Here is a 55,939-nt window from a genome sequence, read left to right as displayed (position 1 = left end):
CGCAGGATCTCGGGGGCACCCAGAGTCGAGACCGCAGCCTCCAGATCGACCCACGTGGTTGTTCCGGGCACCTGGACGGCGAGGCGGTCGGCCGAATCGGTAGAGGTCAAGCGTCGCAGTCGCACGGGCGCGTCCGATCTGTGCGGAGCGATGCTCCACAACGGTTGAGGAACACGGAGTGTAAACGGTGCCAGGGTCGGCGTGTCAAGACCCGACGGTTAGCGTGGAGTGATGAGATCACCGGTGCCCGAGTACCTTCAGTCCGTCCTGATTGAGTGCCGGCACCTCGACGACGGGGAAATGTCGAGCGGCAACCCGGAATTGGCGGCGGCCGATCCGGATACGTTCGCGGTTGCACTCGCCACGGTCGGTGGGTCGCACTACGGGGCGGGCGATACCGACACCGAATTCTCCATCCAGTCGATCGCCAAAGCGGTGGCCTATGCGTTGGCCATCGAGGACAACGGGCTCGCAGCGGTGCTCGAGGCCGTAGACGTCGAACCGTCGGGTGATTCGTTCAACGAGATCTCGTTGGAAGCCGAGACCGGTCGACCTCGCAACCCTCTGATCAACGCCGGTGCGCTGGCTGTGCATTCGATGATCGAGGGCCGTGACGGTGAAGAACGAGCGGGGCGGCTCATCGAGCTACTCGAAGCGATGGCAGGCCGCGAACTCCACATCGATCAGGCGGTGTACGAGGCCGAACTGGAATCCGACGATCGAAATACCGCAATCGCGCATCTGCTGAAGTCGGTCGGCCACCTCGGTGCGGAACCGGCAGTCGTCGTCGACGGGTATGCGCGACAGTGCGCGGTAAAGGTGACGTGCAACGATCTGGCTGTGATCGCCTCGGTGATGGCGAACGGCGGAACCGATCCGGCCACCGGCCGACAGATCGTCGACCCCGCGGTCAACCGTCATGTTCTCGCTGTCATGGCAACGTGTGGGATGTACGACGGCAGTGGCAGTTGGATTGCGACAGTGGGCATTCCGGCGAAGAGTGGAGTTGCGGGAGCCATCATGGGCGTGCTCCCCGGGCAGGTGGGTGTTGCCGTGGTCTCGCCCCGGTTGAATGGTCACGGGAACAGCGTCCGCGGGGTTGCGGTGTTCGAGAGGTTGTCCCGTGACCTCGGTCTGCACATGATGCACGTCCCTCCCAGCGGCGAATCCGCCATCCGCACGCTGAGCGAATCCGACGGTGTCACGACCGTCGAACTGCAAGGCGAGCTGCGGTTCGCCGGTGCGGAATCCGTCGTCGCACGATTGGCTGCCGGCGTCCCGGACTGCGACGAGATAGTCGTCGACTTCTCCGAAGTGCGCGCCGTCGACGGCGCTGCACAGCGCCTCCTTCGAGAGGCCGTGAGCGGACTCGAGGACGACGGCTACCGCGTCGTCGTCGAGGATCCCGACGGGCTGATGAACCCCTCCCGCGACAGTTGACACCCCAGCGAAGCACGCGGTCGGTGTCACAGTCTCCCTGCGAGAATCATGTGCCAGTAGGACTGCGGTAGGCCGTATCGGTCGAACGCCCACGCGGACCGTCTGGGTTTCACAGGGTCGAGAAACGAGGGTAGCGACGACGCCAGCGCACCGGTGCGGTCGAACTCGGCTGCGATCAGAGTGCGCGCTTCGACAGCGATGGGTGCGACGGTATATCCGTCGTAGCTCGACATCTCTCCGCCGCTCCTGGATGCGACGAGATTGTCCACGAGAACCGAAATCTGTTTGCGTAGAGCGCCACCCGAAGAGTCGGTATCGATCGCCGCGCCGTCACCTGCAGCCCATACCTCGGGGTGGCGTCGGTGTCGCATCGTGCGAGAGTCGATGTCGACGACGCCGTGCTGCTGCTCTCCGGCCAGACCGGACTCCTGTACCCACAGCGGTCCACGAAACGGCGGAACCAGGTGCAGCATGTCGTAGTCGATTCGCTCGTCGACCCCCGCGTGATCGGTGACGGTGATGCGGTTGCTCTCGGGTTCGAGCGCCGTGACCGCCGTATCCATCAGGACGCGTACACCCAGGTCTCGAAGGTGGCCCGCGAGTCGAGGGTCCAGATCCGGCACACCGAGCAGATTCGTGCGATCGACGACCAACGTGATGTCGACGGTCGGTAACCGCCCTGTGCGCTTCCAGTGGGCTGCTGCAAGAAAGAGCGGTTTGAAAGTGGTGCCGGTACACCCGACGGGCGGACGGGGCACCGTGAACACGGCATGACTGCCCGCCGGCAAGTCGCGAACCGACTGCCACGTGCGCTCGGCACGGTCGAGATAGTTGCTGGCGACACCCGAAAAGCCAAGTGCTGCATGCACACCCGGCAGAGCGGCTTCGTCGGCGATCAGGCCTTGGCCCAGCACGAGATCGCGGTAGCCGTACTCGATTCCCGACGCGCAGCGAACCGATCGAGCTGCCGGATCCACCGACACGACCGAATCCTCGAGCCACACACAGCCCTCGGGGATCACCGAGCGTTGGGTCCGCTCGGCCTCGGTGAGCGGTGCCTGACCGGCACCGACATACGACAACAGGGGTTTGTACGTATGCACCTGCTTGGGCTCGATCACGGCAACGTCGGATACGCCCTTCTTCAGCAGTCGCGCTGCCGCACTGATCCCGGCATTGCCTCCACCGATGATCAACACGTCGTACATGGTGCGACTCACCGTGTATCGGCCGCCTGCAGTGGTGTTTCGATCGGGGCATCGGTTTCGGTGCGGGCATCGTCGAGCGTGCGGTAGACGAACACGCGGTCCGAGACGCCGTTCGGGTCTGCGCCGTCGGGAAGCACGACGGAGAGCTTCTGCTGCCAGCGACCCTGTCGAATAGCGGTGGCGTCGAGCACGGAGCGAACTCCTGCTGCTACGAACGTGACGCGAGACAGATCGAGGATCAGCGCCCGGCCGCGCTCGGCGGCTTCGCCCAGCGTCTCGGCCAGAATCGGGACATCGGCGTCGGTGATGCTGCCCGAGATTCGCACCTCGATGTCGTCGCCCGCGCTCTCGTCGACCGACACCGTCATGTCGGGCTGCGTGAGCGACGAACGGGAACCCGAGGCACTGTCATCGGTGGTGAACAGCGATGGAACCACACCGGCGAGTGGAGTTCGAATGGACGGAACGACGATCATGGACAACTCCTCTGGAGCCGAACTCCTGAACCCGTGCAGGGGGAGTGCGACAGTCGACTGCCGAGTCTGCGGGCTGCTCCTCAACCACACCTCCACTAGCACTACCCCGAAGTACGTGTTGGTAAGCCTGTTCCGGACAACCGGTTTGCGGGGCTTGGACGCGGGAATACGAATCCGACAATCCACGCTGGGAGGAATGTCCATGACGACAGCCGAATTCGATTCCGTCCGTTCACTGGCACGAGTACACGCCGATCCTGGAGTGTACGAGCCTCAGGAGGATTCACTTCTGCTGTGCGACGTCGCCGCAAATTCTGGGCTCGTGCCTGGAGCCCGTGTACTCGACATGTGTACCGGTAGCGGCGCAGTAGCCATCACCGCAGCACTGCTCGGTGCCCGCGAGGTGGTTGCCTTCGACATCTCTCCGCGTGCAGTTGCCTGTGCACAGCGCAATGCGCGGTCGGTCGGAGTCGACGTGGATGTGCGCCTCGGGTCGTTCTCGGAGGCAGCCGAGCTGGAGCCGTTCGACGTTCTGCTGTGCAATCCTCCGTATGTGCCGTCGGAAACCGCGCCCACCGGAATGGGTTTGCACCGCGCGTGGGATGCAGGTGAGGACGGGCGAGTGGTGCTCGACCCTCTGTGCACGCGAGGTGCGGAACTGCTGGCACCCGGCGGTGTGATGCTGGTTGTCCACTCGGAGTTCTCGGGTCCGCAGCGGACCCGGGAGATGCTCGGTACTCATGGTTTCGGCGTATCGGATGCGGCGTGCCGCACGATCGACTTCGGGCCGGTCATGTCGGCTCGCGCCGAGTGGCTCGAGGCCAAGGGCGTGCTCGAACCCGGTCGCAGAACCGAAGAATTGGTGGTGTTACGTGGCGACAAGCGATGAGTCGACGGGTGCAGACGCTGCGCCCGCGCGGACTCGGGTGAGACTCGTTCGGGGCGGACCGATGCTGATCGACGGGCCGGTCGAGATCGAACTCGATGACGGCTCCGTCGTCACCTCGGATCGGTTCGTCGTAGCGCTGTGCACGTGCAAGCGCAGTAAGACGTATCCGTGGTGCGACACGAGCCATCGCGCGAAGCGACGAGCGACTCAGTCCAGCGACGACTGACCGGCGGACCACCGCTGCATCACGTGATCTGCAAGCTCGTTCTCGACGAAATCCAGTGCGCGCATACCGAATACGATGTCGGCTTCGATGTGTGGTTCCTGTCCGACCAAATTGCCCACCACGTCGTGGCGCAACACCTGCTCATGGACGGCGTCGGCCTCGACATGCTCGGCGTAGAACGCGATGCATTCGGCCGGCGCGGAGAGCCTGCGGAGACCCTGCACGAATCGCTGTGAACCCGGCGAGGACGTGATTTCCGTGGCAGCAAAATGGCCCACGGTGGCACCGCGGCGGCTGCGATGCAATCCGAACAACGACATGAGGTTCACCCACGCCAGTGTCTGCGCGGGAACGCGGTCCACGTACCCGAGGTAGGACGCGTCGAGGTCGGCGGCCGTCATCGACTCGGCCCACAGATGCTGGTGCACGCGCTCGCCCCTGCCGCCGCCGTACTCGTCGAATTCGACGGCGACGTACGAGGCCTTGACCTGACCGGTCAATCGGGGGATCGCCCACGCATGGGGATCTGCTTCCTTGAGATGGTAGATGGACCGATGTACGAAGTACTCACGCATCTGCTCCCACGATCCCTCGTCCCTCAGGAACCACGACGGGCCGGTGCCCGACGACGCCTCGATCGACAGTCGATTCATCTCGGCGACGACGTCGTCGCCGGGTTCGACATTCGAGCGCACGTAGTCCAGGAACGCGGCTTCCAGTCGAGCCCTGAACTGCAAGAGAGCCGGATCCCACTCCAGGTCGTCATTGACGCCGTCGAAGCCGCGGTAGTGCAGTTCGTAGCTCATGAGCAACGCCAGCTGCATGTCACGCGTCGTCGGGTCGGCATCCGATGCGAGGGGCAGTGCGGTGCCGCCGCCGGACGAGAGGTATCGAATCACGGCGTCCGAGAGTGGACCACACGGCATCGGCAACCGAGGCGATACAAGGGTGGGGGCGATGGCGGGGGTCACGACACTCATTGTTCCCGCCTACCCGCTCCAGGTCACGGTCAATCGTGTGGGTCCGATGCGTTTGCACGCATACGAACCAGGTAATCCGCTTCGTGCGGCTCCGAGTTTCGGGGTCGCGCAACAGAGAGGAGCCTCCATGCGCGCAGTGACATGGCAGGGCAAGCGGAATGTCAGCGTCGATTCGGTGCCCGATCCCCGCATCGAAGCGCCCACGGACGCAATTGTGAAGATCACGACCACCAATATCTGCGGATCCGACCTGCACCTGTACGAGACGCTCGGTGCCTTCATGGACCAGGGTGACATTCTGGGCCATGAGCCCATGGGTATCGTGGAGGAAGTCGGTTCGGAGACAGGCGATCTGGCCGTCGGAGACCGTGTGGTCATCCCATTCCAGATTTCGTGTGGACACTGCTATATGTGCAATTCGAGTCTGTACACCCAGTGCGAGACCACCCAGGTTCGTGAGCAGGGCATGGGTGCCGCGTTGTTCGGTTTCTCCAAGCTGTACGGCCAAGTGCCCGGTGGGCAAGCGGAGTACCTCCGTGTTCCGCAAGCGCAGTTCACGCACATCAAGGTCCCCGAGGCCGGACCCGATTCGCGATTCGTCTACCTCTCCGACGTGTTGCCTACCGCGTGGCAGTCGGTGGAGTACGCGTCGATACCTGCCGGCGGGTCGGTGACCGTGCTCGGACTCGGCCCCATCGGAGACATGGCCGCTCGCATCGCCCAGCACAAGGGTGCTCGGGTCATTGCAGTCGACCTCGTTCCCGAGCGTCTGGCGCGAGCTGCGGCACGGGGAATCGAAACGGTGAATCTGGCCGAACACAGCGGTGGCGTCGGCGACGTCATTCGTGACATGACCGACGGCAGAGGAACGGACTCGGTGATCGATGCCGTCGGAATGGAGGCGCACGGATCACCGGTCGGCAAGCTGGCGCAGCAGATCGTCGGGATGCTTCCCGACGCCGTGGCCGCGCCGATGATGCAGAAGGCCGGCGTGGACAGGCTCGGTGCGCTGTACTCGGCCATCGACATCGTTCGACGCGGCGGAACCATCTCGATCATCGGCGTGTACGGCGGTATGGCCGATCCGCTACCGTTGATGACCCTGTTCGACAAGCAGATTCAGCTGCGCATGGGCCAGGCGAACGTCAAGCGATGGGTCGACGACATCATGCCGCTTCTCGGCGACGACGATCCGTTGGGCGTCGATTCGTTCGCCACTCACGAGCTTTCGCTCGAAGAAGCACCGCATGCGTACGACATCTTTCAGAAGAAGCAGGACGGTGCGATCAAGGTTCTGTTGAAGCCCTGAACCTGTCGCGGCAGTAGTACTTCGAATACAGCGATGCGGCCCGGAATTTCACGGGCCGCATCGGTATTCGCAGAAGGAACGATCGATCGTCGTCAGTCGACGGAGATGACGTCCTTGGCGATTGCTGCCAGGCGAGTCTGTCCTGCGGACACGACTCCGTGGCGGTTCTTGTGCGCCTTCTCGTACGCCACGACAGTGCGTACGTCGGCGGGTGCGGTCAGTTCCTTGATGGCGGCCACAGCGTCCGAGACGTTGAGGTCGTCGTAGTCGGCTACCGGGAGCTCGTCGACGGTGAGAGTTCCGCCGGCGGACCGAGCGGTGTGAATGGCGTCGGCGACGGAATCGACACCTTCGCTGCGGGTCACATCCTCGGCGGCTTCGAGTGCTGCATCGCGGCTGGCAGTCAAAGTTTTGACGGCGACGTCACCTGCGTGAGCACCGCGGCCGAGCAGTGCGCTCAATCGATCCGGGGTGGCGCGAGCGGCGTCCAATGCACGGTCCAGACCGCGGGCCGACCAGTTGGCCGGTGCGTTGACGATCTTCACGGCGGTACCGGCAGCAGCTTGGAAAGGCGTCCGGCGCAGTGCGGCGGGTCCACCCAGGGCGTCTTCGGCCAGGACGGTCTCGAGCCACTCGACCGTGGCGGCGTGCGCGGTTGCCAAGCGGGCGGCCAGTGCCACGACGGACGGTTCCTCGGCTGCTGTCGCCAGAGCCTTGATGTACTTCGCTCGACCCAGCAGTTGCTGCTCGAGGGCGAGGTCGCCCAGCAGTGCCTCGTCGAACGGCTGCGCCTGCTCGGCGACTGCCTTCACCGCTGCGAACGTGCGCCCGAGGAACGGTGCAACTACCTCGGGTAGCCCGCCGAGGTTGCGCAGTGCTTCCTCGATGGCGGCGGCGCGGTCACGTCCGTTGGCGGCGTTCTGCGTCAGTTCCCGACGAACCGCTTCGGTGCGCGCCTGCACGACGCGGGTTTCCGCGACCTGGATTTCGGTGTGCGTCAGCTGCAGTGCAATTCGCAACTGAGCGATCAATGTCGATGTGCTCATGGTGCTCCCCTTTCGGTGGTTGGTTACTGGATCCGGCCGATGCCTGTGGGTCACAGCGTGATGCTCGGCCCTGATCCGGTGTTACCCGCCGGTAAGTTTTGCCAAACGGCTGTGCCGTGGGTGTGAACAGCGACACATTCGAACCGTTGATGGTGTCGGCGTGATCCAGCGGTTTCGATCGGCAGCGGAATGGACATCCGATATCGATGACAACCGAGCTCTACACAGCAACCGTCTCTGCAACTGCGACCGGCGTGACCTCCGACGACGGAGTCCTGTCGTTGAGTGTGCGAGAACCGGCCGAACTCGGTGGCCCGGGCGAGGCCACCAACCCCGAGCAGCTCATGGCCGCGGCACTGTCGAGTTGTTTGGTGGAGTCACTACGGATCGCGCTGGGGACCGTCGGCGGCAGTGTCGACGAACTCGCGGTCAAGGGAACCGTCGTGCTGACCGATTCCGACGCATCCGGTTACGACGCAAAATTCGCTCTGTCGGTGTCGCTGCCGGGCACCGACAACCCGGAGGCCGTACTCGCGCAGGCCACCTCGATCTGCCCGTTCCTCAAAGTGATCGACGCCGTGGACGTCACCCTTGAATAAACGCTCGATCATTCGGCTTACCCGCTCCGAACGCGCCCGATGACGTCCATCCGCGTTCGGGCGGTTCGCGGTCTGCAGGCGATCAAAGCCGGGTTCGCGCGTGAGGACACCACGCTGATTGCGGGTGGACTGACGTTCTATGCGGTCATCGCCGTCGTCCCGCTGTTGCTTCTGACGATCCGGGCGACCGTCCTGTTGGTGTCGGCGCAGTGGGTACAGGGCGGATTCGACGCCATGTCGGCGTTGCTGCCCGATGCGCTGGGTGCACGCGCGGCGCTCGACGGTCTGGCCGATGCCGGAATACACCTGGGACCGCTGGGGGTCGTGATCTCGATCTTTCCCGCGACGTTCTACGGAGAGGGTCTGCGGAGAGCGATCGTGCGTTTCGCCCCGACCCGTGAAACGTTCACCGGGTGGCGAGGCAGAGCTGCCATGGTGCCCTTCTTCGTCGCGGCACCGGTGTTGCTCATCGGGGTGTTGACCGTCGCACGCGTCCTGCAGGCGACCACGGGCGGCGGAGGTGCCGGTGCGCTGGCTCTACGAATATTTCTGGGGTTCAACTGCCTGTGGCTGATCCTGGCCGTTCCGCTTGCCTGGACCTACCGGGTCATCGCGCCGCGGGCGGTGGGGTGGCGGGCACTCGTGGTCGGCTCCCTGGTCACGTCGTCGATCGTCACCGGGTTCGTGCACGGATTCATCCTGTTCCTGGCCATTCCTGTCGACCTCGGTGCACCGTTCGGCGGTCTCACCGACATCGGCGGCGGTGTGGCAATCATGCTGTGGATGTTCGTCTTTCACGTGCTCGCGCTCGCCGGCTGGCTGATCACCGCCGAGTTCGATCGGCCCGTCGGTACAGCCCGAACATCAGTTGGGTGAATCCGAGAACGGCCAAACCACACGTCACCGATATTCCGATGGTCGCGGACGTCTGAGCGCTACCGGGTCCCGCGCCCGCAACGGTGGCGGTGACGACGGCTGCAACGACCCGAGACGGGCGCTCCCACACTGTCAGAAAGCCGACATCAGAGATCCCGGCTCCGACGGCACGGGCGCGCGCCGTCTCGTGCAGCAATGTCGTCACACCTACAGCAATCACGATGGGCATCGGAGCACCCAGCGCGAGGCTGCCCGCCAGGAACAGCAGATCGCTGCACCGATCCGACACCGTGTCCAGCAGGTAGCCCCACTGCGATTGGGAACGGCCGATCATGGCCACGCCGCCGTCGATACCGTCGAGCAGCCCGGAGAACACGATGAGGACCGCGGCAAGCAGGGGGAGCGAGGTGCCCGGTCGAGACAGCGCTACCGATCCTGCGGCCGCAACCACCGCGGCGACGGTCACGACGTGGGCCGAGACGGATGCGCGCACGAGTGGGGCGCTCAGGAAGTACACCAACCGAAGCCACGTCGACACGAGCACCGACGACGATGGATCGATGTTGCTGTGCAGACCCGACCATGTCGACAGATACTCCTGGCGGGTCGCCGGAGAGTCCGACGAAGTGCGCCGGCTCGGTGTGCTGCGCTGGTTGACCATCGACGATCCTTGCTCGGCAAATCGAAAGACCGACTCTACGAAAGATTCGTCGGTGTATACCCGCCCACTCGAAACCCACACCCGAGCGGCTCGAGCAGTTACTGCTCGTCGGAGTTGCTCTGTCTCCTGCGGGCTTTCAGCCGGGATATCTTGATTCCGACAGCCGCGAACAGAATCAGCCATCCCGCGATCAACACTCCGCCTCCGACGAATGCCGCTCGCTGCAGAGGGTGCGTGTCTGCGTACACGTAACCGACTGTGCCCCACAGCAAAGCGACGAAAGCGATAATCGCCATCATCCACATCATCGAATACAGCGTTCTGTTCATCATTCGCCCGATCTCGCCGTTGCGTTCGTCTGCCGCCTGTTTACATTCTCCCACTGGCCGCACCCGATTCGGTCGGGTCGACACCGGAACCACCCCACAATCACCAGGCGAGTTTCGGTTGTTCCTCGCCCGCGGAGATCCCGAACTCCGCCCCCGTCCGATGCATGTGCCCGAACATGGCCTCCGCGAGGTCCTCGGGATCCATTCCCACCGTCGCCGACCACCGTCGAGCGCGAGAGCCCGACCGAGACGTGCGCAGTTCGACCGTGCCCGAGTTGCCCACGTCGACCGTCAGCCGGTCGGCTCCTGTCTCCACGAGACGACGAAGTGCGTCGGCACCGAACAGGACGAGGCCGCGCACCTCGAGCACCGCGTGAGAACGTGCGGTGTCTTCCGGGAGACCCACCTGGATGCGGCAGTCGGCGTCGCCCCACTGCCGCCGTAATTCGTCGGCACCGGGTCCGTGAATCCACACTCGACAATCAGGATGCCTCAGGATCGAGCCGACGGTCTCGAGGAGCGACGCAGCGCTGTGCCCGGTGGTATCGACAACCGCGACGATCTCCGGCAGCGCGAAGGTCAGACCCTGGGTCCGAGCCGCAGGATCGGTGATGCGGGAGGCCAGCATCAACGCTTCGGCATTCTTTCGTTCTCGGTCTCCGCCCGTGCGTTCGGCCCAGTCGGGCCCGTCGTGCCAGGCGACCGCTCGCGGCCGATGGGCCAGTACAGCGCCCGCAGCGTAGGCGCGATGCGCGAATTCCCAGTCCTCTCCGCCGTAACCGACGAACGTCGGGTCGAACCCGCCGAGTTCCTCGAACAAGGCTCGGCTGCAGGACATCACGGCACTGATGACGTATCGGTACGAACGGCGGTCCGCGTCCAGAAGATCTCGCGAGCCGGCGTAACCGTCACGAAGCCATGGGGGCTCGGTGAATTCCGTCGGGCCCGCAGATCGGCCCTCGAACCAGGTGCCGACGTCCGCGGGCGACCACCCGCCGAGATCTGCATGTCGACGCCTACCCACCGTCACAGCATCGGGAAGCGCCACGATCAGGCGTACCGATTCCTCGATGTAGTCGGGTTCGGGCACGGTGTCGGCGTCGAGGAAGCAGAGGATGTCTCCGCGCGCTGCGGACGCACCGAGGTTACGTGCGGCGGCGGCCCGGAATCCGAGATCCGGTTGGCGCACGACGGTGATGTCGAGAGCCGAGCCGAATCCCTCCACGTTCGGGTCCTCGGGAGATCCGTCGTCGGCGACGATCACCTGGATGAGGGACGCGGGCCAGGTCTGCGCGGTCAACGCTGTCAGTACCAGGTCGAGCTGATGCTGCTGTCGAAAGTAGGGAACGACGACCGATACACGCGGCGTGCCATTCGTGTTCGGTGCCAGATCCCACCGATTGTTCGGAACCACCCAGCGGCCGTCGGGCAGCGGGATGGACGGTCGAGCCATGCCCTCTCGGAACAGTGAGTTGTACAGGTCGGCCGCCTGCGCGGGCGAGGGATACGGTGCTGCGGCAGCGGTCTGCCATGTCTTCTCGGGGCGGCGCAATGCCTCTGCCATCGCCTCGGCCAGTCCCTCCACCGTGTCCTCGTGAATCCACAGCGCGTCGGGGGAATTGAGGGCCATCTCGTCGACGTATCGGCCACGAGGGGCCAGTGGGCGACGGCCCGCCGCGATCCAGGTGTTGATCGAACCGGATGCCGACACATGCCGGTGGAAAGCAACCGGAACAGCAATGGACCGCAGTCGTTCGTTCAGATCGGCGTCGGGAACGAAACCGGTCGTCGAGAACGGCCTGCCGAGATGCCGGGCAGTGGCGCGTAATTCGTCGAGTACGTCGTCGTGTCCGGCCGACGCGGCCCCGACGATCTCGAACCCGACGTCGGTGTCGAGTGCAGACATGGCACCGAGCACCTCGCTGTGTCCCTTTCCCGGATAGACGAATCCGAGAATCCCGACGACTCGGCGGGTGACTACGTCGTCGGGTCGTAGTGTCGGGCGGTCTATCGGCAGGGGAATCACCCGGATGTCCGGTCGGCTGTCGAGTACGTTCTCGAGAAGCAGTCGCTCGTGCACACTCGACACCACGACCGTTGCAGCACAGTCGATCACTCTGCGATAGCAGTCGGTGCGTGCCGCGAACGCGGAGCCGTCCGAGATCTGCGGCACGTCGTGCAGCGTGACGGTGATGCGGGCTCGATGCTGCTGTGCCAGTGCGGCAATGGCATCGGCTGCTTCGGGCGCGGTACGTCCGAACAGCCGGTCGGTGAAGTGAATGTGGACGGGGGCATCGGGCGGTAGTCGGTCGGCAGCGGTAACCACGGGACTCGCTGTGGCGGCGGCCATGTCACGGGCGCAGCGGACGACTCCGTGGTCCGGTGGGCCGACCACGAGATGATGCACGGGTGCGATCACGGCGTCGTCTGCAGGATTCGCAGGAGCTCGGAGTGGCGAGTGAGTGCGGCATCGACGAACTGGGGGTGTGCCGCATACCAATCGAGGTGAGCGCGGTGCACGGCGTCGCTGGACACCGCGGAACCGTCGACTGTCCAATCGGGGCGAGCATCACCGGTGAGGCCGAGCGCGGTCAGCACTCGACGTTCGACGGGCGCGCGAACACCGCCGAGCAGTTCTCTGCCTGGATCACCCACAGTGCAGGCGGTGTCGAGGTGGTCCAGGATGCGTTGCGCGAGTGCAGTCAACACCACGTTGGTCGGGTGGTTGATCGTATGCGTGGCACGGTCTCCCGCACCCTGGAACAGGTCGGACGCAGCGACGTCGGTGTCGCGGCTCTCGCGTCGTCGTAGCTCGTCCAGGCTTGCCTGCGCGGCGTCACGAAATCCGGCGTCGGATACCGGGAGGTCCCAGTCCTCGCCGGACCGCACTCCACGCTCGACGGCCACGATCGTTCGCAGATCGTGGTACGGAACGAGATCAGGAACGGCAGCTGGATCGCTCGGATGCCGAACGATGACCTGAAAAGGATGCAGCGCAGCGTATCTCAGCACGGGCCAACGAAGTATCCGGGCTGAGGTCGGGAGTGACCGTCTCAGATCGGGGACCCCGAGCGGCAGGTCGCGATATCCCTCCCGCACAGGTTGAGTCAGCAGTACCGAGGTCTGCCGGACCAATCGATCGAGGTGAGGCAGATCGGCGACTTCGAGTTCGTGTACCGGCGGAATTCGTACTGTTCGAAACGGCATCGCCGCATCCGAGCTCAGCAGAATGCGCATCGCCTCGGCCTGGCAGTTGCCCCAGACGAGCAACAGGGGTCGATCGTCGACGGGTGTACGCGGTGCGGCCTCGAGCCCCGATATCCCGTAGAAATCGCCGTAGTGGCGAGTACGCCCGTCCATGTCTGCCCCGACGTCGTGTGAGTGCGTGTGTTCGACCATTCTTCTGGTCAACGTAGCCCCGCCGAACCTGCGACGCCAACCGCGATTGAACTCGGTACGAAGTGGGTACAGACCTCATGCGCGTGTCGGGAACAGGCACGATTCGTCTGACCTGTACCCGAAGGAATTCATGATTCGTATTGCGTCCGTACCCTCCTCACACGTCTATGTGCAGCACGTTCAACCTGTGCCCGGTGGCTCCGGCAATTCGGTGACGCTGTTGCCCGATCCGACGCCGGTTCGCGTCGATGTGCCGGGCCAGTGGTGGCCGCCTCGTCTTCTCGACGCCGGGTGGTTGGCCGAGCAGCCCGATTCGAGCTTCGACGTTCTGCACGTGCACTTCGGCTTCGAGTCCTTCTCACCGGAAGAACTGACCCGCACGGTCGAGTATCTGCGGGCCCATCGCAAGCCTGTGGTGCTCACGGTGCACGACGCTCACAATCCCCATTTCGCGGACAACACCGGTCATCTGGAGCAGCTCGACGTGTTGATTCGTGGTGCCGATGCCGTGATCACCCTCACCGAGGGAGCAGCCGCATGGATAGCCGATCGGTGGAATGTGCGTGCGACGGTGATCGAGCACCCGCACGTGGTGCCTCTGGAGAGAATGAACGTCCCACGCCCGGTGTCGGACTCGTTCGTCATCGGTGTCCACGCCAAGAACCTGCGAGCGAACATCGATCCGCTGGCGGTCATGGACGCCGTCGTCGAGGCGGCCCGATCGCTTCCGGCTGCGACGGTGCGGTTGGACATCGACCAGGACGTGTTCGACACGGCCGGCCACTGGTACGACCCGACCGTCGGCGCGAAGTTGCTGGACTACAACAGTTTCCCCGATGTCGACGTGCGGGTACACGCCCGATTCGACGACGACGAACTGTGGGACTACCTGTCTTCGATCGACGTCTCGGTGCTGCCGTACCGGTTCGGAACACATTCGGGTTGGCTCGAGGCCTGTCGGGATCTGGGAACGTCCGTCGTCGCGTCCGACTGCGGCTTCTATGCCGACCAAGCACCGATTCACAGTTTCGTCATGAACACCGAATCGTTCGACCCCGCCACGTTGGTGGCAGCCGTGCAGGCGGCCCACGCCGATCGGACCACAGCGCTCGACGCCGCAACCCGGGCCGAGCAGAGACAACGAATCGCAGCGACCCACGCTGGGATCTACGCAGCAGTGACAAAGGAGATGCGTTGAACGAGAAGCCACTTCGCATCGCGGTGCTGGCGTCATCGAGTTTTCCGGTGGCGCAGCCTTTCGCGGGCGGTCTGGAGGCACATGTCTACAATCTGGTTCGGGCGCTGACCGAGCGTGGGCACCACGTCAGTCTGTTCGCCGCGGACGGATCGAGCGTCGATCTGGACGCCACGATGTTGCCGGTCCGAACGCTGGATCTGACACCGATTGCCCTCGCCGATCTCACGGTCACCCCCACCGCGGTTCGCGAGCACCACGCATACCTCGCCGTCATGATGGAACTGGCCGGCGCGCTGTCGAACTCTTTCGACATCGTGCACAATCACAGCCTGCATTACCTGCCGTTGGCGATGTCCGCCACGCTGCCGGTGCCGATGGTGACCACCCTGCACACGCCACCGTTCGCGTGGCTGGAGTCGGCCGTCGCCCTGGCCCCGTTCGGTGCCAACACCTTCGCCGCTGTCAGTGCGTTCGCAGCCGACCAGTGGGCCGACGTCGCGACCGGGACGATCGTCATCCGGAACGGAATCTCCCTACAGGACTGGCCGTTCGGTGCCGGTGGCGATTACGTGGTGTGGTCCGGACGGTTGGTTCCCGAGAAGGGGCTGCACCTGGCCATCGCCGCTGCGAAGCTCGCCGGCCGTTCGCTACGGATCGCCGGTCCCATCAGCAACCTCGAATACTTCCACGGTGTCGTCGAACCCCTGCTCGACGATCGAGTCCGGTACGTCGGACACCTCGATCAGCCGGCTCTCGCCGCACTGGTGGCCGGTGCGGAGGTCGCGCTGGTGTCGCCGGTGTGGTCCGAGCCGTACGGTCTGGTGGTCGCGGAAGCCCTGGCCTGCGGTACGCCGGTGGCGGCATTCGCCCGCGGAGGAATACCCGAGATCATCGATTCTTCCTCCGGCGTGCTGGTTCCCGCCGACGACGTGGCCGGGCTCGCCGCCGCCATTCCGGCCGCGGCGGCGTTGAGCAGGCACGACGTGCGTGCGCGCGCCGAGCAGGTGTGTTCGGTGGACCGGATGGTCGACGAGTACGAGGAGCTGTACCGATCGACCCTCGAGTCCGCATCGGCACCGGAATCCGCCCACGGTCTCGCGATTGCATGATCGGCTACTACGCACACCACCACGGGGTAGGCCACGTCACTCGGTCCGACGCGATTGCGCGTCGCCTGGGTGAGTCGATGACGGTACTGTCCTCGCGGGCGCGAACTCCGGAACACGCGGCAGCGGAATGGATTACGTTGCCGCTGGACGTGAACGACACCGTGGGTGAATCAGCCGCCGACGACATCTCGGCCGGGGGAGTGGTGCACTGGGCACCCCACGACGTCGACGGGCTGACCGCACGGATGGCGATCATCGCCGACTGGGTTGCGCGTGAGCGACCGCGGGCAGTGGTCGTCGATGTGTCCGTGGAAGTGGCGATGTTTCTGCGGTTGATGGGTGTTCGGGTGATCGTCATGGCGATTCCGGGAAACCGGGCCGATCCCGTCCACGCGATGGCCTACCGCGCGGCGACGCACATTCTCGCGCCCTGGTCTCGGAGTGTGTACGACCCGACATGGCTGCATCCGTACGCCGCCAAGACGACGTACTCGGGCTCGATCAGTCGGTTCGCCGAACGGACACGAATCGACGCGCCTGACACTGCGGCCACCGAAGGCTCGGTTGTCGTCCTCGGTGCGGCGGGTGGCACCTCGTTGACGCGTGAACTGGTGGACTCGTGGTCCGCCGCGGACGACCGGTTCGACTTCCGCACACTCGGAGTGGCGGGCGGCGACTGGGTGGACGACGTGTGGCCGGTGCTGTGCTCCGCGGCCCTCGTGGTGACCAATGCCGGGCAGAACGCCGTCGCCGACGTCGCCGCGTCGGGCACGCCGGCCATCGTGGTTCCGCAAGCCCGGCCGTTCGACGAGCAGGCTGCCACCGCGCACGCACTGGCGGCCGGATCCATCGCCGCGGTGCTCGACGAGTGGCCCTCGGTCGATCGGTGGCGACGCGCTGCCGACTGCGCCCTGGGCATCGGCGGGCGAACATGGTCGCTGCTCGGTACCGACGGCGCACCCGATCGGGCTGCTCGCGCGATCGAGCAGGCTGCGTCCGGGACGGCGCGGCAATGAAAGTGGTTGTCGTGACCGTGGTCTCGGGTCGTCACGATCATCTCGCGGCGCAGATTCGCGGGTTGGCCGAGTCCACCGACGGGCCCGTCGAGCACATAGTGGTCGCCATGGGCGATGCCGACATTGCGGATGTGCTCACCCGGTCCGGCTCTGCGGCAACGGTTGTCGACATGGACGCACAGACACCGCTGCCGGTGGCGCGAGCGCGTAACCTCGGGGCAGCCGCTGCCCTCGATCGGGGTGCCGAGCTGGTGGTGTTCCTCGACGTGGATTGCATACCCGCCCCGGAGATGCTCGACAGGTATCGCCGCGCCGCACTGCGCCCCGACAGTCGGAGAACTCTGTTGTGCGGGCCGGTGACCTACCTGAAACCCGACAGCATCGGGATCGAAGGTGACGCACTGATCGCGCTCACCTCGCCGCATGCGGCGCGACCGAATCCGCCCGCGGGCGCAGTGGAACCCGGACACGATTTCGACCTGTTCTGGTCGTTGTCCTTCGCCGTCCATGCCGGCACGTGGACCGAGATCGGCGGCTTCTGCGAGGACTACACCGGGTACGGGGGAGAGGACACGGATTTCGCGGCCACGGCCCGCGCGTCGGGCATCGGGTTGCGGTGGGTGGGCGGCGCTCACGCGTACCACCAGTTCCATCCCGTGTCCGATCCCCCGGTGGAACATCTCGACGACATCGTCGTCAACGCTCGGATCTTCTTCCGCCGGTGGGGACGGTGGCCGATGGTCGGGTGGCTCGATGCGTTCGCATCCCTCGGGTTGCTCGAGTACGGCGGCACCGAGATTCGCCGTCTCACCGCCGGTGTCCACGACAGCGACGGCCGGTTGAATTAGGCTGGCCGGACTTCCGCGAAACGAGGTCCAGACGTGCCCGAACCATCCCGGCCCCTGCGCTCGCTCGGATTTCTCACCATCGGGCTCTTCGACGAGAATGCGCCCGAGGACGGCCACGAGTCGACGCTGCGCATCATCGAACTCGGGGAGCGGCTGGGTTTCGACAGTGCCTGGCTTCGTCATCGTCACCTGCAGTTCGGTATCTCGTCTCCCATCGCGGTCATGGCCGCCGCGTCGCAACGTACCGACCGCATCATGCTCGGTACCGCGGTGACGCCGTTGGGTTGGGAGAACCCGTTGCGTCTCGCCGAGGACCTGGCCACGGTCGATGTGTTGTCCGGTGGGCGTGTCAATGCGGGAATCAGTGTGGGACAACCGATGCAGTTCGATCGGGTCGCACACTCGTTGTATCCCGACACCGCCGAGAACGAGGACTTCGGCTACGACCGGGTGTCGCGGCTGCTTCGGTTCGTCGCCGGTGAACCTGCGTCCACGTGGTCGGGGACCGAGGGAATCGAAGCGTATTCCGAACGAGTGCAACCACATTCGCGTGGTCTACGGGATCGAATGTGGTACGGCGGGGCCAGTCTTCGTTCTGCGCAGTGGGCAGGGGAGAACGCGATGAATCTTCTGGTGAGCAGTGTGGTGCGCGCCGAGGAGTCGACGGATTTCGATGCGATCCAGCTCGCGCACATCGGGCGGTTCCGTGAGGCTCACCCGGCCGGGGCCGACGCACGGGTCTCCCAGGGGTTGGTGGTCATCCCGACCGACAGTGCTTCCGCGGCGCAGAAGCGCAAGTACGAGGACTACGTTCACGCGCGTACTGCGCGGACCGGAGCACCGCAGGGGCCGGCCCGAATGATGTTCGCGCCGGACCTCGTCGGCAGCTCGGAGGAGATAGCGGAGCAGTTGTACGCCAATCGATCTTTCCGCGAGGTCGACGAGGTGGCGTTCGCGCTGCCGTTCAGCTTCGACCACGAGGACTACGTGCAGATCTTGACCGACACGGCGCAGAAGCTAGGCCCGGCGCTGGGATGGACCCCAGCACAGAACTGACCCAGACTTCCGCCGAGGGCGATCGACCCCATCGGCCGATCGCCCTCGGTGGACCACAGCTACCGGTGCACTACTGGCCGGTGATGGGTGAGTTGTAGGCGCACGGGATCGACTTCGCGGGGAAGCCCTTCGGATCCAATGCGTTCTTGACGATGCCGATCGCGCGCGGTGAGACGGAGATCGACAGGTGGTCGGACAGGTCGATGCCGCAGCCGTCCTGCAGGGTGACGTTGTTGACGGTGGCACCGGGGCCTGCGGTGAGGAACGTCGTCTTGTACGGGGTGACGACCTCGTCGTACTTGGTGCCGATCACGGTGTACTTGATGCCGGGGTCGGTGTCACCGCCGACGGCCAGTCCCTTGACGAGTGGCGAGTCGATCACCTGATCCGATGCTGCCGGCCCGGCGATGGCACCGACGACTCCCAGGACGTTGAGTCCCAGGTTGTTGATGGTGCGGCCGAGAGTTCCGATGCCGACCAGTGTGGTGCCGTGGTTCGATCCGGCGACGCTGACGACCGTGTTCACTTTGTTCTTGGTCGGGTCGGTCGGATTGGCACCACCCTCGAAACGTAGGTACTGACGGGTGACGAGCCCGCCCTGGGAGTGGCCGACGATGTCCACCTGTGCAGAGCCCGTGGCCGTCCGCACAGCGTCGATGTAGGTGGCGATCTCCTTGGCGTTCGACGCGACCGATGCGGTACCGCGAAGCGACGGGAGATTGCCGACGACACTGGGGTCCCCGTCTCCGTAGTTGAGGGCGAAGATGCAGTAGCCCTCCTTCTTCAGGGCAGGCGACATGCGCGCGAAGTTGTTGTAGGCGTTCTCCCAGGTGCCGTGCAGGAGGACGACCGGGCGGGGGTGCGCGGCGGTGGGCTTGCAGTTCCAATCGTTGGCACCTTGCGGTGCGACGTTGGGGTTGACGATGCTGTAGAGGAATCCGGCCAGGAAGTTCTTCTGATCGGGCCCGTATCCGGTGGTCTCGGTCCGTGGGTCGTACGTCGCGGTGGCGGGGGCAGCCGAATCGATGCTCGGTGCCGTGATGCCCTGATCCGAAGCCTTCGGGTAAGCGCCGGTCGGCCCCGGCGGAACAACGGTGTTGCCCTGCACGGTTGCGGGCGGTGCAGGTACCGGGACAGGTGCCGGCTGAGCCTGCGCTGCGAAACCGGAACCGAGGGCAACGGAGCATGCCATTGCAGCAATCATCGCAGCGCGGACTGTGGTGGCCTTCCTCGTTGCACGGAAGGTGGACCGAGAAGTGGTCATGGAGCCTGACTTTCGACGAGGGTCAAGTGGACAAGTCGGAACTGTAGGCCCGGATTTCAGCCCGGAACGTGCTCCCGATCACGTTTGGAAACCACCCGCAAGCGACCGTTCATTCGTGATGGAGCGTCACAAATGACGACGATCCGGACATGAATGCGGATTTGTTGCTGGGTTCGTGGCTCAAAACAATCCTCAGGTTTTATTTGTGCACTATGGTTCGTATGTCTCCACCGCGGCCGACGGCTCGGTCGGGGAAGGACGGTTCGACACCGAGGCAGGGCGTTGTGGGCAGACATCGACCGGCCGGAGGACATGACCTGACGCGGGTTTCGAGTACGAGGGGTGGGTTTCGGTGACTGCAACAGACAGTGTGGACACGGCGCAGGAGGAGTACGCAGGTGGTCGACGTGCGTCGGACCGGTTGCGGACGCCCCGGGAGACTGCCGCGCGAATGCTGAACCGGTATTTCGTCGATCCGGAAGACGTACCGCCGCCGCGCGACTGTGCGCGGGGCGAGCTCGACGACATGGCGACCACCTGCAGCGAACTGGCTGCAGGGGTCCTCGACTCCGGTCGACTACCGATCGCGGGGGCGATGGACACCTTCCGGGATGCCGCTACGCGGTGGGCCCGCGACGGAGTGCCGCTCGGCCGTATTCAGCACGCGATCAACGAAGGCTGCGCGCTGGGGCTACGGGCTGCCGAGTCGGCGGTGAACCGGGAGGCAGGCGCGGCGGCCGATGACCGGACGATCCTGATCATGGAGCTTCTGGACGTGGTCACCGAGGCGGTGTCCGACGCCTATCTCGCCGAGTTCCGCACGTTGGCGCAGAACGGCCCACGGCACGACGTCGAACTGCTCGACGCTCTGCTGACCGGCGACGGCACTGCCCGCAGGATCGCCGATCGGATGGGTGCGCTGCTCGCCGAGGAGTATCACGTCGTGGCCCTGCACTTTCCGGCTCATGCCGACGAAGGGGGTAGGCGCGGCGATGCGGCGATGATGGCCGCGCGGAAGCTGCGGAGAATTCACGCGGCCCTGGCAGTGCACAACGGAGACATCGCCCCCATCGCATCCATCAGTGCGACCGGCGGAACGGTACTGCTGCCCGACGTTCCAGGCGCGGACGTCGACCAACTGGTCGAGCGGCTTGCCGACGCCGGCCAGATCGCGGTGACCGCGACAACCGGGTCGGCAGCGATCGACGACATCTCGGTGACGGCGCCGCACCTGTACGAGCTCCTGAGCCTGGTCCGCAGGCTGCACTACACGCCGGGCACCTACCGCATCTCGGATCTGGTGTTCGAGTACCAGGTGAGTCGGCCCGGACTCGGTCGACAGCACCTCGTGACTCTGATCGATCCACTCCGTGACTCGGTCGACCTACTCCCGACGCTGCAAGCCTTCGTGGACTCCGATTCCAACAGGAAGAAGACAGCCACGTGGTTGACGGTGCATCCCAACACCGTCGATTACCGCCTCAAGCGGGTGGATCAACTCACCGGACTCGATCCGATGAAGCCGTCGGGATTGCGGCGGCTGCACGCAGCCTTGATCGCCGACCGCCTCGAGGCACGCCGAACCCCGGTGGACGAGCGATCACTGTGACCGTCTCGGACGGCGCGGTGCTGGCAGCGTCCGCGGCGCTCGAGTCGGTGGATTCGGTGGCGGCGCTGTTTCAGCCGGTCGTCGAACTGTCGACCGGACGTGTCGTCGGCTACGAGGCGCTCGCTCGGTGGCCGTCTCCGGGCAGCGCACTTCCCGAGGACGTTTTTGCACTGGCCCGCGAACGGGGACTGGTCGGCCGAGTGGATGTGGCCTGCCGCGCGGCAGCTCTGCGGGCGGCGAGGGAACGTGCCTACTCGCGCGGGGTGCGCTTCTTCCTCAACATCGAACCGGGATGCTTTGGTGACGAGCAGGACGTCGACATGCACCTCGACGCCATCGGCGACGATCTCGACGTGGTCCTCGAGATCACCGAGCGTGATCTGGATCGGAACGTTCCGTTGCTGATGGCCCTCGTCCGCGGAGCGCGCGCACGCGGGATGGGGGTCGCCATGGACGACGTCGGAGCGACACCGGCAACTCTGCATTTGCTGGCGTTGGTGGCACCGGACATCGTCAAGCTGGACGCGTCGATAGTGCGAGCTCCGCTGCGGTCTCGACCGGCGATGCGACAGGTCCGCGCCTACGTTCGGTCGAGCAACGCGATCGTGCTGGCGGAAGGGATCGAGACGCGTCGACATCTGCGGCGCGCGAGAGCCCTCGGTGCCAGCTTGGGGCAGGGTTGGATGTTCGGGCGGCCGCTGCCGCTGCCGAATCCGACGGAAGGCCTGTGACACAGAAGAACCCCGCACCCGAGCCATGAAGGCTGGGTGCGGGGTTCTGCCGCATCGATGGATCAGTTCGTGAACTTGTCCTTGATGTTGCCGGCTGCGTCCGAGACGTCGTCGCCGACCTGCTTGGTCTTGCCCGACGCCTGATCCTTTGCGCCTTCGGCAGCAAGGTCGTCGTTGTCGGTCTTGTGGCCGATCTTTTCCTTGGCTTCGCCCACGAGCTCTTCTGCCTTGTGCTTTGCCTTGTCGATGAAATCAGCCATGTGAACTCCTCGAAATCGATTGTGCTGTCGGTCCGAGAGAGCTATACCCGGGATCGGGGTCGGTAATCATCGGACTCCCCGCCGTGTTGCCGACAGGGGATGCGGGTACGCGCCGATCATGACTGCAGAGACGAACGACCCACATTCGCGTGAGACGCCGGCACCGGAGCACCGCCGTCCCGACGGAGTGGACGACGACACGGTGGCGGCCACAGGCAAACTCTCCGAGGCGCTCGAATACGTCGAGCGCGCGCGCGGCCACCTCTACTCGTTTCATCAGCTGATGGGACACGCGGACCTGCTGCTCGGGGAGGCCGCCGACGCGTTGGCAGACGCCGGGCACGATGCGTTGGCGCGGCGACTCGAGACCGACATGATCGGCCGCAACATCGCTCAGGGTCGGTGGACATTCCAGCTGGTCGAGGAGTTCGACGACGGTTATTGGGCCGTACTGCGTGATCACGAGCGGACGGTCCGTGACGAACTACTCGGTGGCCGTCGGCACGTCTTCGAGGCCGAGATGAAGGAACAACGGCGAACGCACGGTCGCAGCGGCCACGAGGCGCGTCCGGCGGAGTGACCTGGATCTTCCACAACGAAAAGCACCGGCCTCGCCGTGATCGGCGAGACCGGTGCTCCAGGTGAATATTTGTCAGCCGGCTTGCTTGGCAGCGTCGACTTCGCTCGTCGCGCTCGCGGTGGAGAGCTGACCGCCGGAGTTCTCCAGGTGCGCACGGACGAACCAGTGGAACAGTTCGAGCTGAGCACTCTGGCCGATGAGCATGTCCTCGGTGATGGGGTCGATCTCGCCGACCTCTTCGATGTTCTTACGAGTGGTCTCGATGACTCCGGTGTACACCAGGTCGAGAGCGCCGAGGTGCTCGATCGCCGTCGCCCGGCCGATCGAGTAATCGTCCCAGGAACGTTCCTTGACGATGGTGCCGGGCGTTCCCTTGGCGGAAGAACCGAGGGTCGCGATGCGCTCGGCGACCTCATCGGCGAAGCCGCGCACGGCCTCGACCTGAGGATCGAGCATTTCGTGGACCGAGATGAAGTTCGGTCCGACCACATTCCAGTGAATGTGCTTGAGCGTGAGATGGAGGTCGTTGTAGGCGTTCAGGCGATCCTGCAGGATCGCTGCGACGCGCGCGCCCACGTCCGACGAGAGTCCGGGAACGGTGTACGAGTTCTTGTCAGCCATGACGACGGTTTGCCCCATCACGGCGAAGTACAAACATGCCCCGCCGGATCGGATCCGGCGGGGCATGTGTGGTGCGGAACTACTTGTCGAGTCGAGGCGAATCGGTACCCGACGTTCCCGTCGACGAGGAGCCGGCGGTGGAGGTTCCGTCCGTCGGATCGACGATCGGACTGTCGGCTGCGGCCTTGTCGACCGCGTCGGCGGTGTCTTCCTCCGGGGGATTCTTCAGGCTCAGGATGATCGAGCCTGCCAGGACCACGACGATGACCACCAGGCTGACGAAGGACGGGATCTCGGGGATCGACGTGCTGATCACCTTGTGCCCGGCCTGCAGGATCAGCTTGACGCCGATGAAGGCGAGGATGATCGCCAGTCCCTTGGACAGGTAGTGGAACTTCTCGAGCAGCCCTGCGAGCAGGAAGTACAGGGCACGCAGACCGAGGATCGCGAATGCGTTCGAGGAATACACGATGAACGGGTCGTCGGTCACTGCCAGAACGGCAGGAACGCTGTCGACCGCGAATACCAGGTCGGCGGCCTCGATCGCCACCACGACGGCGAGCAGTGGCGTGGCCACTCGCTTGCCTGCTTCCTTGACGAAGAACTTGGTACCGGAGTACTCGTCCTGAACGGGGACGATCTTCTTGAGCAGGCGCACTGCAATGGAGGTGCCGGGGTCGTACGAGTCGTCCTCGTCCTTCATCAGCTTGTACGCGCTGTAGAGCAGGATGGCGGCGAAGACGAACAGAACGGCAGCGAACTTGCTGACGATGGCCACACCGGCGGCCAAGAAGATGGCACGGAAGACCAGGGCACCGATGACACCGAAGAACAACACGCGGTGCTGGTACTCACGGGGAACCTTGAAGTAGCCGAAGATCAGCGCGAAGACGAAGAGGTTGTCGACGGACAGACTCTTCTCCAGCAACCAGGCCGTCGTGTATTCGACTCCGGCCGTTGTTCCCAGTGTGAAGAACACCACGATGCCGAAGATGATGGCCACGCCGACCCACAGCGCACTCCACCATGCAGCTTCCTTGAAGCCGATGATGTGCGCACCGCGGTGCGCCAACAGGTCGATGGCCAGCAGGATGAGGACGACGGCACCGAAAGCCGCCCACGCCCACCACGGAACGACGTTCATGAACGACCACCCTTACCGGTGAACTTCGTGCCCAACTGCTTCAACTTCGCCTGATTCTCGGGCTTGGTCGCATAGCGACGAGCTCGGTCGATCATCTGTTTGCCCTGAGGGCTGCGAGCGAATGCGGTCAATTTCTGTGTCAAGGACGACATCTGTCACTGCTCCTAACGTTCTCGTTCGATCGGTGTGTGGGCGGTTCGACCGCGACCACTCCAGTGTGACTGTTTGTTTTCCTGCAAGCAGGGTCGGTTTGCGGACATGTTTCGGCGGTCTTTCTTGCCGTAGTACGGCAATCCAGGTGCCTGTCGTGGCTCAGGATGTCAGGCCGGATCGCGGCCAGTCGAGCAGCATCGCCCCGAGTACTGCCGTATGCAGCGCAAATGCCTCGACGGGGTTGCCCACATCTTGCCCGGTCAAATCTCTTATTCGCGACAATCTGTACGTGACCGCGCGCACGGACAGATGCATTCGACGCGCGGTGGACGCCGAGTTCGCGCCGGTCTCGAAGTACACCTGCAATGTTTCCAGCAGTGGGCCTGCACCGCCCCGAGCGCTCGTCAACGGGGTCAGCAACGTCTCGACCAGATCGGCGATCGCGGCGCGATCACTGATCAGAACGCGATAGACGAGCAGATCACGGGCGTCGACGACGGGTGTGTCGAGCCCCAGCGAGGAGGCGAGGTCGAGTGCGTCCAGGGCGTCTCGGTACGACGCCGCCACACCGACAGCGCCGCTGCGCGGGCGACCGACTCCGAGCTGTATCCGTCCGTATTCGCCGCGACGGCGCAGGTCGACGGTATCGCTCGGGCCGGACGCCGATCCGCCGAGGACCCGTCCCGTGTGGGTGAGTACGTGATCGACGGCCGCGCGATCGGGTGCCGGAAACACCACGATCAGCCGACCCTGCTTGGTGGCGACGAGGAGATCGGCATCCCCCTTGCTGCCCTGAACGCTGCGTTCGACCAGACCGATGGCCGACGTCGCGTCGGTGAACGGAACCGTGGACGTGACCACGGCGACTGCGTGCGGACTCGACACATCCAGCCCGAACGTCTGCGCGCGTCCCAGGACACCGGCGACATCGGCCGTTCCCGAGAGCAGGTCGTCCACGAATTCGCGGCGCGCCAGGACCTCAGCACGAACCAGCGTCCGCCGGGCGAGTTGGAAACCTTCGGCGAGTTCGGCCGCGGCGTCGTCGACGGCTCGAAGCATGATCTCGCCCGCGGTGACGACCCCGGCCGGGTCTGCTGCGGCGGCCTGGACGGCGGGCAACTCGCGCCACAATCGCCACGCCGCCGACAGATAGAGGTCCAGCAACGCGCGCAGGGCCACGCCCGCTCGGGCTGCTTCGTCGCCGTGTACGCGGCACTCCCGAAGTTGCTTACGGGTGAGCGGAACACCTGCGTCCACCGCGTCGGTCACGACGTCGAGAAAGTTCCCCAGGAACGCGACGTCCAGGCCGCCTGCGTCCGAGGCCGCGTGCGCGGCCACCGCGTCGAGCGGTGTCGAGTCCGGCTGTGTGGCCATGTGTTCGAGGGTCTCCCATCCGAGTCGAGGTCAATGGTAGGCGGCGCTCACACCGACACCGGCTCGATAACGAGCTCGCGGACCGCGCGGCGTGTTCGGTGTGCGACCGGGTAGCTCGGGGAGCAGAATCACCGAAATCGCCTCGCGTCGGCTGCTGTACCGCCCGCGGCACGGTTCGGTCCGCACCGTTCGTCTTCACGTTGGGAGTCTCGACCATGACATCGTCGAACGGACCCGCATCGGGTCTGCGCTCGCAGTTGTTCCGCAAGAAACCGATCGCCGAGCCGGACCAGCAGCCCGGTGGTCTGGAACGCACCATCGGAACGTTCCAACTGACGATGTTCGGAGTGGGAGCGACCATCGGCACCGGCATCTTCTTCGTGCTCTCGCTCGCCGTTCCCGAAGCCGGTCCAGCCGTGGTCCTGTCGTTCCTGGCCGCCGGAATTGCCGCTGGGCTTGCCGCTATCTGTTACGCCGAAATGGCCTCGGCAGTGCCGGTATCGGGATCGACGTACTCCTACGCATACGTGACGATGGGGGAGGTCGTCGCGATGGGCGTTGCGGCCTGCCTGCTGCTGGAGTACGGGGTGTCGAGTGCCGCGGTGGCGGTCGGCTGGAGCGGATACCTCAACGAACTTCTCGGCAACCTCTTCGGCTTCACCATCCCGCACGCGTTGTCCGCGGCACCGGGTGACGCCGATCCGGGAATCCTGAATCTGCCCGCCGTGGTGCTGATCGTTCTGTGCGCCGTGTTGCTCATTCGCGGGTCGAGCGAGTCCGCAGCGGTGAACGCAGTCATGGTCGTCATCAAGCTGGGCGTGCTCGCGCTGTTCGCCGTCGTCGGATTCACGGCCTTCGATTCCGGCAACTTCTCGGACTTCATGCCGCTCGGGGCCGCAGGTGTCACCGCGGCGGCCGGCACGATCTTCTTCTCGTTCATCGGTCTCGACGCCGTCTCGACAGCCGGAGACGAGGTGAAGAATCCACAGAAAACCATGCCGCGAGCCATCATTGCCGCACTCGTCGTGGTGATCGTCTTCTACCTCGTCGTTGCGGTCGCGGCGTTGGGAACACAGCCGTGGACCGCATTCGCCGGTCAGGAAGAAGCCGGGTTGGCGGAGATTCTCCGCAATGTCACCGGGCGGGCATGGCCGGCAACGATTCTGGCGGCGGGCGCGGTGATCTCGATCTTCTCGGTCACGCTGGTGACGATGTACGGGCAGACGCGCATTCTGTTCGCCATGGGCCGAGACGGGATGCTGCCCAAGGCATTCGCGAAGGTCAGTCCCCGGACCCACACCCCCGTCAACAACACGATCGTCGTCGCGGTGATCATCTCGATACTCGCCGCGTTCGTTCCGCTGGACAAGCTGGCCGATCTGGTGTCGATCGGAACGCTCGTCGCGTTCATCGTCGTGGCGATCGGCGTGATCGTCCTGCGCCGGACGATGCCCGACCTCGAGCGTCCGTTCAAGGTGCCGGGCTACCCGGTGACGCCGATCCTGTCCATCGCCGCGTGCATCTACATCCTCTCCGGCTTGCGGTGGACCACATGGTTCTGGTTCGGGCTCTGGCTCGCCGTGGTTCTCGCGTTCTACTTCCTGTGGGGTCGGCATCATTCGGCGCTTCGATCGGTCGGAAAGGACGCGGAATGAGCGTGCTGATCGCCTTCGCGCCCGGCAAGGGAAGTGTCGGTGCCCTCGATCTCGGTGCGCAACTGGCCCGATCCCTCAACACGAACGTCGACGTGGCAACCGTGGTTCCCAAGCCGTGGTCGACGCCGTCGATGGCCCGGGTCGACGCCGAGTTCGCGGACTGGGCCGCGTCGACGGCCACCGAGTCGGAGGCGAAAGCGCGCCACTACTTGGAGGAACGCGCACCCGATGTCGCAGCGTCGTTCCACCGGATGTCGCACCGCTCGGTGTCCACTGCATTGACCGAGGCCGCGGAGACCACCGGGGCGTCGATCCTGGTTCTGGGTTCCTCGGGTGACGGTGCTCTCGGGCAGGTTGTCGTCGGTTCCACCGCGGACAAGTTGCTGCATTCCTCGCCGGTCACCGTCGCGTTGGCCCCGCGTGGCTACCGCATTCGAGATCGGGCCGTCCTGACGCGGATCACCTGCGCTTTCTCGGGCGACAGCGAGGCCACCCGCGTCGTCGGGCCCACAGCTGAGTTGGCCCGGGACACCGGTGTGCCACTTCGCTTGGCCTCGTTCGTCGTTCGCGGGGCGACGATGTATCCGCCCGAGATCGGGTTGCGAGCCGAGGACGACGTAGCGGCCGAGCTCGCCCGTGGACTGAGCGAGGCGTTGACCGCTGCGGTGGACGACGCCGTCGCGGTGGGGCTACCGGCCGACCGCGTCGGCACCGAGTTGGCGACCGCGGGCAGTTGGCGCGAAGCACTCGACGAAGTGCACTGGCAGGACGGCGAAGTGCTGACCATCGGATCGTCCGGACCAATGGGGCCCATCGCTCGGGTGTTTCTCGGTTCGCGGGCGACCAAGATCATCCGTCATTCGCCGGTGCCGATCCTGGTGTTGCCACGGCGGTGAGACCCGCTAGCGGTTCAGTGCCAGCACGGACAACAGTTCGTAGGCCACGTGCGCCGCTGCGATTCCGGTGATCTCGGCGTGGTCGTAGGCGGGCGCGACTTCCACGATGTCGGCACCGACCACGTTCAGCCCGACGAGACCGCGCAGCGTGTTGAGCAACTCGCGCGAGGTCATCCCGCCGGCCTCGGGTGTGCCGGTGCCCGGAGCGTGCGCAGGATCGAGAACGTCGATGTCGACCGAGACGTAGACCGGGCCACCGTCGAGGCGACGACGCATCCGCTCGACGATGCTGGCCACGCCGTCGACCTCGTAGTCGTCGGAGCGGATGACCTGGAAGCCGAGCACCCGGTCGTCCTCGAGGTCCTGCTCACTGTAGAGAGGGCCGCGGATACCGATGTGCTGGGAGCGTTCGAGGTCGATGAGCCCTTCCTCGCTCGCCCGCCGAAACGGCGTGCCATGGGTGTACGGCGCACCGAAATACGTATCCCAGGTGTCGAGGTGGGCGTCGAAGTGCAACACCGCTATCGGCCCGTGATCACGCGCGAGCGAACGCAGGATCGGGAGCGCGATGGTGTGGTCGCCGCCGAGAGTCAGCACCGACGAGCCGTCGGCGCGCAGGTCCGTCACAGCGTCGTGCACGGTCTGCAGTGCCTCGGTGATGTCGAACGGGTTGACCCCGATGTCACCGAAGTCGGCAACCTGTTGGCGTGCGAACGGTGAGACCTGCAGGGCGGGGTTGTACGGCCGCAACAGTTTCGATGCCGCACGAATGTGGCCGGGTCCGAAGCGCGCACCCGGCCGGTAGCTCACCCCCGAATCGAACGGCACGCCGAGAATCGTTACGTCTGCCCGCGACACCTCGTCGAGCCGGGGGAGTCGCGCGAATGTGGTCGGTTCGGCGTAACGGGGGACCTTGGTGGCGTCGGGCGGGCCGATCGGGGTGTGTTCCGGGTTGTTCGCATTCATCGAGATGTCCCTCCGCAGTCGAGCGCCCGGCCGTCGAAAGGTCGACCATGTCGCTCGGCAAGCGTTACTCTGATGCTCGGTCTTGTCAACACGAGTTTCCTGAAAGGTGAGATGGGTGTCTTCAGCCGCGCAGGTCAACGTCGATGCGCCACGGATCGGTGCGCGCCTGAAGGAGGCGCGCCTGAAGAAGCGGCTCACGCTCGACGCGCTCGCCTACACCTGCGGGGTCACCAAGGGGTATCTGTCCAAGCTCGAGCGCGATCAGGTGAACGCATCGGTCGCGTCCCTGGTTCGAGTGTGCGCTGCGCTCGACGTACCGGTCGGCTCGCTGTTCGACGACGCACCCGTCGGCGAAGTGGTACGCGCACAGTCGTTGCCGCGCATCATGTTCGGTGGAGAACGGATGACCGAATATCTGCTGACGCCGGTAGGGGAGCGTCGCGTTCAGGTGTTGTTGGGGCATATCGAACACGGCGGCGGAAGTGGGTCCGAGGCGTACACGCTGCCGCTCGACGTCAGCTTCGTGTACGTGATCGACGGCGAGCTACGGGTGATCTTCGACGCCGATCCCGGCGCGGACTTCGGCGGGGACGACATCTCTCTCGGGGCGGGGGACGCGTTCACGTTCTCGCCGCGTCGTCGGCACAGTTTCCGCAGTGACAGCAGCGACGGGGCGCGAGTGTTGTGGGTGCTGGCACCGGCACTGCCCGAAGAACTACCGATCGGAAAGCCGGGGATGCATCGGTGACGAACACCGTCTCGCTCTATCAGGGGCCGGAGGACTCCGGCGATGTCGAGGCCAACCTGACGGCACTCGATGCCGCGGCTGCGGCAGCCGCTGCGGCCGGCGCATCGATCCTGGTCACTCCGGAGATGTCGGTCAGTGGTTACGACATCGGCGAACTCGTCGTCGACCGTGCCGAACCGTTCGACGGGCCGATCTTCGAAAACGTCGCGAAGATCGCCCGTGCTCACGGCGTCACGATCGTGTACGGGTATCCGGAACGCAGCGGCAAGTCGGTGTACAACTCCGTTCAGGTGGTCGATGCGACCGGTACGTCACTGGCGCGTTACCGCAAGACCCACCTCTTCGGTGAACTCGATCGTGCGCACTTCACCCCAGGCCAGGAGTTGTTGGTGCAGTTCGACTTCGGAGATCTGCGCTGCGGTCTGCTCACCTGTTACGACGTCGAGTTCCCGGAAACCGTCCGCGCGCACGCCGACGCGGGTACGCAATGGTTGATCGTCCCCACCGGTCTGATGTCACCGTTCGAGATCATCGCAACCCACGTGGTTCCCACACGGGCCTACGAGAGCCAGGTGTTCGTCACCTACGTCAACCGGTGCGGCACCGAGTCGACTCTGACCTATTGCGGACTGACGTGCGCCGTTGCTCCCGACGGCACCGACATCGCCAGAGCCGGTGTGCACGAACAACTGTTGACGGTGCACCTGGACCCCGCCGACCTCGACAGGTCCCGAGCGATCAACACCCACCTTTCCGACCGACGTCCGGATCTGTATCGGACGGCACCTCGTCCCGCAGGGACCGCAGGCCCGGTACGAGCCGAGCAGGAGAACGACAGATGACCACACCCGTCACCCCGGACAGCGCGATCGAACCCGAGGACGAACAACCGCTCACCATGTTCGGGCCGGACTTTCCGTTCGCCTACGACGACTACCTCGCCCACCCGGCCGGCCTGGGAAGTGTTCCCGACGCCGCACTCGGTACCCGAGTTGCGGTGGTCGGCGGCGGACTCGCAGGAATGGTCGTGGCCCGCGAATTGCTTCGACTCGGCCTGAAACCGGTTGTCTACGAATCGGATCGAATCGGTGGACGCATGCGATCGGTACCGTTCGAAGGGCATCCGGGTGTGGTGGCCGAGATGGGCGCGATGCGGTTTCCGCCGTCCTCGACCGCGTTGTTCCACTACCTCGACTCCGTCGGGCTCGAGACGACACCGTTTCCGAACCCGTTGGCCGAGGCGACCCCCAGTACGGTGATCGATCTCAAGGGCACCAGCCACTACGCCCGCAAGCTCGAGGATCTCCCGCCGATTTTTGCCGAGGTCGCCGACGCATGGAACAGGACGCTCGAGGAGCACGCCGAACTGATTCCGTTGCAGCGCGCCATCCGCAGGCGGGACGCGGCCGAGATCAAGCGCATCTGGAACGAACTGATCGTGAAATTCGACGATCAGACGTTCTACGGATTCCTCGCTGCGTCCGAGCATTTCTCGTCGTTTCGCATGCGAGAGTTGTTCGGCCAGGTCGGTTTCGGAACAGGAGGTTGGGACACCGACTATCCCAACTCCATTCTCGAGATCCTTCGTGTCGTCATCACCGCAGCCGACGATCACCACCGCGGCATAGTCGGCGGGTCACAGCAGTTGCCGATGCGGTTGTGGACCGACACACCCGGGGACCTGGCGCACTGGCCGGCGGGCACGTCGGTGTCCTCGGTGAACGGCGGCACCACGATGCCGCGCGTCACCGAGATCAGGCGCACCGAGGGCGGCACCACGATTCACGACGACCGAGGAAACATCCGTACGTACGCGGCCGCGGTCGTGACCGCGCAGAGCTGGATGTTGCTCAGCAACATCAGGTGCGACGACGATCTGTTCCCGATCGATCACTGGACCGCCATCGAACGTACGCACTACATGGGGTCGACGAAGGTGTTCGCACTCGTCGATCGGCCGTTCTGGAAAGACAAGGACCCGGTGACCGGGCGCGATCTGGTCAGCATGACGCTGACCGACCGGATGAGCCGCGGCACATACCTTCTCGACCAGGGCGAAGGAAAACCGGGCCTGATCTGCCTGTCCTACACCTGGTCCGACGACTCGCTCAAACTGCTGGCCCTCGATCCCACCGAACGCATGAACATCATGTTGCGATCCCTCGAGGAGATCTACCCGGGCGTCGACTTCCGCAGCCACATCATCTCGACTCCGGTGACGCTGTCCTGGGAGACCGAGCGCGACTTCATGGGCGCGTTCAAGGCCAACCTGCCGGGGCACTACCGCTATCAGGAAAGACTGTTCACCCACTTCGTGCAGGACGAACTCGAACCCAGACACCGCGGCATCTTCCTTGCCGGCGACGACATCTCGTGGACCGCCGGTTGGGCGGAGGGCGCGATTCACACGGCACTGAACGCGGTGTGGGGCGTCGTACATCACCTGGGTGGCACCTCGGCACCGGACAACCCGGGCCCGGGGGACGTCTTCGACAGCATCGCGCCGCTTCGACTGGGCGACTAACGCTTCGCTGCAGCCGATCGAGGTGGGCGCTCGTCGAACACGAACAGTGCCAGCGCAACGATCAGCATGACGGCCACCACCCAGATCGCGCGCAGAGCGAACAGCTCCACCGACACCGCGCCGAGTACAGCGCCGCCGAGGAATCCGGCTATGACCGTGCCGAACCGCCGAGCTCGAATCCCCGCCTCCCGATCGTGCTCGACCACACGATGAAACGCCGCCATGGCCATGGTGCGGAGGTTGCCGGTCGTCATCGTCGTGTTGAACGGCGAATCCACCAGCACGCGAAAGGTCGTCACCTGTACGCCCGCGACATGCGCGAGAACGACCGACACCACCGCATCGGGAACGGTTGCCGGCAGAAACCCGACGATCACCAGAACCAGGATCTCGTAGCAGAGCACAGCCCGCACCGGCCTGCGCACGATCCTCTCGATCGCAGGCAACGCGATGAACTCCGCCGTCATGACACCCAGAACGAACGCCGTCAACGGCGGCAGGAACACCAACGCCTCCACCCACCGCCCGCCGGCCACGTCCACGCCGAGCAGAACCACATTGCCGGTCTGGGCACCGGCGAACACACCGCCACGAGTGACGTAGGTGTACGCATCCAGAAATCCGCCGACTGCCGCCAGCAGCACTCCGAGCCGAACCGACTTCGCGGTGGCGACGGAGATCTGGGGTTCAGGACGAGGGGTGGTCATCGCGAAATCCTGACACAGAGGGGTGCTCTCATGCCGCCAGAAGGGAGAGCAACAATTCCGCGCGCACCCGTGCCGACGTCAGATCCACCTTCAGCAACTCCTCGCATCGTGTGATGCGGTTGCGCAAGGTGTGACGATGCACCGACAGTTGGGCAGCGGCGGTTTCCCAGTGCCCGTTGGCCTCCAGGAACGCCCGAAGCGAACCCACCAGATCCGCGGTGTGGGTGCGGTCGTACTCGGCCAGTACAGCGATGGTGACGGCAGCCATGGCGCGCAACGACGCCCGGACCGGTTCCGACGCCAACAGCATCGACCCGGTGAAGTGGACGACCCGATCACCGGGACCGGCCGCCGCGCACGCGAGCCGCGCTTGTCTCAGCGCCGTGGGGGCCTCGGTGATGTGCATGTCGGTACCGACCCCCGCGCACACCGATCGGGGGAGCGAATTCATCAGCTGCGCAATGAAAGTCGCGTCGTTGCCGGGCAGCAGCATCTCGGCACCGTCGTCGGTGGACCTGACGAACGTCGGCCGTGCGTGGGCGCGGAACCCAGCATCGACGGCATCGGCGATGGACCCCGTCCGCCCCGTCGCGCCGCGGAGTGCCACCACGGTGATGCGTGAGTCGTCGTCGGCCGCGTCGGCGAGATAGCTCGGTACCTGTGTGTCGCCCGGGGACAGGAGATGCCCGTCGAGGAGAAGTCCGAGCGCACGGGAATTGAGGGCCGTCTGCTCCGCGCGCAGCCGCGCAGGCTTTTCCAGTTCGAGAGTTATCAGCGACACCGCATGCCCGAGCAATATCCGTTCGACTCCCGTCACGGGTCCCTTCGTGCGAATCGCGAGAAAGCTCGGCGCACTGGCGGTGATCGGTACCGAGTGCAGGCTCACGGTGCGGCCCGGCTCGCTCACCGACACCGTCGCGGGCGACGACGACGGACGGATACTGGCGGCGATCTCACGGGCCTGCGCGACCAGATCCGCCGCGTCGACCGGATGAAACGCCTCGGTGCGATGTCCGATCAGCGCGACGGAGGTGGACGTGGCGACCGCCAATTCGCGCACGATCGCGTCGACGCCGCCGTGCAGTGCGGCGCGGGTGATGCGGCTCTGCACCGACGCCGCCCGCAGAACTTCCTCGTACTCCTGTTCGGCGATGCGTGTGGTGACCGCCCGAATGACCGCGGCGAAGGGAGTGTCGTAGGGAACCTCGACGACGGGTAGCCCGACCTCGTTTGCCGCGTCGAGAAGCTCTCGCGGAATCACGTTGTGCGAGAGACCGGTTCCGAATCCGAGGCAGGCAACCCCTGCCGTTCGGAGGGTGCGGACGTACTGCGCGAGTGCGGGGCCGCCGGAGTCGAAGCCGAGACCTGTCGTGAGGATCAGCTCGCCGCCGGACAGCCACGGACTCGGATCGGTGAGCTCGGTCGCTTGCGCGAAGGTGATGGCGGCGCCGCTGCGCTCGGGTCCGCCGCGATGACTCAGCCGGAGGTCGCGTTGTCTCAACAACCAGGAAATCTGCACACTCACCTGTCGCACTGTAATCGTGCCTGACGAAATGGCGTGTGCTTCTGCTCTTGAATGTACTTATCGGCAGTCTCCGCTCGATCCTCGCGGTCGCATACTTACTGCACAGAGACCAACCCGAAAGGTGCGACCATGGCTTCGATCGAATACCGACTTCCGCAGGAGCGCAGGATCGTCACCGCGTTCCCCGGCCCGAAATCTTCGGCTCTGGCCGAGCGCCGCAAGGCCGTCGTCGGTGCAGGCGTTGCATCGACGCTGCCGGTGTACGTGGCCGACGCGGACGGCGGCGTCGTGGTCGACGTCGACGGCAATTCGTTGATCGACCTCGGTGCCGGTATCGCCGTGACGACCGTGGGTGCGTCGAATCCGGCTGTCGTTGCCGCCGTGCAGGATCAGGTCGCTCACTTCACGCACACCTGCTTCATGATCGCGCCCTACGAGGGATACATCGCGGTCGCCGAGAAGCTGGCCGAACTGACGCCAGGTGATCACGACAAGCGCACCGTCCTGTTCAACAGTGGTGCCGAGGCCGTCGAGAACGCAGTCAAGATCGCCCGGCACGCTACCGGCCGCTCGGCCGTCGTCGTGTTCGACCACGCCTATCACGGCCGTACGAACCTGACGATGGCGCTGACCTCCAAGTCGATGCCGTACAAGAGTGGATTCGGGCCGTTCGCTCCCGAGGTGTATCGAGTTCCGATGTCGTACCCGTTCCGGGAAGGTCTCGGCGCCGACGGATCGGCCGTCACCGGTGCACAGGCCGCCGCCCGTGCGATCTCCATGATCGAAAAGCAGGTCGGCGCAGACAATCTCGCTGCCATCCTGATCGAACCGATCCAGGGTGAGGGCGGCTTCGTCGTGCCGGCGGACGGCTTTCTGCCTGCGCTGGTCGAGTGGGCGCGCGAGCACGATGTCGTCTTCATCGCCGACGAGGTGCAGTCCGGATTCACCCGCACCGGTGCCTGGTTCGCCAGCGAGCACGAGGGCATCGTGCCGGACCTCATCACCATGGCCAAGGGCATCGCGGGCGGTATGCCGCTGGCCGCGGTGACAGGCCGGGCCGACCTGATCGACGCCGTGCATCCCGGTGGGCTCGGCGGCACCTACGGAGGCAATCCCGTCGCGTGCGCCGCTGCGCTGGCATCGATCGAACAGATGGACACTCTCGACCTCAACGGCCGCGCCCGCGACATCGAACGCATCGTCGTCGATCGGCTCACGGCGTTGATGCCGGAGGTGGGGATCATGGGTGAGGTTCGAGGCCGTGGGGCCATGCTCGCCGTCGAGCTCGTCGTACCGGGTGGACGTGAGCCGAACCCCGAGGCGACCAAAGCCGTTGCTGCTGCCGCACTCGCGGCAGGCGTGATCGTGTTGACGTGCGGAACCTACGGCAACGTCATCCGCCTGCTTCCGCCGCTGGTGATCTCCGACGAGTTGCTCGACGACGCTCTCACGGTCCTCGAAAACGCACTGCGCGACGCTGCGAAGGGCCTCTGACATGGCCGTCGAGCAGCTGTTGTCCTCTCTGCCCACCGACCTGTGGCTCGGTGGAAAGCAGACCCCGGCGCAGTCGGGCGCGCGAGTCGCCGTCCTGAATCCCGCCACCGGTGAGGAACTGACCACCGTCGCCGACGCAGGCGCAGCCGACGGCATCGCGGCCCTCGATCTCGCTGCCGCGGCGCAACCGGAGTGGGCGGCAACGCCTGCACGGGAGCGAGCCGAGATGCTGCGGCGCGCCTTCGCCCTGCTGCAGGAGCGTGCAGCCGATTTCGCGCTGTTGATGACCCTGGAAATGGGAAAGTCGTTGGCGGAGAGTCGCGGTGAAGTCAACTACGGCGGTGAATTCCTGCGCTGGTTCAGCGAGGAAGCGGTCCGGATCGGCGGCCGGTACACCCCTGCGCCCGCCGGTAACGGCCGAATCCTGGTCACCAAGATGCCGGTCGGCCCGGTGCTCGCGATCACTCCGTGGAACTTCCCGCTGGCCATGGGAACTCGCAAGATCGGTCCCGCGCTTGCAGCGGGTTGCACCGTCGTCGTCAAACCGGCCGAGGACACCCCACTGACGATGCTCCTGCTCGGCCAGGTGTTCGCCGACGCGGGGTTGCCCAGCGGTGTGCTGTCGATACTGCCTACCTCCGATGCCGCCTCCGTCACCGGGCCGTTGATGGACGACCCCAGACTGAGGAAGGTCACGTTCACCGGATCGACCGCAGTGGGAAAGCTGTTGGTGCGCAATGCAGCCGACCGACTGCTTCGGACATCGATGGAGCTCGGCGGCAATGCGCCGTTCATCGTGTTCGACGACGCCGACGTCGACGCCGCTGTCGACGGGGCGATGCTGGCCAAGATGCGCAACGGCGGCGAGGCGTGCACGGCAGCGAATCGGCTGTACGTCGCGAACTCCGTGCGTGAGGAATTCACCGAGAAGCTGACCGCGAGAATCGAGGCACTGACGGTCGGCCCCGGTGATCGCGACGGTACCGACATCGGACCACTCGTCAACGACAAGCAGCGACGGACGGTGTCGGCACTCGTCGACGATGCCGTTGCGAAGGGAGCCCGCATCCGCACCGGCGGATCGGCGCCCGACGGTCCCGGTTTCTTCTTCACACCCACTGTGCTCGACCGCATCCCGGCCGACGCAAACCTGTTGCGCGACGAGATCTTCGGGCCGGTTGCCGCCATCGTCGGATTCGAGACCGAGGACGAGGCCGTCGCCGCGGCCAACGACACCCGGTACGGATTGGTGGCCTATTTCTACACCGAGAGCCTCGATCGGGCTCTGCGGGTCTCGGCTGCTCTCGACACCGGCATGGTGGGGGTCAACCGGGGTGCCATCTCCGACGCCGCGGCCCCCTTCGGCGGTGTGAAGGAGTCGGGCTTCGGACGAGAGGGTGGCTCGGAAGGGATCGAGGAATACCTCGAGACCAAGTACATTGCACTGCAGTAGACGGGCGCTGCAGTAGATCGAACGGTGCGCTCCACTCCTGAGGTCAGGGCGGCGCATTCGCCGCAGGGTGGAGCGCACCGGGCGTGAGGTCCCTAACCCCGGGCGGCCGCAATTCGCTTCTCGGCCAATCGGTCCGCGGCTGCTCCGAGCAGGATCCCTTCGCTGCGTGCCATGGCGAAGATGCCGGCGACGGTAGTGCGGATCTCTCCGATCGTGGCCATCACCTCGGCCGAGTTTCGTCCGCGCAGTTCACCTTCCACCTGAATCAAGCCGCCGGCGTTGGCCACGTAATCCGGTACCCAGACGATGCCCCGGGCGGCCAGCAACGATTCGACGTCGGGCGTGAGCAGTTGATTGTTCGCGGCACCGCACACGATGGACGCCGACAGCCGGTCCACCGAGGCCGCGTCGAGCGTTGCTCCCATGGCGCACGGGGCGTACACATCGATGTCGGCACCGATGAGGTCGGTTCCGATCGCGACGCCGGGGAAGTCTTGGGCGATCCGATCGAGGGCGGGTTCGTAGGAGTCGCTCACGAGCACGTCGGCTCCTGCTCCGCGCAGGAGCGCCACCAGGTTGTAACCCACCTTGCCTGCTCCTTCGACACCTACTCGTCTGCCGGTCAGATCGTCGGAGCCCCAAGTCGATTCGGCTGCTGCCAGCAGGGAGAGATAGACCCCGAGCGCCGTCTGTGGACCGCTGTCTCCGGTGCCGCCCGCGGTGGTGTTCTTACCGACGACGTAGGCCGTTTCTTCGGCGATGATATCGAGGTCGTCGCTGTTGGTGCCGACGTCGCCTGCCGTGACGTACGTGCCGCCGAGCGATTCGACGAACCGACCGTAGGCCTCGAGCAATGTCGGGGTCTTGACGACGGTCGGGTCGCCGAGGATGACTGCCTTCCCGCCGCCCAGATCGACCCCTGCCACAGCCGCCTTGTAGGTCATCCCACGGGAGAGTCGCAGTACATCGGTCACGGCGTCCTGCTCGGTTGCGTACGGGTAGAAGCGCGTTCCGCCGAGTGCCGGTCCCAACACGGTCGAGTGAATCGCGATGATCGCCCGCAGACCGGTGTCTCGATCGTGGCAGAACACCACTCGCTCGTGCGCGGAGTCGTGTGGCATGTCGGGCCGGTCGAAGACACCGACTGCAGCCGGTGCAGGTGCCGAATTCGCGTTCCGGGCAACAGAAGAGCGTAGTTCAGTGGGTGTGACGGCAGAGTGGTCGGCAACGACGGACACAATCGGTCTCTTTCGGTCAGGGGATGGGAGCAGATGCAGCGGCTGCCCGGATGTCTTGTCCGTCACAGGGTGTCGTGCACGACGCAGAGCGGTCAACCGGCATCGCTCGGACCGTGCAGATTGCGTGATGCGGTCGGTATCGGCCCGGCGGGGATGGTCGGGGTGCTCAGCGGCGGCCGTCGTCGGCGAGCTGTTCGAGCAACGGCTTGGTTCGATACTGAATCAGCTCGGACATGGCGATCGACATGTTGGTCCGCTCGACGCCAGGAATGTCGAGGATCAGGCCGGCTATTCGGTACAGGTCGTCGGCGTCGACCGCCGCAATGCGGATGTGCATGTCCGCTGCGCCGGACAGGCCGAACACCTCGAGCACTTCGGGAATCGTGCGCAGGTGCTCGGTGACCGCTGCCAACGTGTGCTGATTGACCTGAGCGGTCACGAAGGCCTGCAACGGACGTCCCAGCGACTTCGGCGGAATACGGTGATCGATGGGGGTCAGAGATCCCTTGTCGTCCCACCGCCCGAGACGTGCCTGGACGGTGTTGCGGGACAGGCCCAACGTGGTGGCCAGTTCGACGCCGGTGGCTCGAGGCTTGGCGCACAGGGCGAGGAGGAGTCGGGCGTCGGTCTTGTCCAGATCGGTCATTGCGCACTTCCTGTAGCTCGGTCGTTACCCGATATTGTGCACACTGCGTAATTCTGAAGTCGTCACTTGTGCACGCTGGGCGTCGGTGGTGTCCTTGTGAAGGACATCACATCACGACGGAGAGTGCCACGCACATGAACACCACCTCGCTGGTACAGCTGATCAAGGAATCCGGAACGGTGGTCCGCAACGCGACGTATTCACCTCTGGTCGCGGACATCGACACGGCTGCGATGAAGGAGATCTATCGCGATCTCGTGGTCGTCCGGCGCATCGACGCCGAGGCCACCGCGCTGCAGCGGCAAGGCGAATTGGGGCTGTGGGCTCCGTTGCTCGGACAGGAGGCGGCGCAGGTCGGCTCGGCCCGCGCACTCGACTCCGAGGACTTCGTGTTCGCCAGCTACCGCGAGCACGGAGTCGCCTACTGCCGCGGAGTCGATCCCACGCGGATGCTCCGTTTCTGGCGGGGATCGACCCTGTCGGGATGGGACCCGTACGAATATCGCATGACGACGCCGGCGATCATCGTCGGTTCGCAAGGCCTGCACGCGACCGGATACGCGATCGGCATGCAGCTAGAGGGTGCCGACGGTGCGGCCATCACCTACTTCGGAGACGGAGCGACCAGCCAGGGCGATATCTCGGAAGCTCTCGGGTTCGCGGCCAGTTTCCATGCACCGGTGGTGTTCTTCTGCCAGAACAACCAGTGGGCGATCTCCGAACCGGTCACCGTGCAGACCAAGTCCACGATCGCGGCACGCGGTGAGGGATTCGGCATCCCATCGGTACGAGTCGACGGAAACGACGTTCTCGCTGTGCTGGCCGTGACCAGAGCAGCGCTGGCCCGAGCCCGTGAGGGCAGCGGCCCGACACTCATCGAAGCCGTCACCTACCGCATGGGGCCGCACACCACGTCCGACGATCCGACGAGATATCGATCCGGGGCGATGGACGACGAGTGGCGTGCCAAGGATCCGATCGACCGAATCGAGAAGCTGCTCACACGAATCGGCGTGTTCGACGAGGAGTTCGTGGCCTCGGTCGAGCGGACGGCGGACGACGTCGCCGCCGAACTGCGTCGCGGATGCCTCGAGACCGTCGAACCCGCAGCGATGACGGTGTTCGACAACGTCTACGCCGACCCGCACTCTCTGCTCGACGACGAGCGGGCCCAATTCGCCTCCTACCAAGCTGGATTCGAAGGAGTCACGTCATGACCACCCTGGAACGGCCCACCAGCCTGCCGCTCGGCAAAGCCATCAATGCCGGCCTGCGTCGCGCTATGGAGAACGACCCCAAGGTGTTGCTGATGGGCGAGGACATCGGCAAGCTCGGTGGCGTGTTCCGCATCACCGACGGTCTGCAGAAGGACTTCGGGCCCGGACGAGTACTGGACATGCCGCTGGCCGAATCGGGCATCATAGGTACCGCAGTGGGCCTGGCGATGCGCGGATTCCGTCCCGTGTGCGAGATCCAGTTCGACGGCTTCATCTACCCGGCGTTCGATCAGATCGTGTCGCAGGTGGCCAAACTGCACTATCGCACGAGCGGAAATGTCAAGATCCCGATGACCATCCGAGTGCCCTACGGCGGCGGAATCGGTGCAGTGGAACATCATTCGGAATCACCGGAGGGCTACTTCGCCCAGACCGCCGGATTGCGCGTGGTGACCTGCAGCAACGCCGCCGACGGCTACTCGATGATCCAGCAGGCCATTGCCAGCGACGATCCCGTGCTGTTCTTCGAACCCAAACGTCGATACTGGGAGAAGAGTCCGATCGACCTCGGTGTCGACGATCTCGACACCGCCTTTCCGCTGCATCGGGCGCGGGTGGTCACCGAGGGCACCGACATCACACTGGTGGCCTACGGACCGTTGGTCTCCACTGCCCGTAAGGCAGCCGAAGTTGCGGCACACGAGGGTATCTCGATCGAGGTCATCGATCTGCGGTCGCTCTCGCCGATCGACTTCGAGACCGTCGAAGCGTCGGTGCGCAAGACCGGACGGCTCGTCGTCACACACGAGGCACCGGTCTTCATGGGACTCGGCTCGGAGATAGCCGCTCGCATCTCCGAGCGGTGCTTCTACAACCTCGAAGCGCCGGTGCTGCGGGTCGGTGGATTCGGAACTCCGTACCCGGCGTCGAAGCTCGAGAAGTTCTATCTTCCCGACGTCGACCGGATCCTCGACGCAGTGGACCGCTGCCGTTCCCACTGAGCTGCCGTTTCGCCTCGATCACACATTCTCCGCCGATACCGACCGAACAGGATTCGACGATGTCCACCATCAAGAGTTTTCCGCTGCCCGACCTGGGGGAGGGCCTCACCGAGGCCGACCTGTTGACGTGGCTCGTCGCGGTCGGAGACACCATCGAACTCAACCAGAACATCGCCGAGGTCGAGACGGCCAAGGCGGCGGTCGAGTTGCCTTCACCGTTCGCCGGTGTCGTTGCTGCCCTGCATGTTTCCGAGGGCGACACGGTAGAGGTCGGAGTGCCGATCATCGACATCAGAGTCGGCGGTGAGGACGAACCCAGCACTGTCGAGGGGGCGGCATCCGAGGACGGTTCCCTGGAGCCGACCAGTTCCGAGCAGGGTGCCGTGGCGGACGAGGACGAGCGAGTCCCGGTGCTCGTGGGTTACGGCGTCGCGAAGGAAGGCTCGAGTCGACGCGGTGGCCGCGTCGACTCACCCGCAGCGTTCGCGCCGACCGATCGGAACGGAAAGCCGCTAGCGGCCCCACCGGTACGAAAGATGGCCAAGGACAACGGCGTCGATCTGAACGCGTTGCGCGCGAGTGGACGCCACGGCGACGTCACCCGTCAGGACGTGGAGTCGTATCTGCAGAGTGACACCGATGTGCAGCAGTCGGGATCCGGGCGGACGGGTCGGGAGGAGCGCACTCCGATCAAGGGTGTGCGCAAGCACACCGCCGAGGCCATGGTGCGAAGTGCGTTCACAGCACCTCATGTCACCGAATTCGTAACGGTCGATGTGACCGAGACGCTCGAACTCCTCGAGTCGCTGCGGTCCTCGACGCATTTCCGGGACGTGCGTCTGACGCCGTTGGCTCTGGTGTCCAAAGCCGTTCTCGTTGCCCTGAAATCGAATCCGTCGCTGAACTCGAGCTGGGACGAGGTTGCGCAGGAGATCGTGACGAAGTACTACGTCAACCTCGGCATCGCGGCTGCGACACCCCGCGGATTGATGGTGCCCAACATCAAGAACGCTCACGAACTCTCTCTGGTGGACATCGCGCGTGCCCTGGCCGACCTGACGCGTATCGCGAAGGAGGGCAAGAGCAGTCCGGCCGATCTGGCCGACGGCACCATCACCATCACCAACGTGGGGGTGTTCGGAGTCGACGCAGGCACGCCGATCCTCAACCCGGGCGAGGCGGCCATCCTGTGCTTCGGGTCCATCCGTCGAACACCGTGGGAACACAACGGCGAGATCGCTTTACGGTCGGTGACGACACTGTCGCTCTCGTTCGATCATCGACTGGTCGACGGCCAGCAGGGGTCGGAATTCCTCGCCCTGGTCGGTCGTCTGCTGACTCACCCGCTCGATCTGATCTCGCTCGGCTGATCGCGGCGGCGCGGTGGGGATCCCGCCGTGGTTCAGTGAACCGGTTGCGCCGACACGGCCTCGTCTCGATCATCGCTTGCCTGTGCTCGGATGAAGAACGACGCAGCCACCGCCACCAGTGACACCGCCCCACCGCACAGAAATGCGGTGTGGATGCCTGCCTCGGAACCACCCACCTGCGTTGCCCCGTCGGAGATTCGGGCTGCTGCAGTGTTCGACATGACGGTGACGAACAACGCGGTGCCAGCGGCTCCGGCCAGCTGCTGCACGGTGTTGAAGATTGCGCTGCCGTGCGAGTACAGGCGGGTGGGTAGGGATCCGAGCGAGGAGGTCATCAGCGGAGTCATGATGAGCGCGAGCCCCGCCGAGAGCAGCATATGGATTCCGACGACCAGCGGTAGTGCCGACTGTGCGTCCAGTACCGTCATCGACCACAACGCGGCGCTCACCACGATGGCTCCGGGAATGACCAACGGACGCGGCCCGATTCGGTCGAAGATGCGTCCGACGAAGGGTGCGAGCAGACCCATCAGCAATCCGCCGGGCAGGAGCATCAGGCCGGTTGCGAGTGTGTCGAGACCGCGCACGTTCTGCAGATACATCGGCAGGAGGATCAGGGCACCGAACAGGGCCATCATCGAGATCGCGATCATGCCGAGTCCGATGCTGAAGGTGGGGGTGCGGAACGGACGCATGTCCAGCAGCGCGCCGCCGCTTTCCTGGCGGGCGATCTGCCGCAGCACGAAGACGACGAGTGCGATCACTCCCACCACCAACGGCAACCAGACCGGTACGACGGACTCCTCGGCAGAATGGCCGAGGCTGCTCAGTCCGTAGACGATGCCACCGAACGCCAAGGCGGACAACACGACCGACGCGGGATCGAACGAGGGCCGTCCCGTCTCGGTCACGTTCTTCACCAGTGTGGTTCCGATACCGAACGCGACGAGCGCGATGGGAAGCACGAGCCAGAACATCCAACGCCAATTCAACGAGTCGAGAATGACTCCCGAGATGGTGGGGCCAACGGCCGGTGCGACGGCGATGACGATGGAGATCACACCCATCATCGCGCCGCGCTTGTGGGCCGGGACGACGGTGAGCACCGTTGTCATGAGCAGCGGCAGCATGATCGCCGTCCCGCTGGCCTGCGTGATGCGGCCGAGCAGAAGTAGCTCGAAACCGGGGGCCGAGGCCGCGAGCAGGGTGCCGACGGTGAACAGGGTCATCGCTGTCATGAACACCTGACGCAGCGTGAAGCGTTGGAACAGGTAGCCGGTGACGGGAATGACCACCGCCATGGTCAGTAGGAATCCGGTGGTGAGCCACTGGGCCGTCGTTGCCGTGATCTCGAGGTCGACCATCAGGGTCGGGAGCGCCACGCTCATGATCGTCTCGTTGAGGATCATGACGAAGGCCGCGATGACCAATATGCCGATCAGTAGCTTGCTGCCCGGCGCGAGCTGCTCGTCGGGGGTGCGGTCGGTCTCGGGTGAACTCATGTGTCGACAAACTTTCGCGTATGGGATCGAAGCGTGCAATCGTATGTAGATAGCTTCAATCATTATGACAGTGACTGTCAACTTGACGATTGCTGGTAAGTTGACAGCGAATGACGACCGCAGCCGACGGATGGACGAGGATGAGCGAACGAGTGCCGGACCTGCGAGAGCGACGTCGCCGAGACACTCGGCTCGAGATCACTCGCGCCGCACTCGAGCTGTTCGAGAAGCAGGGCTGCGCCGCGACCACGGTGGACGAGATCGCGCGCCGAGCGGGGGTGTCACCGAGTACGTTCTTTCGCAGCTTCGCCTCGAAGGAGGAGTCCGTTCTCGGCGTCGACCCTGACTTCGAGGTCGACTTCGACCAGTGGCTCGCTGCTACCGCGCCCGAGCACATCACGTTGCCTGGAATCGAAGCGTTGTACGAGCAGTCCGTCGAGCGACTGTCGACAGCGCCCGAGGAGGCGCGTGACCGACTCCTGCGCACTCGGCGACTGATCGGAATCGACGCGCATCTGCGAGCCGCAGCCTTCGCGGCCGACGCGATGACACTGTGCCGCGTCACCGATGCGGTGACCGAGCGCCTCGGTGGCCACGAATCACGTTCGTATGCACGATTGTTGGTCGAAAGTGCCGGTATGGCCCTGCGCATAGCCTTCGACGACTGGGCGGTACGAATCGACGGCGGGCGCGATGCCGACCTGCTGGGCATCTATCGGACGACAGTGCGTGATCTGCGACGCGTCGTTGCCGGCTGACGTCTCACGTCGTGAGTGGAACTTCGTAGCCCAGGTCGAGTTTCCGCGCACGTGGCGCGCAGCGCCTCTAGCCGAGGCGGCGGGGCGACAGATCCGCTTCGAGAAGACCGCGCTCGGCCACGTCGGCCGGAACCGGTTCTCCGCGAACGACAGCCGCACCGACCCGAGCCAGCGCCGCGCACGTCTGGATTCCGTAGCCGCCCTGCCCGGCGCACCAGAAGAAGCCCTCGAGCTCGGGGTCGAACCCGACCACCGGGGTGCGATCGGGAACGAAGCTGCGCAAACCGGCCCAGGACGAACGAACGTGCCGCGCAGTCAGGGTGGTCGCCTCGGCGATGTCGTCGAACGCCCGCGCGATCTCCAACTCGTCCGGGCGGGCATCGCTCGGTTCGACCGCCGTCTCGTCGGCCGGCGAGCACAAGAGTTGTGCCCCTTCGGGTTTGATGTAGAACTTCTCGTCGATGTCGCTCAGGGTCGCCAGCTTCTCGGTGTCGAGATCGTCGGGTGCGGAGACCATGAAGACCGACCTGCGCTTGGGAACCAGGCCGATGTGGCCGGCCCCCGCCATCGCGCCGACGACATCCGCCCAGGCCCCTGCCGCGTTCACGACCAGTGGAGCCCGATGCGTCGTCCCGTTCGAGGTGCGTACGTGCCACAGACCGTTCACTCGCTCGAGTTCGGTCACCGCAGCGTTGGTGTGAATCCGACCGCCCCGCTGCCGTAGACCACCGACGAAGCCCTGATGCAGCGCATGGACGTCGACCTCCATCGAATGCGGTTCGTACAGAGCGCAATCGATCAGCTCGGGCCGCAGCGGTGGGAAGAATGTGCAGGCGTCGGTGGGGGATACCAGCTGCGCGTCGGGAGTGAGGCGACTGACCTCGGTGTACATCGCTTCGAGGGCATCGCCGCGTCCCGTTGCCGCGAATTGCAACAGCGGACGCGGAGTGAGCAAATCCGACCGGAAGCAGTCGGGTGGGTTCACCAGAAAGTCTCGGCTGGCGGTCGTCAAGGCGCGAATCGTGTTGTTGCCGTACGTCTCCAGAAACAGAGCCGCGGATCGACCGGTGGTGTGGAACGCCAGCGTGGACTCACGCTCGAGCAGTGTGACGCGGCGGTCGCCGGCGAGTTCGTATGCGAGTGAGACACCGCCGATGCCGCCGCCGATGACGACGACGTCGGAGAGGGCGGACTCTTCGGTGGCGCTCATGGATGTCTCCTGTTCGGCTTCGGCGTGAACCACTGCGCTCCGGGGCCGACTGCTTCGTCGAAGATCAGCCACGTCCGCGTCGAGAGTATCCCGTCCAGCCCTTGCAACTTGTCGAGCACCAGGTGCCGCAATGCCGAGTTGTCCGGAGCGCGGACGAGGACCAAGGCGTCGAAATCACCGCCCATCAAGCTGACGTGTTCGACGAAGGGGAACGTGCTGAGGTCGTCGGCGACAGCGCGCCAGGAATCCTGCCGAATCGACAGTGCGACATAGGCGGATGCGCCGAACCCGGCTTTCTCGTACGCGATACGGGCGGTGAAACCCTCGATCACACCTTCGTCGACGAGGCGGTCGACGCGGACGTAGGCATGTGCGCGGGAAATGTGGGTGGCCTCGGCGAGGGCCCGCATGGACATGCGGCCGTCTCGGCTCAGTTCGGTGACGATCCGTCGGTCGACGTCGTCGAGTTCGTACTCGGTCTCGCTCGGTGCCATACGTCCACTCCAGACCGATCGCGATGGAAGCTCGTGGACGAATAGTCACACAGCGAGCTCCAGTATGCCATCGGTCTGCAATCCGGTTCCTGATTTGATACTCGGTCCATTTCGACACAGTCTGTGTAGAACGCATCGACGACGAACCAGCGCAGGAGGGGACCCCATGGCCATGACCGACACGCTCGAGCACGTCACGACCTCGGTCGCACGACGCGTTCGCGAGGGACACGAGGCGGACTTCGTCGAATGGACCGACCGGGGCATCGACCTGGTGCGAACCTTCCCGGGCTTTCTCGGCGGAGGCTGGCTGCGCAGTTCGGCCGAATCCAGTGACTATCACGTGGTGTATCGCTTCGAGACGCACGACCATCTCGAGGCGTGGTTGCGTTCGGAAGCCAGGCGCGATTGGCTCGGCCGTGGTCGACCGATAGCCGACGACGTTGTGACACATCGCCTTTCCGGCGTTGAGGGATGGTTCGAGCCACAGTCGAACCTCACCGACGCCGTGCGCGTCGTGGGCGGTCCGCCGCCGCGGTGGAAGCAGGCCGTGTCCATCGGTGTTGCGTTCTATGCCGTCAGCCTGTTGGTGAACCTCGTGATCACCCCGCATCTCACCCACCTGAACGTGGCCCTGCGCACCGCGGTCGTGGTGATGATGTGCACTCCGCTGATGGTGTACGTGGTGATGCCGTTCGTCACCGCACGACTGCGAAAGTGGCTGGTACCGCGCGGTTGACGGCCACGGCCCGGCTCGTTCCGAGCTGGGCGGTACCCTCTGCGTCATGCGAATCGGACAGACCGCCCCGGATTTCGAGCTGCCCGATCATTCCGGTGAACGCCGTGCTCTCACCGAGCTGACGGCGTCGGGGCCGGTGGTGCTGTTCTTCTATCCGGCCGCGAACAGTCCGATCTGCACGGCCGAGGCGTGCCATTTCCGGGATCTGGGTGCCGAGTTCGGCAGGTTCGGTGCGCAGCGAGTGGGCATCAGCACCGATACCCGAGACAAGAACCAACATTTCGCGCTGCAGCGGTCGTTCGACTTCCCGCTGCTCTCGGATTCCGACGGTGCGGTGGCAGAACAGTTCGGAGTGCGTCGCGGCGGGTGGTTCGCCCGTAGGCGTCGACTTCGGGATTTCGAGCGCGGCCACTCGAACGTGGCTCGTCGCAGTTACCTACGGCAGTTGTTGTCCGTGAAGCGGACGACGTTCGTGATCGATCGGCACCGTACGGTGCGGATGGTGGTGCAGAGCGAGCGCGGTCACGTACACGCGACCAAGGCGCTGGAGTACCTGCGATACCTGTCGTGAGGGTCAGTCGTTGGCACCGCTGAAGAGGGCGGTGTAGACGGCGGGCTTCGTCGCTTCGGCCGAGGCATCGGTCGATGCGTCGTCGGGATGGCTGAAGAGCGCCTCGTTCTTGTCTTTGTGTTCCATTCCCCGAGCATGCACCTCATCGGTCGCAATAGCCACTTGCCGCGCGGAACGGGCCGGTGAACCGTCGAAACGACCGGTCGGGGCACAGCTGCCAGGGTGGAATACTGCCCGGGTGTCCGATGAAACGTTATTCGAAGCTCTGCGGCGTGAGCCCGATGCCGAGGCGCCCAATCTGCATGCTGTCGACGCGGCAGATCGCCTGCTGCTCGATACCGTCGACGAGCTGGGGGTCGACCGCACGGCGCCGATAGCTGTGATCGGCGATCGCTACGGCGCTCTGACTCTGGGAGCGACAGCCTTGGGGTTCACCGACGTGCGGGTGCATCAGGACGCTGTCACTGGCATACGAGCTCTGGAACTGAACGCGGCGCGGGTGTCGATGGTCGGCACGTACACCCACCACGGGCTGGGTGCGGAACTGCTCGACGGCGTCGGCACCGTGTTGATGCAGTTGCCGCGAGGTCTGGCCGAGCTCACCGAGATCGCCGAGCACATCGCGGCGCATGCGCCCGAGAATGTCGTCGTCCTGGCCGGCGGGCGAGACAAACACATGACGCCCGCGATGAACGACATCCTCGGGCGGTCGTTCGAGACCGTCACGGCGGGCCGGGGACGGCAGAAGGCGCGGGTGCTGACCGCGACCGGGGCAACGCCGTCCGAGATGACGTATCCGGTCAGCAAGCGAATCGACGACCTCGGCCTGACGGTCGTGGCTCACGGCGCGGTCTTCGCCGGGGCCGGCCTCGATATCGGGACGAGGTTCCTACTGGGGTTCGTGCCGAAGATGGCACCTCGCGCAACCAACGCCGTCGATCTGGGGTGCGGCAGTGGAATCCTCGCGACCGAATTGGCTCGAACCAGGCCCGGTCTCGAGGTGATCGCGACGGACCGATCGGCCGCGGCCATCGCGTCGGCCGCTGCCACCGCCGAAGCGAACGGGACGACGATCTCGGTGGTGGCCGACGACGCGATGTCGACGTTCGAGTCCCAGTCGGTGGATCTGATCGTCTGCAACCCTCCGTTCCACGAGGGCGCTGCAGTACACACAGGCGGGGCAGGCAAGTTGTTCGAGGCCGCCGGACGCGTGCTGCGACCAGGCGGACAGATGTGGACGGTGTTCAATACCCACCTGAACTATCGTCGGGCTCTCGCCGACGCCGTCGGGCCCACCGATCCGATGGGTCGCAACACGAAGTTCACCGTCACTCGCTCGGTGCGCCCGAGCGAGTGACGGTGAACACCAGGTGCGCGAACGTCAGGTGACGGGGCCGCCGTCTTCCGGGGTGCCGTCGATCTGGCCTCTGTCGCGCCCACGATCCTCGACGAGAGTGCCTTCGACGATCTCGGCCTGACGCTGGCCCTCCGCGTAATCGATGTCGGGGTCCTCGTCGGACTCCTCGATGACGTGGTCGACCAGTTCTTCGGTCAGTTCGTCGTCCGGGGTCTCGGTGATCGGGCGGTCGAGATCCTCCTCGACGGCGATGTCGGGTTCTTCTTCGCTGAGCTTGAGGTCGAGGCTCTCGCCCTCGGCCGCCTCACGGGCGGTGGTGCCGAAACTGTTGGCTTCGCTCCAGTGGTCCGGGGGATCGACCACGGTGTCCCCGTCGTCGTTGCGCACCTCGTCGGAGTCGAGGCTTTCGCTTTGGTCCAAGGTCTGGTCGGGTCCGTCTTCGATTGCCATTTCCTCATAGTGCCCGTTTCGATTCGGTGTCACACACGCGGTCGTGGCTGCCTGTCGAGGGGCGACCCGGTAGAGTCCGTTTTGTCCGACGTAGAGGTTCTCGTCACGGGAACTTTTGTCCGGATGTCGAACGTTCTACTGATGACCGACGGGGAGATCCCCGGTGGGGATCAGAACTTACGAAGGGAAGAGACACGGTGCGCACCTCCAGCAACCCGGTGTTCCGCAACCTGCCCAAGCAACAGGGCGGCGGATACGCCACATTCGGATCTGCGACGGCTGGAGCCTCGCAGGCCGCAACGTTCGGCCAGCATCCCGGAATGCAGGCCGACCCGTACACCACGCAGCCCGCTCAGCGGGCCATGACGATCGACGACGTCGTCACCAAGACCGGCATCACGCTCGGTGTGCTCAGCGTCACGGCGATCATCTCGTACTTCCTGGTCTCGGGTAATCCGGGCTTGGCCATCCCGTTCGTGATCGGCGGAGGCTTGATCGGCTTCGGCTTGGTCATGTTCGCGACGTTCGGTCGCAAGATGGACAACAAGGCAATCGTGCTCGCCTACGCCGCAGCGGAAGGTGTGTTCCTCGGCGCGCTGTCGCTGATGTTCACCGACGTCTCGTTCGGCGGAGTCGGCGGATCGGCTCTCATCGGCCAGGCCATTCTCGGTACGTTCGGTGTGTTCTTCGGCATGTTGGTCGTCTACAAGACCGGTGCCATCCGCGTCACTCCGCGTCTGACTCGCATGATCGTCGGTGCCCTCATCGGTGTCGTCGTGCTCATGCTCGGCAACCTCGTCGCCAGCTTCTTCATGGACGGTGGATTCGGGCTGCGTGACGGCGGACCCATCGCCATCATCTTCAGCCTCGTCTGCATCGGCATCGCGGCGTTCAGCTTCCTGCTCGACTTCGACCAGGCCGATCAGCTGATCCGTGCACAGGCTCCCGAGAAGGCAGCCTGGGGCGTCGCACTCGGTCTGACCATCACGTTGGTCTGGCTGTACGTCGAGATCCTGCGTCTGCTGAGCTACTTCCAGAACGACTAGTACTCACGCGAAAAGCCCCGCCACTCCGATTCGGAGGGCGGGGCTTTGTCGTTGTGTGTCTCGGATCAGCTGAGACGTTCGAGCACCATGGCCATACCCATGCCTCCGCCGACGCACATGGTCTCGACGCCGAACGTCTTGTCCTGAGTGGTCAGGTTGTTCAGCAGCGTCGTGGTGATGCGCGCACCGGTCATGCCGAACGGGTGGCCGATCGCGATGGCACCGCCGGAGACGTTGAGCTTGTCCTCCTCGATGCCGAGGTCGCGCGCCGAGCCCAGGACCTGCACCGCGAAGGCCTCGTTGATCTCGAACAGGTCGATGTCGGAGATGGACATCCCCGCGATCTTCAGCGCCTTACGGGTGGCCTCGATCGGGCCGAGGCCCATGATCTCGGGGGACGTACCGGTGACTCCGGTGGAGACGATGCGAGCCAACGGCGTCAGGCCGAGCTCTTTGGCCTTGGTGTCGCTCATGATGACGAGCGCTGCTGCGCCGTCGTTGAGCGGGCACGCGTTACCGGCGGTGATGGTGCCGTTCGGTCGGAATACCGGCTTGAGCTGGCTGATCTTCTCGTACGTGGTGCCGGCGCGAGGGCCGTCGTCGGTCTTGACGACGGTGCCGTCGGGCAGGGTCACCGGGGTGATCTCGCGCTCGAAGAAGCCGGCGTTGATGGCCTCTTCTGCGCGGTTCTGGCTGCGGACGCCCCAGCGGTCCTGGTCCTCACGGCTGATGCCGGTAAGGAGCGCGACGTTCTCGGCCGTCTGGCCCATCGCGATGTATGCGTCGGGCAGCTCACCGTTCTCGCGGGGATCGGTCCAGCTGTCCGCGCCCTCTTCCTGTGCCTTCTTGGTGCGGGCTTCGGCGTCGGCGAAGATCGGGTTGTGGCTTTCCGGAAGCGAATCCGAGCTGCCGTGGATGAAGCTGGACACGCTCTCGACGCCTGCGGAGATGAACACGTCACCCTCGCCTGCCTTGATCGCGTGCAGCGCCATGCGGGTGGTCTGCAGCGAGGACGAACAGTAGCGCGTGATCGTCGTTCCGGGGAGCGAGTCGTAGCCGAGCTGAACCGCGACGATGCGGGCGAGGTTGTTGCCCTGCATCCCGCCGGGCAGGCCGCAGCCCAGGAGCAGGTCGTCGATGTCCTTCGGGTCGAGCGAGGGCACCTTGGCCAGCGCAGCGGCGACCATCTGAGCGGTGAGGTCGTCGGGGCGAATTTCCTTGAGCGACCCCTTCATTGCCCTACCGATGGGTGAGCGCGCGGTGGCGACGATGACTGCCTCTGGCATGAGATCTCCTTCGATATCGATACTGCTTACCTGCTCTGTTACCGCCGAGTAGGCGATGTCTCCTGATCGAACTTACAACCCTGCCTGACGGCCATCTCCACGACGTAGGAGATCCTCCGCCGCGCTGCCGATTTCGGCGTCGAGCTCGGCAGTTCTGCGGCGCAGGAAGCGGTCCAACGCGGCGGTGGCGCGGGGGATGGCTCTGCGTGATTCGGCGGCGGCGGACACCGTCGGCAGTTCGGGCAGTGGGCCGCCGTGCCATACGCCGAGGGCGGAGGCGAGCACCGGCAGAATCTGTTGGGCGGCCAGCTCGTACCCCGCAGCGGACGGGTGGAAGCGGTCCGCCGAGAACATCGTGTCGGGGGCGGCCAGAAACTCGGGTGCCAGCAGATCCGCCAGGGCTACCGGATGCCCGCCGGCGCTGAGAGTCCTGGCCGTCTGGGCATGGGCCAGCCGCCGACCCCAATTGCGGACGACGGTACGCAGAGGTTGCGGAATGGCCGTCACGACACCGAGATCGGGGCACGTTCCCACCGCGACGACGCAGCCCTTGGCCGTCAATCGTTCGACTGCATCGCCCAGCCTTGCCGCTGACGCCGGAATGGAGAACTTCTTCGTGACGTCGTTCGCGCCGATGAAGATCACCGCGGCATCGGGTGGCGGGCCCGCGACGAACATGGCGTCGACCTGACCTTCGAGCCCCTTGGAGGTGGCACCTGCAATTGCTTTGGTACTCAAGCGGATTCGCTGACCGGTTTCCTCGGCCAACCCGCGGGCGAGCAGGACACCCGGGACCTCGTCGGCCACAGTGCAACCCACGCCTGCCGCGGTGGAGTCGCCGAAGATCATCAGATGAATATCTGCTGAACTTCCCATGCGCCACCGCTCAGGTGCTGCGCAGCCGGCGGTGTAGACCCCGTCGGCCTCGGGTGGCTTGGCAATGTTGCGTCCGATGACACCGCGAGCCGCGGCGGCCTGTCCCATCAGATGCCGGTACGCGGCCCAGGACGCAGTCCCTGCTCCTGAGCCTGCAAGTACCGTCGCGGCGCTCGCTTTCGCGGCGGTACGCCATCCGCTCGCCGTCACAGATCGATCCCTCTCGTCGTGCCCCCGCACCATCGTATGCGGGTGTCGACAGCCGTGGCCGAGAGTCGAATACCTGCATCTGGGAAGATGGAGCAATGCGCATCGCACAGCACATCACCGAACTCATCGGCAACACCCCGTTGGTGAAGTTGTCCTCCGTCATCGGCGACGGCGGCGGCACGGTCGCAGCCAAGATCGAGTACCTCAACCCGGGTGGTTCGTCGAAGGACCGCATCGCCGTCAAGATGATCGACGCGGCCGAGGCCTCGGGCGAGTTGAAGCCCGGTGGCACCATCGTCGAGCCCACGTCCGGTAACACCGGCGTCGGCCTCGCGCTCGTCGCTCAGCAGCGTGGCTACAAGTGTGTGTTCGTGTGCCCCGACAAGGTCGGCGAGGACAAGCGCAACGTGCTGCGTGCCTACGGTGCCGAGGTCGTCGTCTGCCCCACGGCCGTCGCGCCCGAAGACCCCAACAGTTACTACAGCGTCTCCGACCGGCTCGTCCGAGAGATCGAGGGCGCGTGGAAGCCGAACCAGTACGCCAACCCGGCCGGCCCGGCCAGCCACTACGAGACCACCGGGCCCGAGATCTGGGCCGACACCGACGGCAAGATCACGCACTTCGTCGCAGGCGTCGGCACCGGCGGAACCATCTCCGGCACCGGCAAGTACCTCAAGGAAATGTCCGGCGGCAAGGTCAAGGTAATCGGTGTCGACCCCGAGGGATCGGTGTACTCCGGTGGCACGGGACGTCCGTACCTGGTCGAGGGTGTCGGTGAGGACTTCTGGCCGACCGCCTACGACCCGTCCATCCCGGACGAGATCATCGCCGTGTCCGACAACGACTCGTTCGACATGACTCGTCGCCTTGCCCGCGAGGAAGGTCTGCTCGTCGGTGGCTCGTGCGGCATGGCTGCTGTCGCGGCCATCCAGGTTGCCGAGCGCGAAGGCCCCGACGCGTTGGTCGTCGTCCTGCTGCCCGACGGTGGCCGCGGCTACCTGGCGAAGATCTTCAACGACTCGTGGATGTCCTCGTACGGATTCCTGCGTTCGCGGCTGGACGGTACGACCGAGGAGACCTCGGTCGGCGCAGTGCTGCGCGGCAAGTCCGGCGCGCTGCCGGATCTGGTGCACACCCACCCGTCCGAGACCGTGCGCGACGCCATCGAGATCCTGCGCGAGTACGGCGTCTCGCAGATGCCCGTCGTCGGAGCCGAGCCGCCCGTCATGGCAGGCGAGGTTGCCGGCAGCGTCACCGAGCGGGACCTGCTCAGTGCCGTGTTCGAGGGGCGCGCCGCGTTGGCCGACCCCGTTGCCAAGCACATGAGCGCGCCCTTCCCACTGATCGGTGCGGGCGAAACCGTCTCCGACGCCACCAAGGCCCTCGGGGAGTCGGATGCGCTGATGGTCGTCGAAGAGGGCAAGCCCGTCGGCGTCATCACTCGCCACGATCTGCTCGGTTTCCTCAGTAAGGGAGCCTGACCGTCGTGGGGGGGGTGGGGTGTGCGGCGGGGGGGCCAAACCCCCCGCCCCGGTGGGGGGGGCGGGCCCCGGCAGGGGCGACGTGGCGCGGGGTCGGGCGGGACGGCGGGCGGGCCCG

At 65.2% G+C, this 55,939-nt stretch carries 57 protein-coding genes (1 of these 57 only partly in view); 30 read left to right on the top strand and 27 right to left on the bottom strand.

Features of this window, described 5'->3' with window-relative positions; genetic code table 11:
- Positions 1-110, bottom strand: partial view of a fumarylacetoacetate hydrolase family protein gene (locus tag QM588_RS17855; RefSeq protein ID WP_283315270.1) — the beginning only. It extends 874 nt beyond the left edge of the window; 110 of the gene's 984 nt are visible here — the first part of the coding sequence; the start codon lies at positions 108-110; its stop codon lies off the left edge, out of view.
- Positions 111-231: 121 nt separating this feature from the next.
- Between QM588_RS17855 and glsA the strand changes: the two genes are divergently transcribed.
- Positions 232-1,440: a glutaminase A gene (glsA, locus tag QM588_RS17850; RefSeq protein ID WP_283315269.1), complete on the top strand. Its 1,209-nt coding sequence runs from the start codon at positions 232-234 to the stop codon at positions 1,438-1,440.
- 26 nt (positions 1,441-1,466) lie between these two features.
- On the opposite strand, the gene QM588_RS17845 is transcribed toward glsA, so the two are convergent.
- Both QM588_RS17845 and QM588_RS17840 read right to left on the bottom strand, forming a co-directional pair.
- Positions 1,467-2,648, bottom strand: a complete 1,182-nt coding sequence (locus QM588_RS17845) for an NAD(P)/FAD-dependent oxidoreductase (RefSeq protein WP_283315296.1) — start codon at positions 2,646-2,648, stop codon at positions 1,467-1,469.
- Between the two features lie 8 nt (positions 2,649-2,656).
- Positions 2,657-3,124: an STAS domain-containing protein gene (locus QM588_RS17840; RefSeq protein WP_283315268.1), complete on the bottom strand. Its 468-nt coding sequence runs from the start codon at positions 3,122-3,124 to the stop codon at positions 2,657-2,659.
- Positions 3,125-3,326: 202 nt separating this feature from the next.
- On the opposite strand from QM588_RS17840, the gene QM588_RS17835 reads away from it, so the two are divergent.
- Entirely contained in the window at positions 3,327-4,013 is a 687-nt protein-coding gene (locus tag QM588_RS17835; protein WP_283315266.1) for a HemK2/MTQ2 family protein methyltransferase, read from the top strand.
- Positions 3,997-4,239, top strand: a complete 243-nt coding sequence (locus QM588_RS17830; RefSeq protein ID WP_442972942.1) for a CDGSH iron-sulfur domain-containing protein — start codon at positions 3,997-3,999, stop codon at positions 4,237-4,239. The genes QM588_RS17835 and QM588_RS17830 overlap by 17 nt, the downstream gene beginning before the upstream one ends.
- Here the strand turns inward: QM588_RS17830 and QM588_RS17825 are convergent.
- Positions 4,221-5,219, bottom strand: a complete 999-nt coding sequence (locus QM588_RS17825) for an iron-containing redox enzyme family protein (RefSeq protein WP_283315265.1) — start codon at positions 5,217-5,219, stop codon at positions 4,221-4,223. The two genes, QM588_RS17830 and QM588_RS17825, sit on opposite strands and share 19 nt — an antisense overlap.
- A gap of 127 nt (positions 5,220-5,346) precedes the next feature.
- Between QM588_RS17825 and QM588_RS17820 the strand changes: the two genes are divergently transcribed.
- Entirely contained in the window at positions 5,347-6,528 is a 1,182-nt protein-coding gene (locus tag QM588_RS17820) for a zinc-dependent alcohol dehydrogenase (RefSeq protein ID WP_135046899.1), read from the top strand.
- A 92-nt stretch (positions 6,529-6,620) separates the two neighbouring features.
- Here the strand turns inward: QM588_RS17820 and QM588_RS17815 are convergent, their stop codons facing one another.
- Complete coding sequence (locus QM588_RS17815) at positions 6,621-7,574, bottom strand: ferritin-like domain-containing protein (RefSeq protein ID WP_283315263.1); 954 nt, start codon at positions 7,572-7,574, stop codon at positions 6,621-6,623.
- A gap of 206 nt (positions 7,575-7,780) precedes the next feature.
- Here QM588_RS17815 and QM588_RS17810 point away from each other — a divergent pair, with 206 nt between their 5' ends.
- Both QM588_RS17810 and QM588_RS17805 read left to right on the top strand, forming a co-directional pair.
- The gene (locus QM588_RS17810; protein ID WP_027496209.1) at positions 7,781-8,173 is read left to right on the top strand and encodes an OsmC family protein; all 393 of its coding nucleotides are present in this window, start codon (positions 7,781-7,783) and stop codon (positions 8,171-8,173) included.
- Between the two features lie 39 nt (positions 8,174-8,212).
- The gene (locus QM588_RS17805) at positions 8,213-9,049 is read left to right on the top strand and encodes a YihY/virulence factor BrkB family protein (protein WP_283315261.1); all 837 of its coding nucleotides are present in this window, start codon (positions 8,213-8,215) and stop codon (positions 9,047-9,049) included.
- On the opposite strand, the gene QM588_RS17800 is transcribed toward QM588_RS17805, so the two are convergent.
- The 4 genes from QM588_RS17800 to QM588_RS17785 form a co-directional block, all read right to left on the bottom strand.
- On the bottom strand, positions 8,997-9,710 hold the full coding sequence (locus QM588_RS17800; protein WP_283315259.1) for a CDP-alcohol phosphatidyltransferase family protein: 714 nt from the start codon (positions 9,708-9,710) through the stop codon (positions 8,997-8,999). The two genes, QM588_RS17805 and QM588_RS17800, sit on opposite strands and share 53 nt — an antisense overlap.
- A gap of 98 nt (positions 9,711-9,808) precedes the next feature.
- On the bottom strand, positions 9,809-10,093 hold the full coding sequence (locus QM588_RS17795; protein ID WP_283315256.1) for a hypothetical protein: 285 nt from the start codon (positions 10,091-10,093) through the stop codon (positions 9,809-9,811).
- Between the two features lie 46 nt (positions 10,094-10,139).
- Complete coding sequence (locus QM588_RS17790) at positions 10,140-12,458, bottom strand: glycosyltransferase (protein ID WP_283315255.1); 2,319 nt, start codon at positions 12,456-12,458, stop codon at positions 10,140-10,142.
- Positions 12,455-13,399, bottom strand: a complete 945-nt coding sequence (locus tag QM588_RS17785; RefSeq protein ID WP_283315254.1) for a WcbI family polysaccharide biosynthesis putative acetyltransferase — start codon at positions 13,397-13,399, stop codon at positions 12,455-12,457. The genes QM588_RS17790 and QM588_RS17785 overlap by 4 nt, the downstream gene beginning before the upstream one ends.
- A gap of 169 nt (positions 13,400-13,568) precedes the next feature.
- Here QM588_RS17785 and QM588_RS17780 point away from each other — a divergent pair, with 169 nt between their 5' ends.
- Genes QM588_RS17780 through QM588_RS17760 form a run of 5 tightly spaced genes read left to right on the top strand, consistent with a single transcriptional unit; the run spans position 13,569 to position 18,665 of the window.
- Positions 13,569-14,636 (top strand): glycosyltransferase, encoded by a 1,068-nt coding sequence (locus tag QM588_RS17780; protein WP_283315252.1) that lies wholly within the window; start codon positions 13,569-13,571, stop codon positions 14,634-14,636.
- Positions 14,633-15,745 carry a glycosyltransferase gene (locus QM588_RS17775; RefSeq protein WP_283315251.1) on the top strand — a complete coding sequence of 371 codons (1,113 nt, stop codon included), beginning with the start codon at positions 14,633-14,635 and terminating at the stop codon, positions 15,743-15,745. Before QM588_RS17780 ends, QM588_RS17775 begins: the two co-directional genes overlap by 4 nt.
- Complete coding sequence (locus QM588_RS17770) at positions 15,742-16,761, top strand: glycosyltransferase (protein WP_283315249.1); 1,020 nt, start codon at positions 15,742-15,744, stop codon at positions 16,759-16,761. The genes QM588_RS17775 and QM588_RS17770 overlap by 4 nt, the downstream gene beginning before the upstream one ends.
- Positions 16,758-17,609, top strand: a complete 852-nt coding sequence (locus QM588_RS17765; RefSeq protein WP_283315247.1) for a glycosyltransferase family 2 protein — start codon at positions 16,758-16,760, stop codon at positions 17,607-17,609. The genes QM588_RS17770 and QM588_RS17765 overlap by 4 nt, the downstream gene beginning before the upstream one ends.
- Before the next feature lie 33 nt (positions 17,610-17,642).
- On the top strand, positions 17,643-18,665 hold the full coding sequence (locus QM588_RS17760) for an LLM class flavin-dependent oxidoreductase (RefSeq protein WP_283315244.1): 1,023 nt from the start codon (positions 17,643-17,645) through the stop codon (positions 18,663-18,665).
- A 70-nt stretch (positions 18,666-18,735) separates the two neighbouring features.
- Here QM588_RS17760 and QM588_RS17755 read toward each other — a convergent pair whose 3' ends face one another.
- The gene (locus QM588_RS17755) at positions 18,736-19,929 is read right to left on the bottom strand and encodes an esterase/lipase family protein (protein WP_283315241.1); all 1,194 of its coding nucleotides are present in this window, start codon (positions 19,927-19,929) and stop codon (positions 18,736-18,738) included.
- A gap of 352 nt (positions 19,930-20,281) precedes the next feature.
- Between QM588_RS17755 and QM588_RS17750 the strand changes: the two genes are divergently transcribed.
- Positions 20,282-21,538, top strand: a complete 1,257-nt coding sequence (locus tag QM588_RS17750) for a PucR family transcriptional regulator (RefSeq protein WP_283315239.1) — start codon at positions 20,282-20,284, stop codon at positions 21,536-21,538.
- On the top strand, positions 21,535-22,269 hold the full coding sequence (locus QM588_RS17745) for an EAL domain-containing protein (RefSeq protein ID WP_283315238.1): 735 nt from the start codon (positions 21,535-21,537) through the stop codon (positions 22,267-22,269). Before QM588_RS17750 ends, QM588_RS17745 begins: the two co-directional genes overlap by 4 nt.
- Before the next feature lie 62 nt (positions 22,270-22,331).
- Here QM588_RS17745 and QM588_RS17740 read toward each other — a convergent pair whose 3' ends face one another.
- Complete coding sequence (locus QM588_RS17740; protein WP_027496220.1) at positions 22,332-22,529, bottom strand: CsbD family protein; 198 nt, start codon at positions 22,527-22,529, stop codon at positions 22,332-22,334.
- A gap of 118 nt (positions 22,530-22,647) precedes the next feature.
- Between QM588_RS17740 and QM588_RS17735 the strand changes: the two genes are divergently transcribed.
- Entirely contained in the window at positions 22,648-23,109 is a 462-nt protein-coding gene (locus QM588_RS17735) for a hypothetical protein (protein WP_283315237.1), read from the top strand.
- Between the two features lie 72 nt (positions 23,110-23,181).
- On the opposite strand, the gene QM588_RS17730 is transcribed toward QM588_RS17735, so the two are convergent.
- The 4 genes from QM588_RS17730 to QM588_RS17715 form a co-directional block, all read right to left on the bottom strand.
- On the bottom strand, positions 23,182-23,730 hold the full coding sequence (locus QM588_RS17730; RefSeq protein ID WP_027496222.1) for a Dps family protein: 549 nt from the start codon (positions 23,728-23,730) through the stop codon (positions 23,182-23,184).
- 79 nt (positions 23,731-23,809) lie between these two features.
- Positions 23,810-24,874, bottom strand: coding sequence for a TerC family protein (locus QM588_RS17725; RefSeq protein WP_283315234.1), 1,065 nt, complete (start codon positions 24,872-24,874; stop codon positions 23,810-23,812).
- Positions 24,871-25,026 (bottom strand): hypothetical protein, encoded by a 156-nt coding sequence (locus QM588_RS17720; RefSeq protein ID WP_167326732.1) that lies wholly within the window; start codon positions 25,024-25,026, stop codon positions 24,871-24,873. The genes QM588_RS17725 and QM588_RS17720 overlap by 4 nt, the downstream gene beginning before the upstream one ends.
- Positions 25,027-25,186: 160 nt before the next feature.
- A complete protein-coding gene (locus QM588_RS17715) occupies positions 25,187-26,401 on the bottom strand; it encodes a PucR family transcriptional regulator (RefSeq protein ID WP_283315232.1) in 1,215 nt (404 codons plus the stop codon).
- Positions 26,402-26,616: 215 nt separating this feature from the next.
- Between QM588_RS17715 and QM588_RS17710 the strand changes: the two genes are divergently transcribed.
- Positions 26,617-28,056 carry an amino acid permease gene (locus tag QM588_RS17710; protein WP_283315230.1) on the top strand — a complete coding sequence of 480 codons (1,440 nt, stop codon included), beginning with the start codon at positions 26,617-26,619 and terminating at the stop codon, positions 28,054-28,056.
- Positions 28,053-28,952, top strand: a complete 900-nt coding sequence (locus QM588_RS17705) for a universal stress protein (RefSeq protein ID WP_283315228.1) — start codon at positions 28,053-28,055, stop codon at positions 28,950-28,952. Before QM588_RS17710 ends, QM588_RS17705 begins: the two co-directional genes overlap by 4 nt.
- A gap of 6 nt (positions 28,953-28,958) precedes the next feature.
- Here the strand turns inward: QM588_RS17705 and speB are convergent, their stop codons facing one another.
- Entirely contained in the window at positions 28,959-29,918 is a 960-nt protein-coding gene (gene speB / locus QM588_RS17700; RefSeq protein ID WP_283315226.1) for an agmatinase, read from the bottom strand.
- 115 nt (positions 29,919-30,033) lie between these two features.
- Between speB and QM588_RS17695 the strand changes: the two genes are divergently transcribed.
- From QM588_RS17695 to QM588_RS17685, 3 genes are read left to right on the top strand one after another with little or no spacing between them, the layout of a single operon-like run.
- Entirely contained in the window at positions 30,034-30,666 is a 633-nt protein-coding gene (locus tag QM588_RS17695; protein WP_283315224.1) for a helix-turn-helix domain-containing protein, read from the top strand.
- Positions 30,663-31,508 (top strand): carbon-nitrogen hydrolase family protein, encoded by an 846-nt coding sequence (locus tag QM588_RS17690; protein WP_283315223.1) that lies wholly within the window; start codon positions 30,663-30,665, stop codon positions 31,506-31,508. The genes QM588_RS17695 and QM588_RS17690 overlap by 4 nt, the downstream gene beginning before the upstream one ends.
- Entirely contained in the window at positions 31,505-33,190 is a 1,686-nt protein-coding gene (locus QM588_RS17685; protein WP_283315221.1) for a flavin monoamine oxidase family protein, read from the top strand. Before QM588_RS17690 ends, QM588_RS17685 begins: the two co-directional genes overlap by 4 nt.
- On the opposite strand, the gene QM588_RS17680 is transcribed toward QM588_RS17685, so the two are convergent.
- Both QM588_RS17680 and QM588_RS17675 read right to left on the bottom strand, forming a co-directional pair.
- Positions 33,187-33,897, bottom strand: coding sequence for a YoaK family protein (locus QM588_RS17680; RefSeq protein WP_032375629.1), 711 nt, complete (start codon positions 33,895-33,897; stop codon positions 33,187-33,189). The two genes, QM588_RS17685 and QM588_RS17680, sit on opposite strands and share 4 nt — an antisense overlap.
- Before the next feature lie 28 nt (positions 33,898-33,925).
- Positions 33,926-35,422, bottom strand: a complete 1,497-nt coding sequence (locus QM588_RS17675) for a PucR family transcriptional regulator (protein WP_283315219.1) — start codon at positions 35,420-35,422, stop codon at positions 33,926-33,928.
- A gap of 129 nt (positions 35,423-35,551) precedes the next feature.
- On the opposite strand from QM588_RS17675, the gene gabT reads away from it, so the two are divergent.
- Together gabT and QM588_RS17665 are read left to right on the top strand one after the other, a co-directional pair.
- Positions 35,552-36,916 carry a 4-aminobutyrate--2-oxoglutarate transaminase gene (gene gabT / locus QM588_RS17670; protein ID WP_283315216.1) on the top strand — a complete coding sequence of 455 codons (1,365 nt, stop codon included), beginning with the start codon at positions 35,552-35,554 and terminating at the stop codon, positions 36,914-36,916.
- A gap of 1 nt (position 36,917) precedes the next feature.
- Complete coding sequence (locus QM588_RS17665; RefSeq protein ID WP_283315214.1) at positions 36,918-38,369, top strand: NAD-dependent succinate-semialdehyde dehydrogenase; 1,452 nt, start codon at positions 36,918-36,920, stop codon at positions 38,367-38,369.
- A 92-nt stretch (positions 38,370-38,461) separates the two neighbouring features.
- On the opposite strand, the gene QM588_RS17660 is transcribed toward QM588_RS17665, so the two are convergent.
- Positions 38,462-39,490, bottom strand: coding sequence for a Glu/Leu/Phe/Val family dehydrogenase (locus QM588_RS17660; protein ID WP_283315212.1), 1,029 nt, complete (start codon positions 39,488-39,490; stop codon positions 38,462-38,464).
- Between the two features lie 283 nt (positions 39,491-39,773).
- Positions 39,774-40,253 (bottom strand): Lrp/AsnC family transcriptional regulator, encoded by a 480-nt coding sequence (locus QM588_RS17655; RefSeq protein WP_027496234.1) that lies wholly within the window; start codon positions 40,251-40,253, stop codon positions 39,774-39,776.
- A gap of 134 nt (positions 40,254-40,387) precedes the next feature.
- Between QM588_RS17655 and pdhA the strand changes: the two genes are divergently transcribed.
- Genes pdhA through QM588_RS17640 form a run of 3 tightly spaced genes read left to right on the top strand, consistent with a single transcriptional unit; the run spans position 40,388 to position 43,841 of the window.
- Positions 40,388-41,470, top strand: a complete 1,083-nt coding sequence (pdhA, locus tag QM588_RS17650; protein ID WP_283315209.1) for a pyruvate dehydrogenase (acetyl-transferring) E1 component subunit alpha — start codon at positions 40,388-40,390, stop codon at positions 41,468-41,470.
- Positions 41,467-42,471 (top strand): alpha-ketoacid dehydrogenase subunit beta, encoded by a 1,005-nt coding sequence (locus tag QM588_RS17645; protein ID WP_032371090.1) that lies wholly within the window; start codon positions 41,467-41,469, stop codon positions 42,469-42,471. Before pdhA ends, QM588_RS17645 begins: the two co-directional genes overlap by 4 nt.
- A gap of 59 nt (positions 42,472-42,530) precedes the next feature.
- A complete protein-coding gene (locus QM588_RS17640; protein WP_283315206.1) occupies positions 42,531-43,841 on the top strand; it encodes a dihydrolipoamide acetyltransferase family protein in 1,311 nt (436 codons plus the stop codon).
- Between the two features lie 32 nt (positions 43,842-43,873).
- Here the strand turns inward: QM588_RS17640 and QM588_RS17635 are convergent, their stop codons facing one another.
- Positions 43,874-45,343 (bottom strand): MDR family MFS transporter, encoded by a 1,470-nt coding sequence (locus QM588_RS17635; RefSeq protein WP_283315204.1) that lies wholly within the window; start codon positions 45,341-45,343, stop codon positions 43,874-43,876.
- Positions 45,344-45,453: 110 nt separating this feature from the next.
- Here QM588_RS17635 and QM588_RS17630 point away from each other — a divergent pair, with 110 nt between their 5' ends.
- A complete protein-coding gene (locus QM588_RS17630; RefSeq protein ID WP_283315202.1) occupies positions 45,454-46,101 on the top strand; it encodes a TetR/AcrR family transcriptional regulator in 648 nt (215 codons plus the stop codon).
- A 67-nt stretch (positions 46,102-46,168) separates the two neighbouring features.
- On the opposite strand, the gene QM588_RS17625 is transcribed toward QM588_RS17630, so the two are convergent.
- The gene (locus tag QM588_RS17625; RefSeq protein WP_283315200.1) at positions 46,169-47,311 is read right to left on the bottom strand and encodes an NAD(P)/FAD-dependent oxidoreductase; all 1,143 of its coding nucleotides are present in this window, start codon (positions 47,309-47,311) and stop codon (positions 46,169-46,171) included.
- Positions 47,308-47,805: an Lrp/AsnC family transcriptional regulator gene (locus tag QM588_RS17620; protein ID WP_027496240.1), complete on the bottom strand. Its 498-nt coding sequence runs from the start codon at positions 47,803-47,805 to the stop codon at positions 47,308-47,310. Before QM588_RS17620 ends, QM588_RS17625 begins: the two co-directional genes overlap by 4 nt.
- Positions 47,806-47,977: 172 nt before the next feature.
- Here QM588_RS17620 and QM588_RS17615 point away from each other — a divergent pair, with 172 nt between their 5' ends.
- Together QM588_RS17615 and QM588_RS17610 are read left to right on the top strand one after the other, a co-directional pair.
- On the top strand, positions 47,978-48,544 hold the full coding sequence (locus QM588_RS17615) for an antibiotic biosynthesis monooxygenase (protein ID WP_032366526.1): 567 nt from the start codon (positions 47,978-47,980) through the stop codon (positions 48,542-48,544).
- 46 nt (positions 48,545-48,590) lie between these two features.
- Positions 48,591-49,115 (top strand): peroxiredoxin, encoded by a 525-nt coding sequence (locus tag QM588_RS17610; protein WP_027496242.1) that lies wholly within the window; start codon positions 48,591-48,593, stop codon positions 49,113-49,115.
- Positions 49,116-49,118: 3 nt separating this feature from the next.
- Here the strand turns inward: QM588_RS17610 and QM588_RS17605 are convergent, their stop codons facing one another.
- Entirely contained in the window at positions 49,119-49,241 is a 123-nt protein-coding gene (locus QM588_RS17605; protein ID WP_255032376.1) for a hypothetical protein, read from the bottom strand.
- Positions 49,242-49,353: 112 nt separating this feature from the next.
- Here QM588_RS17605 and QM588_RS17600 point away from each other — a divergent pair, with 112 nt between their 5' ends.
- Positions 49,354-50,472, top strand: a complete 1,119-nt coding sequence (locus tag QM588_RS17600) for a class I SAM-dependent methyltransferase (RefSeq protein ID WP_283315194.1) — start codon at positions 49,354-49,356, stop codon at positions 50,470-50,472.
- A gap of 24 nt (positions 50,473-50,496) precedes the next feature.
- Here the strand turns inward: QM588_RS17600 and QM588_RS17595 are convergent, their stop codons facing one another.
- Positions 50,497-50,922 (bottom strand): hypothetical protein, encoded by a 426-nt coding sequence (locus QM588_RS17595; RefSeq protein ID WP_027496244.1) that lies wholly within the window; start codon positions 50,920-50,922, stop codon positions 50,497-50,499.
- Between the two features lie 197 nt (positions 50,923-51,119).
- Here QM588_RS17595 and QM588_RS17590 point away from each other — a divergent pair, with 197 nt between their 5' ends.
- The gene (locus QM588_RS17590) at positions 51,120-51,968 is read left to right on the top strand and encodes a Bax inhibitor-1/YccA family protein (RefSeq protein ID WP_283315190.1); all 849 of its coding nucleotides are present in this window, start codon (positions 51,120-51,122) and stop codon (positions 51,966-51,968) included.
- A 65-nt stretch (positions 51,969-52,033) separates the two neighbouring features.
- On the opposite strand, the gene QM588_RS17585 is transcribed toward QM588_RS17590, so the two are convergent.
- Together QM588_RS17585 and QM588_RS17580 are read right to left on the bottom strand one after the other, a co-directional pair.
- On the bottom strand, positions 52,034-53,254 hold the full coding sequence (locus QM588_RS17585) for an acetyl-CoA C-acetyltransferase (RefSeq protein WP_283315187.1): 1,221 nt from the start codon (positions 53,252-53,254) through the stop codon (positions 52,034-52,036).
- A gap of 72 nt (positions 53,255-53,326) precedes the next feature.
- Positions 53,327-54,373, bottom strand: coding sequence for an SGNH/GDSL hydrolase family protein (locus tag QM588_RS17580; protein WP_442972941.1), 1,047 nt, complete (start codon positions 54,371-54,373; stop codon positions 53,327-53,329).
- A 62-nt stretch (positions 54,374-54,435) separates the two neighbouring features.
- Here QM588_RS17580 and QM588_RS17575 point away from each other — a divergent pair, with 62 nt between their 5' ends.
- A complete protein-coding gene (locus tag QM588_RS17575) occupies positions 54,436-55,821 on the top strand; it encodes a cystathionine beta-synthase (RefSeq protein WP_283315182.1) in 1,386 nt (461 codons plus the stop codon).
- The last annotated feature ends 118 nt before the right edge of the window (positions 55,822-55,939 follow it).

Source organism: Rhodococcus sp. IEGM 1354, from assembly GCF_030056855.1.
Taxonomy (GTDB): domain Bacteria; phylum Actinomycetota; class Actinomycetes; order Mycobacteriales; family Mycobacteriaceae; genus Rhodococcoides.
This window is presented reverse-complemented; position numbering and strand designations above follow the sequence as displayed.

Bases quoted from the DNA above. Each gene is read 5' to 3' on its own strand.
- QM588_RS17585 (WP_283315187.1), bottom strand. From the start codon at position 53,254: ATGCCAGAGGCAGTCATCGTCGCCACCGCGCGCTCACCCATCGGTAGG.
- QM588_RS17740 (WP_027496220.1), bottom strand. From the start codon at position 22,529: ATGGCTGATTTCATCGACAAGGCAAAGCACAAGGCAGAAGAGCTCGTG.
- QM588_RS17785 (WP_283315254.1), bottom strand. From the start codon at position 13,399: ATGGACGGGCGTACTCGCCACTACGGCGATTTCTACGGGATATCGGGG.
- QM588_RS17730 (WP_027496222.1), bottom strand. From the start codon at position 23,730: ATGGCTGACAAGAACTCGTACACCGTTCCCGGACTCTCGTCGGACGTG.
- QM588_RS17710 (WP_283315230.1), top strand. From the start codon at position 26,617: ATGACATCGTCGAACGGACCCGCATCGGGTCTGCGCTCGCAGTTGTTC.
- pdhA (WP_283315209.1), top strand. From the start codon at position 40,388: ATGAACACCACCTCGCTGGTACAGCTGATCAAGGAATCCGGAACGGTG.
- QM588_RS17840 (WP_283315268.1), bottom strand. From the start codon at position 3,124: ATGATCGTCGTTCCGTCCATTCGAACTCCACTCGCCGGTGTGGTTCCA.
- QM588_RS17640 (WP_283315206.1), top strand. From the start codon at position 42,531: ATGTCCACCATCAAGAGTTTTCCGCTGCCCGACCTGGGGGAGGGCCTC.
- QM588_RS17800 (WP_283315259.1), bottom strand. From the start codon at position 9,710: ATGGTCAACCAGCGCAGCACACCGAGCCGGCGCACTTCGTCGGACTCT.
- QM588_RS17820 (WP_135046899.1), top strand. From the start codon at position 5,347: ATGCGCGCAGTGACATGGCAGGGCAAGCGGAATGTCAGCGTCGATTCG.
- QM588_RS17715 (WP_283315232.1), bottom strand. From the start codon at position 26,401: ATGGCCACACAGCCGGACTCGACACCGCTCGACGCGGTGGCCGCGCAC.
- QM588_RS17625 (WP_283315200.1), bottom strand. From the start codon at position 47,311: ATGAGCGCCACCGAAGAGTCCGCCCTCTCCGACGTCGTCGTCATCGGC.
- QM588_RS17610 (WP_027496242.1), top strand. From the start codon at position 48,591: ATGCGAATCGGACAGACCGCCCCGGATTTCGAGCTGCCCGATCATTCC.
- QM588_RS17655 (WP_027496234.1), bottom strand. From the start codon at position 40,253: ATGACCGATCTGGACAAGACCGACGCCCGACTCCTCCTCGCCCTGTGC.
- gabT (WP_283315216.1), top strand. From the start codon at position 35,552: ATGGCTTCGATCGAATACCGACTTCCGCAGGAGCGCAGGATCGTCACC.
- QM588_RS17680 (WP_032375629.1), bottom strand. From the start codon at position 33,897: ATGACCACCCCTCGTCCTGAACCCCAGATCTCCGTCGCCACCGCGAAG.
- QM588_RS17615 (WP_032366526.1), top strand. From the start codon at position 47,978: ATGACCGACACGCTCGAGCACGTCACGACCTCGGTCGCACGACGCGTT.
- QM588_RS17720 (WP_167326732.1), bottom strand. From the start codon at position 25,026: ATGTCGTCCTTGACACAGAAATTGACCGCATTCGCTCGCAGCCCTCAG.
- speB (WP_283315226.1), bottom strand. From the start codon at position 29,918: ATGAATGCGAACAACCCGGAACACACCCCGATCGGCCCGCCCGACGCC.
- QM588_RS17770 (WP_283315249.1), top strand. From the start codon at position 15,742: ATGATCGGCTACTACGCACACCACCACGGGGTAGGCCACGTCACTCGG.
- QM588_RS17845 (WP_283315296.1), bottom strand. From the start codon at position 2,648: ATGTACGACGTGTTGATCATCGGTGGAGGCAATGCCGGGATCAGTGCG.
- QM588_RS17630 (WP_283315202.1), top strand. From the start codon at position 45,454: ATGACGACCGCAGCCGACGGATGGACGAGGATGAGCGAACGAGTGCCG.
- QM588_RS17810 (WP_027496209.1), top strand. From the start codon at position 7,781: ATGACAACCGAGCTCTACACAGCAACCGTCTCTGCAACTGCGACCGGC.
- QM588_RS17755 (WP_283315241.1), bottom strand. From the start codon at position 19,929: ATGACCACTTCTCGGTCCACCTTCCGTGCAACGAGGAAGGCCACCACA.
- QM588_RS17580 (WP_442972941.1), bottom strand. From the start codon at position 54,373: ATGGTGCGGGGGCACGACGAGAGGGATCGATCTGTGACGGCGAGCGGA.
- glsA (WP_283315269.1), top strand. From the start codon at position 232: ATGAGATCACCGGTGCCCGAGTACCTTCAGTCCGTCCTGATTGAGTGC.
- QM588_RS17645 (WP_032371090.1), top strand. From the start codon at position 41,467: ATGACCACCCTGGAACGGCCCACCAGCCTGCCGCTCGGCAAAGCCATC.
- QM588_RS17825 (WP_283315265.1), bottom strand. From the start codon at position 5,219: ATGAGTGTCGTGACCCCCGCCATCGCCCCCACCCTTGTATCGCCTCGG.
- QM588_RS17685 (WP_283315221.1), top strand. From the start codon at position 31,505: ATGACCACACCCGTCACCCCGGACAGCGCGATCGAACCCGAGGACGAA.
- QM588_RS17765 (WP_283315247.1), top strand. From the start codon at position 16,758: ATGAAAGTGGTTGTCGTGACCGTGGTCTCGGGTCGTCACGATCATCTC.
- QM588_RS17635 (WP_283315204.1), bottom strand. From the start codon at position 45,343: ATGAGTTCACCCGAGACCGACCGCACCCCCGACGAGCAGCTCGCGCCG.
- QM588_RS17660 (WP_283315212.1), bottom strand. From the start codon at position 39,490: ATGCCACACGACTCCGCGCACGAGCGAGTGGTGTTCTGCCACGATCGA.
- QM588_RS17595 (WP_027496244.1), bottom strand. From the start codon at position 50,922: ATGGCAATCGAAGACGGACCCGACCAGACCTTGGACCAAAGCGAAAGC.
- QM588_RS17815 (WP_283315263.1), bottom strand. From the start codon at position 7,574: ATGAGCACATCGACATTGATCGCTCAGTTGCGAATTGCACTGCAGCTG.
- QM588_RS17725 (WP_283315234.1), bottom strand. From the start codon at position 24,874: ATGAACGTCGTTCCGTGGTGGGCGTGGGCGGCTTTCGGTGCCGTCGTC.
- QM588_RS17620 (WP_027496240.1), bottom strand. From the start codon at position 47,805: ATGGCACCGAGCGAGACCGAGTACGAACTCGACGACGTCGACCGACGG.
- QM588_RS17705 (WP_283315228.1), top strand. From the start codon at position 28,053: ATGAGCGTGCTGATCGCCTTCGCGCCCGGCAAGGGAAGTGTCGGTGCC.
- QM588_RS17605 (WP_255032376.1), bottom strand. From the start codon at position 49,241: ATGGAACACAAAGACAAGAACGAGGCGCTCTTCAGCCATCCCGACGAC.
- QM588_RS17780 (WP_283315252.1), top strand. From the start codon at position 13,569: ATGATTCGTATTGCGTCCGTACCCTCCTCACACGTCTATGTGCAGCAC.
- QM588_RS17735 (WP_283315237.1), top strand. From the start codon at position 22,648: ATGACTGCAGAGACGAACGACCCACATTCGCGTGAGACGCCGGCACCG.
- QM588_RS17575 (WP_283315182.1), top strand. From the start codon at position 54,436: ATGCGCATCGCACAGCACATCACCGAACTCATCGGCAACACCCCGTTG.
- QM588_RS17665 (WP_283315214.1), top strand. From the start codon at position 36,918: ATGGCCGTCGAGCAGCTGTTGTCCTCTCTGCCCACCGACCTGTGGCTC.
- QM588_RS17835 (WP_283315266.1), top strand. From the start codon at position 3,327: ATGACGACAGCCGAATTCGATTCCGTCCGTTCACTGGCACGAGTACAC.
- QM588_RS17805 (WP_283315261.1), top strand. From the start codon at position 8,213: ATGACGTCCATCCGCGTTCGGGCGGTTCGCGGTCTGCAGGCGATCAAA.